Consider the following 57,005-nt stretch of genomic DNA (forward strand, 5'->3'; position numbering starts at 1 on the left):
TCCCATCTTAATGGGGGGTGTACTGGGCGGAGATGCTCTTTTTGGCACCCGCCTTATAGTTATTCTGGAGGGAAACGGGAAGTAATGTTCACTATCCTGCGCCTGCAAACAAGGGTTTTGCAATACTCTGTTACAAATAAAAAGACTGGCACAAACGACCATCTTTGCAAATGTTATTTAGCGTTAAATTTCACGGTTTAAAAATAGATGGTTTTTTCTTCTGGGATTGGGCGGAAAACTGTGGGATATAACGATATCTTCTGCTGATCGCGCTTAGAAGTAGTGATATAGGCTGGATTCTGAAAAAAAGCTGGATGATCGTTTTGTTGGCTGCAAATGTTGCATTGTGATGATGACGGCAGATTGTACGTAAAGAAACATAAATGCAACATTATGTTGCATAGCTGTTCATGTCAGCGTTTGTATAGAAATTTTCGCTAGCGATGACGTATTTAATCTGCAAAATCGTTATATAAGCGATATAAATGCCAAATACTGAATAAATATATGGTGTTAATTGCGGTTGGCGCGAGAGGGTGGCGGCGTGCCATCGACTTGCCACGCCGCAAAAATGCGCTACGGGTCGGTTTTCTCTTTGTATTCACAGAGATCTTCGATGATGCAGGAGCCGCAGCGTGGCTTGCGGGCGATACAGGTGTAGCGGCCATGCAGAATCAGCCAGTGGTGACAGTCAACCTTGAACTCGGCAGGGACAACCTTTAACAGCTTCTCTTCAACCTGTTCGACGTTTTTACCCGGTGCGAAGTTTGTCCGATTGCAGACGCGGAAAATATGCGTGTCGACGGCGATTGTCGGCCAGCCAAACGCGGTGTTGAGGACCACGTTGGCCGTTTTTCGACCCACGCCCGGCAGCGCTTCCAGCGCAGCACGATCTTCCGGTACCTGACCGTCGTGCAGCGCCAGCAGCATACGACAGGTCTTGATGACGTTTTCTGCCTTGCTGTTAAACAGACCGATGGTTTTGATGTATTGCTTCACGCCGTCAACGCCGAGATCCAGCATTGCCTGCGGTGTGTTGGCCACCGGGTAGAGCTTGGCCGTGGCTTTGTTGACGCTGACGTCGGTCGCCTGTGCCGACAGCAGAACCGCAATCAGCAGTTCAAACGGTGAGGTAAAATTCAGTTCAGTGGTCGGATGCGGGTTGTTGTCCCGCAGGCGGCTCAAAATCTCCAGGCGTTTGGCTTTGTTCATCAGGCTTTCTCTGCCGTTTCAACGCTCGCGCCGTCCGCCGTAGCGGCCTGCGCGCGTCGTTGTTTCGTCCGTTCATCAATCAGGTATTTGATTGCCAGCAGCATGCCCAGGCCGATAAACGCGCCCGGCGGCAGCATAGCCAGCAGGAAAGGGGTGTCGGTATGGAAAACTTCAATGCGCAGTGCTTTTGCCCAGCCGCCGAGCAGACCATCGGCCCCGTCGAACAAGGTACCGTTGCCGAGCAGCTCGCGCAGAGAACCCAGCACAAACATGGTGCAGGTAGCTCCCATGCCGATTGCGAAACCATCGAGCGCCGACAGCGCCGGGCCCTTCTTCGCCGCAAAGGCTTCGGCGCGGCCAACGACAATGCAGTTGGTCACAATCAGTGGAATAAAGATCCCCAGAGACTGATAAAGGCCAAACGCATAGGCGTTAATCAGCATCTGTACGGCGCTGACCACTGAGGCAATGATCATGACGTAAATAGGAATACGAATCTCCGCCGGCGTCCAGCGACGCAGGCTGGAGATAGCCAGGTTGGTCAGGGTGAGCACCAGCGTGGTCGCCAGACCCAGACCCAGCGCATTTGTGGCGGTTGAGGTGACCGCCAGCAGCGGACACATGCCTAAAAGCTGAACCAATGCGGAGTTGTTCTTCCAGAGCCCCTGGACGATAACTTCTTTAACCTCGCTCATGATTTACTCTCCGCAGGCTTGCAGTTGTGAAAGTTGATTCGGTAGGGTTTCAGCATACAGCCCTGCGCGTTTAACTGCGTTGACCACCGCGCGTGGGGTAATCGTCGCGCCGGTAAACTGGTCGAACTGGCCGCCGTCCTTTTTCACCGCCCACTGACCGTCATCTGCACCCGCGATTTTTTTGCCAGCAAAGAAGGTTATCCAGTTGGAGAGGCGTAGCTCGATTTTATCACCGAGGCCGGGTGTTTCATGGTGCTCGGTTACCCGGGTCCCAAGAACGGTACCGTTAAAATCGGCACCAACCAACAGCTGGATTGCCCCGGAGTAACCGTCCGGCGCGGTGGCTTCCAGCACGGCGGCAACCGGTTTATCGTCCAGGCGAGCGATGTAAACTTTGTGCGTACCTTTACCCAGCTCGGGAGCGTTCACCACAAAGCAGCTTTTCAGCAGTGAATTATTATAGCTGTCGGCGGGGATCACCTGCTGGAACAGCGCGTTTTGCTGCTTTTCAGCCTGATCGTCAATGGTGTGCTTCGTCAACTGGTTGATGGCCGCCGTAAGCCCGGTTGAGCCCGCCGCGAACAGCGCCAGCGTCACACCGTGTTTGCGCATGGTTTTTAACATCTCAATCCTCAGCGGTGTCCGTAAACGCGCGGGCGCGTGTAGTAGTCGATCAGCGGCACGGTGATATTGGCCAGCAGCACGGCAAAGGCCACGCCGTCAGGGTAGCCGCCGAAGCTGCGAATCAGCCATACCAGCAGGCCCGCCAGCGCGCCAAAGATCAGGCGCCCGCGGTTGGTGGTGGATGCCGTTACCGGATCAGTCAGAATAAAGAAGGCACCGAGCATGGTTGCCCCTGACAGCAGATGCATCTGCGGCGAGGCGACGCTTTCCGGATGCAGCAGCCACCCGAGCGTTGAACAGAAGGCCAGACTGACCAGGAAACTGACCGGAATATGCCAGCGAATCGCTTTCTGCCAGAGCAGGAACAGGCCGCCGACCAGATAAGCGACATTCACCCATTGCCAGCCAATACCGGCCAGCGCACCGTGATAAATGGCGGCGTTGAGAACGGTTTCGACCGGCTGACCGGCATGAAGTGAGGTTTTGAAGGTGTCGAGCGGCGTGGCCTGACTGATACCGTCAATGCCCAGCTTCAGCGCGTTCATATCCTGACCCGCCGTCGTATGGCCAGTGAAAATCACCTGCAGCGCATCCATAAACCCCGGCGTCACGGCGGCAATCTCGTGCGGTGGCAGCCAGGATGTCATCTGTACGGGGAAAGAGATCAGCAACACCACGTAGCCAATCATTGCCGGGTTAAACGGATTCTGACCCAGCCCGCCGTACAGCTGCTTGGCGATGCTCACTGCAAAGACGGTCCCCAGCACCACCATCCACCACGGGGCGAAGGGGGGAATACTGATGGCCAGCAGCAGGCCGGTTAGCAACGCCGAGTTATCGGCTAGCGTCCGGGCGATATTCTGCCTACGCAGACGCAGTACCAGCGCTTCGGCGAGGCAGGCAGCAACGATAGCGAGGATGAGCTGTATAAAGGTTCCCCAACCAAAAAACCAGCTCTGCACCAGAATGCCGGGCAGTGCGGCGACGATCACCAGCATCATGATACGAGAGGTCTGGCGATGGTTATGGGTATAAGGGGAACTCGCGATCTTGAAAACCATTTAATCCTCGTTAACGGCCTGAGCGGCTTTCCGGGCTTGAACACGGGCAATAGCAGCGGCAACGGCGGCTTTGCGTGGGTCGTCATTGGCGGCAGCTTCGCTGACGTCCTGTTGTGCGGCTTTGCGCGCTTTGGCCCGGGCAATCGCGGCTTCAACCGCGGCTTTGCGCGGGTCGACGGCGTCGCTGACGGTTTCAGCAGGCGCCGCTTCCGGCTGCTGGGTGGCTTTGCGCGCTTTGGCTCGGGCAATCGCCGCTTCAACCGCGGCTTTACGCGGGTCGACGGTGTCGCTGACGGTTTCGGCAGGCGCTGCTTCCGGCTGCTGGGTGGCTTTGCGCGCTTTGGCTCGGGCAATCGCGGCTTCAACCGCGGCTTTACGCGGGTCGACGGCGTCGCTGGCGGTTTTAACAGGCGCTGCTTCCGGCTGCTGGGCGGCTTTGCGCGCTTTGGCCCGGGCTATCGCGGCTTCAACCGCGGCTTTGCGCGGGTCGACGGCGTCGTTGACGCTTTCGGCCGATGCTGCTTCCGGCAGCGGGTCCTGCGCTTTACGTGCTTTCGCGCGTGCAATAGCAGCCTCAACGGCGGCCTTGCGTGGATCTGACGCTTCACTCGCATTCAGGCGTTTTTCCGCCTGGGCAGCGCGCGCCTGTGCTTTACGCGCTTCACGCGCGGCGGCTACGGCGCTGTTGTCCGGTAGCGCACCGGACTGAATGATAATCGGCTGCGTTGCCTGCTGTTGTTTTTCCCGCACGCGCGCCAGGGCTGCGTGGATAGCATCCTGATCTTTAGCGGCAGGCTGAACGGCGGCTTTCTTATGACGCTCTTCACGAGCAATTTTCTCTCGTTCGAGACGCTGCTGGCGGGCTTCGAAACGGGCTTTCGCTTCCGCAGCGCGCTGCTCTTCCTGGCGAATCGCGTGAATTTCTGCTTTTTCCTGACGGAAATACTGCACCAGTGGAATGCTGCTTGGGCACACCCAGGCGCAGGCGCCGCACTCGATACAATCCGACAGATTGTGCGCCGTTGCTTTATCGTGCTGTTGACCTTTACTGAACCAGTAAAGCTGTTGTGGCAGCAGGTCGGCCGGGCAGGCGTCGGCACAGGCGCTACAGCGAATGCAGCCCTTTTCTTCTTCCGGTTCACCCATTTCAGACGGGGATGGCGCTAGCAGGCAGTTGGTGATTTTGACCACCGGCACATCGAGCCAGGGTAGGGTAAAGCCCATCAGCGGGCCGCCCATAATCACCATTTGATCGCTGACGGGGCAGAAACCCGCGTGGCTAAGCAAATGTTTCACCGGCGTGCCGAGACGCGCCCACACGTTGCCTGGCATGCTGATCGATTCACCGGTCAGGGTGACGACGCGTTCGGTCAACGGCTCGCCGTCAATAACGGCACGCTTGACCGCGTAGGCCGTACCCACGTTCTGCATCAGTACGCCAATATCCGACGAGCGGCCACCGTGGGGCACCTGTTTACCGGTCAGAATCTGCGTCAGCTGCTTCGCACCGCCGGACGGATATTTCGTCGGGATGACGCGCAGGCTGATACCGTGGCAGCCTGCCAGCACCGCACGCATCATCGAAATGGCCTGCGGTTTATTGTCCTCAATGCCAATCAGCACCTGCTGCGGCTGCAGGATGTGCGCCAGGATCTGAATACCTTCAACAATCTGCGCCGCGCAGTCCTGCATCAGGCGATCGTCTGCGGTGATATACGGTTCGCATTCTGCGGCGTTAATGATCAGTGTATCAATTTTGTCACCGCCGCCGCGCAGCTTGTTACCCGTCGGGAAACCCGCGCCGCCTAAGCCGGCGACGCCAAACTGATGAATACGCTCAATCAACGCTTCGCGGCTGCGGTTTTTGTAGTCGTTCCAGCCATCGCGGGCGATCCAGCGGTCCTCACCATCGGCATCAATGATGACGCTCATTTCCGGCAGGGCGGACGGATGGGCGGTGGCGTGCGGCTCAATGGCCACCACCGTCCCGGAGGTCGGCGCGTGTACGGGGAGCATACGGCCCCAGCCGCGGGTAAGCGACTGGCCGCGCAGCACGCGATCGCCGGGCTGCACGCACAGTTCACCTTCGGCGCCAATGTGCTGCTTCAGAGGAATCACAAAACGCTGGGCGAGCGGAATCTGACGCAGCGGCGTACCGTTAGACTGCGTTTTCATTTCGGGCGGGTGAATGCCACCGTCGAAATCCCAGATTTTGTCTTTTCTGAAGGCGGAGAATAGCTTAAGCATGGTGTTCCACAGGAATAATTCGTACCGGGATCGTTTGCAGGTCCCATTTCCAGCTTTCGGTGGTCGTCTCTACCGGGCGCAGCGTAATACACTGCGTCGGGCACGGTGCCACGCACAGATTACAGCCGGTACACAGATCGCTCACGACCGTATGCATGGCGCGGGTGGCGCCAATAATGGCGTCAACCGGGCAGGCCTGGATGCATTTGGTGCAGCCGATGCAGTTATCTTCATCAATCACTGCCAGCATGCGGGCCGGCTCGGGGGCCGCATCGTCGCCGTCAATCGGCTGTGGGTCTACGTTCAGCAGGGCAGCGATTTTCAGCATAACGGCTTCGCCTCCCGGGGCGCAGCAGTTGATTTTTTCACCGTTACTGACCGCTTCGGCGTACGGGCGGCAGCCGGGATAACCGCATTGCCCACATTGGCTTTGCGGCAGCAGTTCATCAATTTTTTCTACGACCGGGTCGTCTTCAACGGCAAAACGGCGCGAGGCGTACCCGAGAATGACGCCAAAAATCAGCCCGAGCAGGCTGATCGCAGCGACAGCAATCCAGAAGGTTATCATTACAACTTCACCAACCCACTAAAGCCCATAAAGGCCAACGACATTAAACCTGCGGTAATCAGTGCAATGGCGTTGCCGCGGAACGGGGCCGGCACGTCGGACACCACCAGACGTTCGCGAATCGATGCGAACAGCACCATCACCAGCGAAAAACCGACGGCGGCGGAGAAACCGTACAGCGCGGATTGCAGGAAGTTGTGGCCAAGGTTGATATTCAACAGCGCCACGCCCAACACGGCGCAGTTGGTCGTGATAAGCGGCAGGAAAATTCCCAGCAGGCGATACAGCGCGGGGCTGGTTTTCCGCACGACCATCTCGGTGAACTGGACAACCACGGCGATGACCAGAATAAAGGCCAGCGTGCGCAGGTAGACTAAATCCAGCGGAATAAGAATCCAGGTATCGATAAGCCAGGCGCAGATCGAGGCGAGCGTCATGACGAAGGTTGTCGCCAGCCCCATTCCCATTGCGGTTTCCAGTTTTTTGGAAACGCCCATAAACGGGCACAGCCCAAGGAACTTCACCAGGACGAAGTTATTTACCAGAACTGTACCGATAAAGAGCAATAAATAGTCAGTCATCATTCGACCTGTAACAAAAAAAGCCACCTATTATCTGACAAAGCGCGTCGGGCGACAACAGGGTAACAGTGGGGTTATTACGCACGCGTAAACGTACGCTTTACCCGCTGGGAACGTTTGAAGTAGGGCACGATTAGCGCCGCCGCTAACAGCGGAAGCAGAAGCTGGCGCACGGCCAGGTCGTCAGAGATCGGCGAAAACGCGAACGCTTTAACTGCCAGCAGTACGCCAACCATCAGCCAGATAATGTAGTGTTTAGGAACGTTGCGGCGGCGTTTGAAGAAGGCAATGGTCAGCCACAGCGTGTAATACCACATGGCAATAAACGACAGGAACGACGCGGCTAAAAGCAGCATGTTACTGCCGCCCATTTCTTTTACCAATGCCAGAGTGTGCGGCGTCAGCAGGACGTAACCAAATTTAGCCAAGGTGATGGTGATGCTCAACAACTGCACGAGCAGCCAGGCCAGCGGGCCAAGTAACCATCCGCCAATACGTTCTGCAGAATTATCCGACATTGTGTCTCCCGAAAATCAGCGCCAGTGTTGCATGGAAAAATACAGGTCGAGGAGTATAAGCAACTGGCGCTGAGGAAAAAACTATTATTGCACGAATCGCCAAACGTTCTTTGGCACTTGGCCCACATCGTACAAACGACCACCGGAAACCAGCTCCGCGCGACGATGATCGGCGGCGCGATACATATTGATCAATTCTTCGTTACTGGTGAGGGAATAGTTAAGGTGGTCATAAAGTTTTTCAAGATTGTCCAGCGAACTGACTTTGCGGAACTTTAATAAATAATCCAGAACGGTCATTTGAGGGCATCCATTATAATGTTAAGGCACACCGCACGTCATTTCCGCCGGAGACGGGCAGAATACGCGACGGTTAATGCGGCATTGATAGCCAATGTTGTTAATCGACATCCATTTTTGGCGAGGGTTTCGCGCATCCGGCTCACCCTCTATAGGATATTCTTAATTATTTGGCTAATAGGAATGAATTACAATAACAGAAAATGTGCTTATTGATTTCGCGCCAGAATTAATGCGTTTTTATGCAATCAGGGCGCCGATTGACGCCCTGTAGAGAGAAGGTTGAGGTTACCGCTGTTCGCCGCGGCTGGCGATCACATCTTTGTACCAGAAGAAGCTTTTCTTACGCTTACGCGCCAGGTTCTGCTGGTGGTCGACATAGACAAAGCCATACTGCTTTTTATAACCGTTCAGCCAGCTCAGCAAATCGATAAACGACCATGGATAATACCCGCGCACGTCGGCGCCTTGTTCAATGGCGGTTTCCAGCGCATCAATATGTACGCGCAGGAAGTCGATGCGAGGATCGTCGACCACTTCTCCGTCGATAATCGGGTCAACCGCGCCCAGGCCGTTTTCGGTGATATACATCGGAATATCGCCGTAGCGCGCCTTGATCATCATAATGCCGTCGGTCAGCCCCTGTGGCCAGATTTCCCAGCCCCATTCGGTATAGACGCTCTGTGGATTGCGCACGAAATAGAAAAGCCCCTCGACGCCCTGTTCACCGCTGACTTTTTCTGCTGGTGGCTGTGAAGAGACGGTTTCGCGGCGGTAATAGTTCAGGCCGATAAAATCGCAGCGGTTATTGCGCAGCAGGTCATCATCGCCCGGCGCGAAGCGCGGTACTCCCCAAAGGGCCTGGGACTGTGCCAGCAGTTCGGCAGGATAGCAGCCCTTTAATACCGGGTCGTAGAACCAGTGGGTGTGAATCGCGTCGGCTAACTCGCTGGCAGCCATGTCTTCTGCGCTTTGAGTCAGCGGAGAGTGGGGCTGCAGCACGTTAACGAAGCCGATTTCGCCGTTAATTTGCATACCGCGGAACGCTTTCACGGCCATGGCATGGGCAATAAATACGTGATGACAGGCCTGAATAGCGCGCGCCGGATTGCGCACGGACGGCGGATGGCTGCCGGTAATATAACCATGCCCGATAAAAACGATGGTTTCATTAAAGGTGGCCCATTTTTGCACCCGCGTACCAAAGCGGGAATAGCACAGCCGCGCGTACTCTTCGAACGCCTCAGCGGTGGAGCGTGCTTCCCAGCCGCCCTCGTCCTGCAACGCCTGCGGCAGATCCCAGTGGTAGAGCGTAATCATTGGCTCAATACCGTGGGCCAGCAGGTCGTCTATCAGATCGCTGTAGAACTTCACTCCGGCTTCGTTGATGGTGCCGCGCCCTTCAGGCAGCAGGCGAGGCCATGAAATGGAAAAACGGTAGCTCTGAAGCCCCATTTCGGCCATGAGCTTTACGTCTTCTTTAACGCGGTGGTAGTGATCGACGGCGATATCGCCGTTGGTACCCTGATAGGTCGTTCCCGGCTGGTGGGAAAACACATCCCAGATCGACGGACCTTTGCCGTCTTCATTATACGCACCTTCCACCTGGTACGCCGCCGTAGCAGCACCCCAGAGAAAATGTTGGGGAAAAGCGGACATACAACACTCCTTATCTGTGTGATAAGGCGAGTGTAAAGTGAGTGAATATTATCTGCAACCGGTTTCAGAAACCGGTTGCATCTATGCGATCCGAATCACTTTTTTCCCACGATGGGCTTATTTTTTCTGCAGCGAGACGGCGGCGGTAGCGGCGGGCTCCGGTGACTTGTAATCGTCGATATGGTGCGCAATAAACAACAGCAGAACGGAAAAACCGAGAACAACCCAACCAATTAATTCAACAATACGAGACAATACAGAATTCATGAAATTTATTTAACAATCCATTGAGAAGTAACGCCAGACCAGGATATTAGCGCGCTCATGCCACAACGCAAGTTTTCAGCGGGATCGATTCCACGGGCGTTGTTTTTTTAATCGATTCTCGGGAAGGCAAGCCATAATGTTATTAAAGTGTTGTGCATTATCGCCAGATGAGGTCAAATAAGAAATCGATTACAAAATAAAAATACCCCCTTAAACTTCACCAGTGAGGCTGCAAATATGAGTGACTCAATCCGCGTTGGACTCGTGGGCTATGGCTATGCCAGTAAAACGTTTCATGCGCCGCTCATCTGCGGCACGCCGGGAATGACGCTGGCGGCTGTCTCAAGCAGCGATGCCGGTAAGGTTCACGCAGATTGGCCTACGGTCAGCGTGGTCTCCGATCCTCAGGCGCTGTTCCACGACCCCAGCATTGATCTGGTCGTGATTCCTACGCCTAACGATACGCACTATCCGTTGGCGAAAGCGGCGCTGGAGGCAGGGAAAAACGTCGTGGTCGACAAACCCTTCACAGTGACACTGTCACAGGCTCGCGAGCTGGATGCGCTGGCAAAGCAGCAGGGCAAGCTGCTGTCGGTATTTCATAACCGCCGCTGGGACAGCGATTTTCTGACGGTGAAAGCGCTGATCAATGAAGGTAAGCTCGGTGACGTCACTTACTTTGAGTCGCACTTTGACCGCTATCGTCCGCAGGTGCGCGCGCGCTGGCGCGAGCAGGCCGGGCTCGGTAGCGGTATCTGGTACGATTTGGGCCCTCATCTGCTGGATCAGGCGGTCAATCTGTTTGGCCTGCCGCACAGCCTGTATGTCGATCTCGGTCAGCTGCGCCCGGGTGCGCAGGCCACCGACTACTTTCATGCCGTATTGACCTGGCCGCAGCGTCGCGTGGTGCTGCACGGCACGCTGCTGGCGGCGGCGGAAACGGCGCGCTACATCGTACATGGCTCGCAGGCCAGTTATGTGAAGTTTGGCCTCGATCCGCAGGAAGATAGGCTGAAAAGCGGCGAACGTCTGCCGCAGGCCGACTGGGGCTATGATATGCGAGACGGTATCCTGACGACGGTTGACGGGGAAACGCGGGTAGAAGAGAACTGGCTGACGCTGCCGGGTAACTATCCGGCATACTACGCGGGCATTCGTGATGCGCTTAACGGAATCGGCGAAAACCCGGTACCGGCGGGCCAGGCGATTCAGATTATGGAGCTGATTGAGCTGGGTATCGAATCGGCGAAACATCGCGCGGCGCTGGCGCTGGTCTAACGAAACGGTAATAAAGACCCCGGCAGCGGCGGCTGCCGGGGAGCAGGTTATCCGCGCTGGACGCGGGCGATCAGCGCCTGCTTTTCTGCCGCAGAGAGGAACGCCATCTCCAGCCCGTTAATCTGCGCCTGACGGATTTGTGCAGCCGTGAGGCCTGCCGCCGGTGCCGCCACGCGGTATTCGTGCTGGATATCAATGCCCTGTACCGCCGGGTCGTCCGTATTCAGACTGGCCAGCACGCCATGCTCGAGGAACGTTTTCAGCGGATGCTGCGCCAACGACGGTACGGTGCTGGTCTGGATATTGGAGGTCAGACAGGATTCGATGCCGATACCTTTTTCCGCAAGGAAATCCATCAGCGCCGGATCCTGAACCGCTTTTACGCCATGACCGATACGCTCGGCGCCTAAATCGCGAATCGCCTGCCAGATGCTTTCCGGGCCGGCAGCTTCGCCCGCGTGCACGGTAATATGCCAGCCTGCATCGCGTGCGCGGCTGAAGTGTTCCAGGAACAGATGCCCCGGGAAACCGAGCTCATCGCCGGCCAGATCGAGGGCGGTAATACCGTCGCGGTGCGCCAGCAGGGCGTTCAGCTCTTCTTCACAGGCGGCTTCGCCAAAGGTGCGACTCATAATGCCAATCAGGCGCGCATCAACGTTAAACGCGCGACAGCCTTCTTTCACCCCGGCAATCACCGCTTCAACCACACCGTCAACCGGCAAACCGTGGTTCATTGCCATATAACGCGGGGAAAAACGTAGCTCAACGTAGTGCAGGCCATTACGCGCGGCGTCTTCTACGTTCTCGTACGCGACGCGGCGGCAGGCGTCTAATGATGCCAGAACCTTCACGCCCCAATCGAGCTTGCTGAGGAAACTCACCAGATCGGGTTCATTGCTGGTGACCTGAACGTGCGGCAGCAGCGCGTCGAGCGTAGACGCAGGCAGCGTCAGATTGTACTGGCGGCCGAGATCAAGAATGGTTTGGGCGCGAATGTTTCCGTCGAGATGGCGGTGAACGTCAGTTAGGGGCAGGTTGGTATCAATCATGACAGCACTCGAGTTTTAGTTAAAGTGCAAATCATTATACCATAGGAAGATAACTGATTAAAAGTATTGAAAAAATTTCGAGGATACAGGGATTTGGCTGTACGACGATGAATTTTTAGCAGTGTGTATTTTGCGGCTTTCAGGTCAACGGGCCGCAGATTCCAGCCCGTTGACCGTCGTGTCTAACCCGGTTTGCCGTTATTTTTTGTGACTTAATATGGGCAGCATTCTCAGCAGCGTATTATCACGCATGATGTAATGGTGGAATAATGCCGCCAGCGCGTGCAGACCAATTAAAAAATAACCCGCGTTGGCAATTAATTCATGCCACTCTTTTAAATTGTGCTGAATATCTTGATTCGGGACTGCGGCAACCGGTAGGGCGATACCCAAAAAGGACCATGCCACCTGGCCGAAATACAACGAGGCCATTCCCAGCAACGGCAAGGCGAGAAACATTAAATAGAGCAACCCGTGCACGGACTTTGAGGCCGCAATCTGCCAGCGCGGCGGCGTGGGGGTAATTTCAGGGTCGCGGTGGGTGATTTTTAACACCACTCTGACCAGCATCAACAACAAAACGCTCAGCCCCGCCGTGTAGTGGATTAACGCTATTGTTGCGCGGGCTGGGCTGCCTTTAGGGGTAAAGCCTTTCAGCTCCATGGCGGCATAGGCGATGATAATCAGGATCAGGACGAGCCAGTGCATCAGGATCTGGCTTTTGGCGAAGGTTCTTTTCACGGTGATGTCCTTTTAATATGTGATGATTGATTATCAATAAACAACCTTAAGCACACCTTAACTTTGATAAAGAAAGTCTGGCCGCAAAAACGGGGTACTTAAAATATAAACAAGTATAAGCCGCCATACGACCGTCTGCGTCATGTGGGGGGGGTAACCGTTATCTCGTCAGATATTTTTCGCCTTCCGTCCCCTGAAAACAATGACGGCAATCCATCTACCGTTTTCCGACCGGCATTTTAATCTCTGCATCTCACTATGCAGATTTTTTACGTATCAATCATCGCGCGCTGGCGAACATCCCACGGTATCAGGCGACGATCTCGATAAGATTACCGTCCGGATCTTTAATCACCGCTTCATAATATCCGTCGCCGGTGGTACGTGGGGGGGAGACCAGAATATGCAGCTCCGCTGCGCGCGCCGCCAGCGCATCAACGGCCTCCTTGCTGCCGACCGAAATCGCCAGATGTACCCATCCGGTGGTGTTGTTATCGGGCTGCGCAATCTGTAGCCCGGGTTTGCTCATCAACTCGATGGCAATGGATTCATTGACGGTCACAAAGTATGACTCGAACCCCGGGTTCGTTTTGCTGCGGTACTTCTCGTTGATTTTCCCGTCAAAAAACGTCACCCAAAAACGCGCCTGTGCTTCCAGCGCCTGCGTCCAAAGCGCAACGTGTGCAATTTTCATGTCCGATCTCCAGAAGGTTTTAACGTACGCAACGGCGAAAGTCAGGGCGGGTTGACAGCCACTGTTGCAATGCACGATTATGCTTATTATTGCTCGGTTTAATGATTAAAGGTAATTTCATGCTCGATTATGCAGCTTTTCCGGATCAACGACAAGCCTTGATTCGCCAGGCGCTCGGGCAGCAAGGCCGGGTTGTTTGTGCTGAACTGGCCGTGCAGTTGGGGGTGTCTGAACACACTATTCGCCGTGATTTACATGAACTGAGTAAGGAAGGCGTGTGTAAGAAGGTTTACGGCGGCGCTGTCGCGACGCTGCCTGATACCGGTAGCTTTATTGAACGAAAAACACAAAAGGCGGATGTAAAGAGCATCATCGCGCATAAATGTGCACAACTTATCAAACCCAATAGCTGCGTGTTTATTGATTCCGGTACCACCAATCTGGCGCTGGCTGAGGCGATTGACGACACGTTGGTTCTGACGGCAGTGACCAATTCGCCGGAAATCGCCTGCGCGCTGCTTAAAAAGCCGCGCTGTGAGGTGATCATGTTAGGCGGCGGGATCCAGCGCAGCAGCGGTGGCAGCGTAGGGGCCGCGGCGCTGGCGCAGGTCAACGACATTCTTTTCGATCAGGGGTTTATTGGCGGCTGTGCCATGGCTCCGGAGTCGGGGCTGACCGGATTCGACTATGCAGACTGCGCATTCAAGAAAGCGGTTATCCCGCAATGTAGCGAAATTATTGTTGGATTGACGGCCGATAAAATTCCCGCCGTCGCGCGCTACGTGGTCGCCAGCTGTCGGCAAATAGACGTGCTGGTGGTCGAGGAAAGCGTACGTCAGCAATATGCCGAGGCTTTTGCGCCCTACGAGATTCTGCTGCACGGTGTGTAGCGCGAGAAAATACGCAACGCCGGGCGACGTTGCGCGATGGGATTAGCGCAGAGTGCGGATAGCGGCAATCAGGCGTTCCACGCCTTGCTCAAGCTTCACGCGCGGGCACCCCGCGTTGAGGCGAATGAAGCCGTTGCCTTCATTACCGTAGGTGTAGCCGGGCATTATCGCCACTTTTTGCTGTTTGATCAGCACATCCTGCAGCGCACGATCGTCAATATTGAGCGGGCGTAAATCAATCCATGCCAGATAAGTTGCCTGCGGAGCTTGCCACTGTAGCGCCGGAAACGCTGCGTTAAGCGTTTGCTGGATATAGCGCATATTGCCCTGCAAATAATCACGCAACGCGTCCAGCCACGGTTCGCCGTGCCGATAGGCGGCAATATGCGCGACCAGTGCGGGAACGGACGGCGAGGAGAGGCCGTCACGGCTTTTTAATGCGTTGAGATAATCATTGCGTGCGCCTTCGTCGTCGATCAGCCCGTATGCGCCGGTAAAAGCCGGAATATTGAAGCTTTTGGAGCCGGAGGTGAACAGCGCCCACGGCCCTTGCGCGATGTCGCACCACGGGATATGGCGATGACCGTCCCACGTCATGTCCATGTGAATTTCATCGCTGATCACCCGAACGTTGTGTTTTGCGCACAGCGCCGCCATCGTTTGCAGTTCTTCACGGGTCCAGACTTTACCGGTTGGGTTTTGCGGGCTGCACAACAGCAGGATGCGGTTTTGCGGCTGCGATAGCGCGGCCTCCAGCACGTTCATATCGCAGAACCACTGGCCGTCGCGTTGATGAAGCGGAACGCCTACCACTTCGCGCTGATTGCTTTCAATCGTTTTAAAGAAGGCATCGTAGGCCGGCGTGTGAACCACAATGCCGTCGCCGGGGGCTGACCACTGACGAATCATCTCGGCGACCATGTAAATCACCGATGGCCCGTAGACGATGCTGTTGGTGTCGATGGTGCTGTGAAAGCGGTGGGCATACCAGTGGGCAATAGCCGGTAAAAACTCGTCGTTCTTCCAGCGGCTGTAGCCAAATACGCCGTGAGATAAACGCTTGCTGAGCGCGTCGAGAATGCAGGGGGCGGTGGCAAAATCCATATCCGAGATGGTGAACGGCAGCAGGTCAGCGTCGCCGAAGCGGTCGGCAACATAGTCCCACTGGGTGCACCAGGTGCCATGTCGGTCAATCACCGTTGAGAAGTCAAACATGTGAGGGTCCTCACGAAGAAAAGAGGTGAGCTATTGTGCCCCCGCGGCGGGCGGGGGCAAAGTGGTTTACGCCTGTACGGAATGCATCAATACCGACATTTCATCTTTCACCGACTGAACCTGCGGGCCGATGACAACCTGGAGATTGTGCTGGTTGAGCTTAACCACCCCAATCGCCCGGTTGGCCTTGAGCGCATCGACGTTGACTTTGTCCATATCGCTGACCGACAGACGCAGACGGGTGATGCAGTTATCGAGCGAAACAATGTTCTCTGCGCCGCCCAGTGCGGACAGGATTGCCGGAACGTTGTAGCCGGATTTGCCGGTTGCGCCGCTGGTAACGTGCTCTGCGGCCGGTGCGTTGTCGATATCACGGCCCGGCGTTTTAATGTTAAAGCGCACGATAGCGAAGCGGAAAATGGCGTAGTACACGGCGAACCAGACCGCTGCCACTACCGGTACCAGATACCACTTGGTAGACAGACCGTGCAGAATACCGAACACCACGAAGTCAATAATGTTGCCGTCGGTGTTACCGATGGTGACGCCAAGAATCGCCATCATGGTGAAGCCCAGGCCGGTCAACAGCGCGTGAATGACGTACAGTACCGGTGCCACGAACAGGAACAGGAATTCCAGCGGTTCCGTGGTGCCGCCGACGACACAGGCAATGACGCCAGAAATCAGCAGGCCTTTAATTTTATGACGGTTTTCCGGGCGAGCGCAGTGGTACATCGCCAGCGCAGCGCCGGGCAGGCCGCCGAGGAAGGCCGGCATTTTACCCTGCGACAGGAAGCGGGTAGCGCTTTCGGAGAAGCCGTGGGTTGTTGGGCAGCTCAACTGGGCCTGGAAAATCGTCAGCGCGCCGCTGACGCTGTGACCGCAGACGTCCATGGTTCCGCCGGCTTCGGTAAAGCGGATCAGCGCCACCAGAATATGGTGCAGGCCGAACGGCAGCAGCAGACGTTCACCGGTACCAAAAATCATCGGACCAAAATCGCCCGCGCTGTTGATCACGTGACCCAGCGCGTTAATGCCCATGGCGAAAATCGGCCACACCAGCGGGATCACCAGACCGACCAGGCCCAGGACCACGGTAGTAATAATCGGCACGAAGCGGGTACCGCCGAAAAACGCCAGCGCATCCGGCAGGCGGATGGTGTGGAAACGTTCGTGCAGCATCCAGACGATGATCCCGCAGATCACCGCGCCGAGAATACCGGTGTCGATGGACTGAATACCGATAATGTTCTGGATGTTATTGGCTTTCAGAATGGCGGCGTCGGTGGTTGGCAGAATGCCTTTGGCCGTCAGCCAGAAGTTTACCGCCAGGTTCATGACCGCGTAGCCGACGAAACCGGCAAAGGCCGCAACGCCTTTATTGTCACGCGCCAGACCCAGCGGGATGGCAATACAGAACATCACTGGCAGGAAGCTGAACGCGAATGAGCCAACTTTGCTCATCCAGATAAAGACTGCTTGCAGGAACGGGGTATCGAGCCATGGCAGTAGCGTGATGACGTCATGGCTGCTTAATGAGCTGCCGATACCGAGCATAATCCCACAGAAGGAGAGCAGCGCGACCGGCAGCATAAAGGTTTTGCCAAGCTGCTGGAAGAACTCCCAGAGGGTGACTTTTGGTGCGGTTTTCGCCGTCATGAAACGACTCCTTAATCCTGAAAAAAGGTTTCTGGTAATTTCGGTAAAGGAAGATAAAACGTTTTATCAATTTTTAGTGAGAAACAAATCACAAAAGCAATGGATAATACAGTTTATAAAGTACACCTAGAGATAAAACGTTTTATCGGATAAGCAAAAGGAGTCGCGCAGGCGCTATGGCGATTGCAAAGAAAGTCACCATTAACGATGTTGCGCTGGCGGCAGGCGTTTCCGTCAGCACCGTTTCGCTGGTCCTGAGCGGCAAGGGGCGTATCTCGTCGGCCACGGGGGAACGGGTTTATCAGGCGATTGACCAGTTGGGCTTCGTGCGTAACCGCCAGGCGGTGTCGCTGCGCGGCGGGCAAACCGGCGTGATTGGTCTGATTGTCGGCGATCTGTCATCACCGTTTTATGCGGAACTGACGGCGGGGTTAACCGCCGCCCTCGAGTCGCAGGGGAAAATGGTCTTTTTGACCCAGGGGGGCAACTGCGGCGAGCAAATGCTCCAGCGTTTTGAAGCGCTGGTATCGCAGGGCGTCGACGGCGTGGTGATTGCCGGTTCGGTCGACCGGGCCGCAGAACTGCGGGCCAAAGCCGCTGAAACCGAGACGCCGCTGGTGTTTGCCTCCCGCGCCAGCTATCTCGACGAGGTCGACATTATTCGCCCGGATAACATGCAGGCGGCCCAACTGGTGACCGAGCATCTGATTCGGCGCGGCCATCAGCGTATTGCCTGGCTGGGCGGGCAAAGTTCATCGCTGACCCGCGCGGAGCGGGTGGGCGGCTACTGCGCAACGCTCATCAAGTACGGCCTGCCGTTCCATAGCGATTGGGTGCTGGAGTGCGAGTCCAGCCAGAAACAGGCGGCGGAAGCGATTACCGGCCTGCTGCGCCACAACCCGACCATCACCGCGGTGCTGTGTTACAACAGCGTGATTGCGGTAGGCGCGTGGTTCGGCCTGATGCGCGCCGGTAAGCAGAGCGGCGAAGACAGCGTTGAAAGTTATTATGAGCAGCGGGTCACGCTGGCGGCGTTTGCTGAGGTGCCGGAGCAGGCGCTTGACGATGTGCCCTTAACCTGGGTAACGACGCCTGCCCGTGACATGGGCAAAAGCGTGGCGGAGCGCATTTTGCAGCGCATTGAAACCGGCCAGGGCGAGGCGCGAAATCTGATTATGCCGCCACGGCTGGTGGTGAGAAAATAAAAAAGCCCCAATTCGGGGCTTTTCGCGGGGGCCGTAGGCTTATCTGCGGCTTACTGTGCCGGCGTCTCTGCCGGCGCGTCCGCCGGTTCTTCCGGGTCGGCCAGCGTCGGGATCCCGAACATACCGACAAAATCATCCAACGGCATTTTCTGCCCGTTCAGGGTGACCTGGCCTGAGGCATACTGCAGGCTGCTGCTGATGGCGTCATCCTGGGTGGTGGTCAGACGGAACATTTGCCCCATCGCGGCCAGCCCCTGAATTTGCTGTTTGGCCAGCTTAGCGGCTTCTTCCTGCTGATAGCCTTCCAGCTGCGCCACCTGGGTCATCAGTTCGACAGCCATGTCCGTTGGGATATTCAGCTTCGCGTCCAGCGATTTCACGCCGCGATCGACCTGTTGTGACAGCGTCTGCGCTTCGCCGGTAGCCTGCGCCGGGTCTTTCAGCGCCAGCGACAGGTTCAGCGAACTTTCCCCTTTGGCATTTTTCCAGCTCAGCGGTGACAGTGTCACTACTGGGTCACCTTTCAGCAGGATTGGCAGCGAGCTGAACAGTGCATCTACCGCTTTTTGCTGATACAGCTCCGGGTTTTTTGCCAGGTCCGGCTGCGCCATTAGCGCCTGGGTCTGCGCCTGATACTGCTGGCTGAACTGATGCATGGCGACACCGTCAATGCCGTCGACCTTCAGGGTGAGCTGTCCGCTGCCGAAGTCTTTGTTTTGCAGCTTCAGGCTGTTAAGCGAGTAGTCGAGCTGGCTGTTGATTTTTTTGCCGTCGGCGGTCAGTTCAGACTTACCGGCAATGCGCATACCGTTGAGCTCGGCGAGATCTTTACCTTCCACGCTCATCGCCAGACGTTCGACGCTCAGCGTCTGATCGCCGATGCGTTCATCAAACGAGGTCAGTTTGCTCGAACCGTCGGTTTTCAGGTTGTTAAAGGTAAACTGCACCTTCTGATCGTATTCGTTGACCGCGTTAACCTGGCCGCTCTTCGCTTCGCCGGTCAGCGACACCAGGCTACCCTGGCTGTCGGCGGAGAGAACGAATTCGCCGCCGCTGAAGGTCACTTTATCGGTGTCTTTCTCGTAATCCAGTGGCTTGAGGGTAATAGCCGACTCGGTATCACCGCCGTAGCTAATACGGGTATTGATATCGAACGGCGATTGCCCTTTGGCGATATCGAATAGCGGTTTGGTGACATCGTTGTTGACCAGTACGGTGTTAACCGACGCCATGGCTGGCGCCAGATTGAAGGATTTTAACGATGCCAGCGGGAAGGGGCCGTGGCTGACGGTTTCATCGAGCAGTACGCTCTGGCCCGGTTTCAGCCATGAATTTTCGGCCCCCGTCAGCGGCTTGACCACCATTTTCAGCTGACTGCTGAACACGCCGCGCTGATAGTCCTGGTAGCTCAGTTCAAGGCCCGCTTCCGGCGCGGTCAGCTTCAACTGGGCGTTCGCCTGTGAGACCATTTCGGCGATGCGTGATTCCAGCTGTTTACCCGTGTACCAGGCTCCGCCCGTCCAGATAACCCCCAAAGCAACAATGATGCCTACAGCAACCCGCGTTTTTTTCATCGTATTTGTCCGTAAAAATGAAACCAGGCGAATAGGCCGCCTGGTTAAGTCATAAGGCTATGCGAAAGAGTAGCAAGCCTGTCCAGAAACTTCAGTATTTACTTTAACTTATTATAGACGCGCGCTAAGCGGCCGCTGCCGCTGACCTGAATCGGTGACTCATTGGCGGCGACAAACGCCGACTCGCCCGGTTTTAGCACCAACTGCTGGCCATTTTTATGCAGTACAGACTCGCCCTCTAAGCAGAAGACGATCGCCGCACCGTCCTGCGCCAGGTGGGTTTCGCTGGCGCTGAGGTCATGTAAAGAGAAAGCAAAATCATCGACCGGAATCGGGAAGTCCAGCTCGCTGCCGCGCTTCTCGGGCTGCGTTAACAGCGTGTTCGCCGGTTTGGCGACAAACTTAACGTTCGCCACCAGTTCCGGAATATCGATGTATTTCGGCGTCTGACCGGCGCGCAGTACGTTGTCGGAGTTCGCCATCACTTCCAGACCGGTACCGCGCAGGTAGGCGTGCGGCGTTTCGGCGTACAGGAACATGGCATCGCCCGGATTCAGTTTGACGATGTTCAGCAACAGCGGTGAGAACAGGCCGCTATCGTCAGGGTAGAACTCGGCAATCAGGCGGATGGCATCCCAGGCGTCGCCGCGTTCGGCTTCCAGCGCACGACGCAGCACCTGCAGGGCGTGGGCTTTTTCTGCGCCCTGCATATTAAGCAGACCGGCGAACAGCGCGCTCAGGCTGTCGCCGTCGGGCTGTGCAATAAACTGACCGATCAGCGGGTTCGCGTCGGCGACCGGCGCCAGCAGCGCGGCGATCTGGCCGAATTCGCGGAAGGCATTCATCGCCAGGAAGGGGGTAAGGGCAAAGACCAGCTCAGGTTTGTGATTGGGATCTTTGTAGTTACGTTCGGCCGCGTCCAGAGCGATACCGGCGGCGTTTTCTTTGGCAAAACCGGTTTCCGCAGCCGTTTTGCTCGGATGCACCTGAATGGAAAGCGGCTGTGCGGCGCACAGGACTTTAAACAGGTAGGGTAATTCGCCAAAACGCGCGGCGACTTTCTCGCCCAGCAGCGCGGTTTTGTCGCCGTCAATCACCTCACGCAGTGAATGAACATTTCCCTGAGCATCGGCAATTTTTGAGCTGCTCTTCGGGTGCGCGCCCATCCACAGTTCCGCCATCGGCAGATCGTCAGGATTGGCCATTCCGTAGAGTTCCGTTAACGCAGTTTTGCTACCCCAGGCATAGTTTTGCACTGAGTTAATGAGTTTTTGCATTATCAAGCCCTGTTTCAATGTGGATTCTTTGCGACGTATTAAAGCAAAAAAAAGCGCGCGCGTATTCTCAAGAAATAAAAAGTCGTACTAGTCTCAGTTTTTGTTAAAAAATTGTGTACGATAGGGTAACTCGCTTTTAACCGGGCAAATGGAAAGACTGCCTTTAACAACATCATCAAAGCAGTAAGTGAGAGCACAATGTCGAATAAACCTTTTTATTATCAGGATCCTTTTCCGTTAAAAAAGGATGAGACCGAATACTATCTGTTGAGCAACGACTACGTTTCCGTCGCAGAATTTGAAGGGCAGGAAGTCCTCAAAGTTGCCCCGCAAGCGCTGACGCTCCTCGCCAAACACGCCTTCCACGATGCTTCCTTTATGCTCCGCCCCGCGCATCAGCAGCAGGTGGCCGATATCCTTAACGATCCGCAGGCCAGCGAAAACGACAAGTACGTAGCGCTGCAGTTCCTGCGTAACTCGGATATCGCCGCGAAGGGTATTCTGCCGACCTGCCAGGATACCGGCACGGCGATCATCATGGGTAAAAAAGGCCAGCGCGTCTGGACCGGCGGCGGCGATGAAGCGGCGCTGGCGCGCGGCGTGTATGACACCTTTATTGAAGATAACCTGCGCTACTCGCAGAACGCGCCTCTCGATATGTATAAAGAGGTCAACACCGGTACCAACCTGCCGGCGCAGATTGACCTCTACAGCGTCGATGGCGACGAATATAAGTTCCTGTGCATTGCTAAAGGCGGCGGCTCGGCGAACAAAACCTACCTGTATCAGGAAACCAAGGCGCTGATCACCCCGGCGAAGCTGAAAAGCTATCTGGTTGAGAAAATGCGTACCCTGGGAACCGCGGCCTGCCCGCCGTACCATATCGCATTCGTCATCGGCGGGACCTCCGCGGAAGCCACGCTGAAGACGGTGAAGCTAGCGTCCACGAAATACTACGATGGCCTACCGACCGAGGGGAACGAGCACGGTCAGGCCTTCCGCGACGTACAGCTGGAAAAAGAACTGCTGGAAGAGGCGCAGAACCTGGGGCTGGGTGCGCAGTTCGGCGGCAAGTACTTTGCCCACGATGTTCGGGTGATTCGTCTGCCGCGCCACGGCGCATCCTGCCCGGTGGGGATGGGCGTCTCGTGTTCCGCCGATCGTAACATCAAAGCGAAGATTAACCGTCACGGCATCTGGATTGAGAAACTGGAGAACAACCCGGGTAAATACATACCGGAATCGCTGCGTAAGGCGGGCGAAGGCGAAGCGGTGAAGGTTGACCTCAACCGCCCGATGAGCGAGATCCTCAAGCAGCTGTCTCAGTATCCGGTTTCCACTCGCCTGTCGCTAAGCGGCACCATTATCGTGGGGCGCGATATTGCCCACGCCAAGCTGAAAGAACGCATGGATAAAGGCGAAGGTCTGCCGCAGTACATCAAAGATCATCCAATTTACTATGCCGGCCCGGCAAAAACGCCAGAGGGCTACGCGTCTGGCTCTTTGGGCCCAACCACCGCAGGCCGTATGGACTCCTACGTCGATCAGCTGCAGTCGGAAGGCGGCAGTATGATCATGCTGGCGAAAGGCAACCGTAGCCAGCAGGTCACCGATGCCTGCCACAAACACGGCGGGTTCTACCTCGGTAGCATCGGCGGCCCGGCGGCGGTACTGGCGCAGAGCAGTATTAAGAGTCTTGAATGCGTGGAGTACCCGGAGCTGGGAATGGAAGCCATCTGGAAAATTGAAGTAGAAGACTTCCCGGCGTTTATCCTCGTGGATGACAAAGGTAACGACTTCTTCCAGCAGATTCAGGCGTCGCAGTGCGCCCGCTGCGTGAAGTAATCCTTTCACCGCCCCTCGGGGCGGTTTTTTATTTGTACCATACTGATCTTAGCCTGCTTGAGCACTGTCACTTCACAATCACTTTGAATTCAAGGAGAAAGTAATGACAACGTCACGCCGCGAAAGCGATTCAATGGGCCCTATCGAGGTGCCCGCCGACAAACTGTGGGGCGCACAAACCCAACGCTCCCTGGAGCATTTTCGTATTTCCACGGAGAAAATGCCGCTTTCGCTGATTCACGCCCTGGCGCTGACCAAGCGCGCGGCGGCTAAGGTCAACCAGGATTTAGGCCTGCTCACCGCGGATAAAGCCGGTGCCATTATGGCGGCGGCCGATGAAGTGCTGCAAAACCGCCATCAGGATGAGTTCCCGCTGGCCATCTGGCAGACCGGTTCCGGCACGCAAAGCAACATGAACATGAATGAGGTGCTGGCCAACCGCGCCAGCGAACTGCTGGGCGGCGAGCGCGGGATGGCTCGTCAGGTCCACCCGAACGATGACGTCAACAAAAGTCAGAGCTCTAACGACGTGTTCCCGACGGCGATGCACGTGGCGGCGGTCATCGCGCTGCGCGAACATCTTCTGGTGCAGCTTGCGATATTACAGGAAACGTTACGCCAGAAAGCCGAACGCTTCCGCGATATCGTCAAAATCGGCCGCACCCACCTTCAGGATGCCACGCCGCTGACCCTCGGCCAGGAGTTTTCCGGCTGGGTGGCTATGCTGGAGCACAATCGTCGTCATCTGGAGCAGAGCCTGCCGCACCTGAGCGAGCTGGCGCTGGGCGGGACGGCGGTGGGAACCGGGCTGAATACCCATCCTGAATATGCGGTTCGCGTGGCGAAAGAGCTGGCAGCGCTGACCGGGCAGCCGTTTGTGACGGCGCCGAACAAGTTTGAAGCGTTGGCCACCTGCGATGCGCTGGTGCATACCCACGGTGCGTTGAAAGGGCTGGCGGCATCGCTGATGAAAATTGCCAACGACGTGCGCTGGCTGGCATCGGGGCCGCGCTGCGGTATCGGTGAACTGTCGATACCGGAAAACGAACCGGGGTCGTCAATTATGCCAGGAAAGGTCAACCCAACCCAGTGTGAAGCTATGACCATGCTGTGCTGCCAGGTCATGGGCAACGATGTGGCGGTGAATATGGGCGGGGCATCCGGTAACTTTGAACTGAACGTCTACCGGCCGATGATTATTCATAACGTGCTGCAATCGCTGCGACTGCTGGCTGATGGCATGGAGAGCTTCAACGCGCACTGTGCGGTGGGCATTGAGCCAAACCGCGAGCGAATTGAGCAACTGCTTAATGAGTCGCTGATGCTGGTGACCGCGCTGAATACGCATATCGGCTACGATAAAGCGGCAGAAATCGCCAAGAAGGCGCACAAAGAGGGGCTGACGTTGAAAAATGCGGCGCTGGCTTTAGGCTATCTCAGCGCCGAAGAGTTCGATCTTTGGGTTCGTCCGCAGGAGATGGTAGGGAGCCTGCCGGGCCTGCGTTAATCGGTCGCGAGCCACAGATGAAGCCGCGGAATAAGCAGCTGTAGAGGCTGTGCCTGCGGCTTATGCCGGTGCTGTACATTATCGGCGTCGTAGTCCAGCAGCTCGCCCAGATCCGGTACGCTGACGCCGTTGCGCCCGCTGCTGACGGCAATCAGCGGGCCGGGGCAGGCGTACTGTATCTGCTTTTGTTCTCCGGCGTACCATACGCGCGCAATGGGCTGGACCTTCACCGGGCGTTTAATCTTCAGTCTGGCCTTTTGCGGCAGGGCGGCAATGTCCTGATATTCGCGCTCCAGCCGCGCCTGCCACTGTTCCCGCGTCCAGGGGGGCACGGCGCGGGGCGATTTCAGACTCTTCTCCAGCTGTGCCAACACCTCATCACGGGTCAGGTTTTTGATAATGTGCTTATTGGCCCAGCCAAAACGAATCGTGCTCGGGTCGTGCAGCAGGGTGAGCGAGCGGTAGGCGTTGAGGGTAATTAGCCCCGGTATATAGCGATGAACCCATTCGAAACGGGCCACCGACGGCAGGCCGGAATCAACGGTGATAATCTGTTCCAGCTCGGCTTTCAGACGGTTAATCAGCTGGACCCGGTGGCTGAGCGCATCGTGCTGTTCGCTGCCTGCCTGCAGGCAGATTGCGCCGGGCAAACGTACCGCGGCCTTACTGCTGCGGTTTTCCGACTGCTGCTGAATAAACAGGTGGCTGAAGTGCTGAAGCGCCATGGCAAACGCCGGCTGGCCGAGATGCTGGACAACCGGAATGCGCGACAGCGGGGCGTGCTCGGCGGTTTTCGGTACTTCCGGCAGCGCGAAGATGCGGGCAGTCAGCAGACGGCACGCAGACAGCTCGTTGCGCAGCTCGGCAAGGTTGCGTTCAAGCTGGCGGAAGGTGTCGGTTAAGCGCTCAACGAGATCGTAACTGGCCATGGTCGCGTTCCTCTGTTGTTAATTAGTTACAACATACTTTTGATGTTGTGACTATAATCCACGATTCGGCACCGTGCAAACCGCGGTCAGCTAGCCGCGGGCAGGGAAATAGAGTGGTAAATAGGCCATTGCAGACTGAAGCGCGCGCCGCCGAGCGGGCTGCTTTCGCAGCTAGCGTGTCCGCCCATGGCCGTGGCGATGGAGTGGACGATAGCCAGACCCAGGCCGCAGCCGCCGGTCGCGCGGTCGCGGCTGGGATCCAGGCGAACAAACGGTTCAAATACGCGCTCGCGTTCATCGGCGGCAATACCCGGGCCGTCGTCGTCCACCAGCAGGCAGGCCTGGCTCCCGCTGAGGGTCAGGCTGACCTGAATCTGGGACTGACTGTAACGCATGGCGTTATTGATCAGGTTATCGAGAACGCGTTCCATCAGGCGCATATCCAGCGCGCCGTAGTCGCCCTGGGTCAACTGCTTAAGCGTGATGTCTCGCTGCGGGTTCACCGCTTGCACATCTTCAACGTGCGCGGCTATCCAGCGCGGGAGGTCGGGAGTGGTCAGAGAAAGCTCGGTCTGCGGGCGATCAAGACGTGCGTAGGTCAGCAGTTCTTCAATCAGCGCTTCCAGCTGGCTAATATCGCGATTCAGCGCCTGAGACTCGGCTTCAGTCAGGTTCTCGCTCATCTCCAGACGGTAGCGCAGACGAACCAGCGGCGTACGCAGCTCGTGTGCAATGCCGTCAATCAGCTGCTTTTTGCTGGCGATAAGCGCATTGATATTGTCGGCCATCTGGTTAAAAGCGACGCCCAGCCGCTCGAAGCTGGATAAACTGTCGAAATGAATACGCTCCCCCAGATGCCCGTCGCCAAAGCGCTGCGCGGCGTTTTCCAGACGTAGCATATCCTGCCAGTGCGGGCGCATCCAGATGAATACCGGGAAGGCCAGCGAAATGGCGATAAACGCCATGAGGGCAATATCGAGTAGCCGCATCTCATGCATAAAGTACAAATACGGGACCGGGCCGACCGCCAGCACATAGTGGCTGCGCGGAATGCGCTGAATAAAGGTGTACTGATCGTCGAGCGCAACGATATCACCGGCGCGAAGGTGCTGCATGGCGCTATCGGCCAGCTGGAACTTGCTCAGTGGTTCAATGCGCAGATCGAAAGACAGGTTCAGATCCAGTTCGTTAAGCGTTTTGCTCCAGTTACGCGGCGGAATCTCACGCAGCTCGCTGCGCATCAGGTACAGCGAGCTTTTCATCAGGTCATCCAACGACTGACGCCCCGCACGCTCGGCGGTAAATTTGTAGACCAGCCCGACCAGCATCGTCATGACCAGAAAGCAGACAAACAGTAGCAGGTAAAACTGCACAAACAGCTTTTTCATCGAAAACCACCGAACGTTCAATAGGGTGTGGCGAGGGGGCGCATGACTCTGGCGTACAAACAGGCCAGAACGCTACCCAGCCGCCGGTTAGCAGCGTACCCGGGAGAGTACACTGTATTCATACTTTCTGCATGCAGCGCACGGGGTCACCGAGATAAATCGCCGCGGCTGTGGCCGGGGAAGCGGTGATTTCATTTGCCGATAAATCCCCCTAATACCACGCCGTTAGCCGCTGACGGTCATGCCGTCGACATATTGGGAGTGAATATAAACATAAGCACGGCAGGAAATAACGCGATCGATAAAGCCAATGCACGCTGATGGTGGCTTGTTAAACAATCATAGTCACGATCGGAATAATGACGAGATGATAGGAATATTCTTCTCGTCGTCTATTTGTGCATTATGTGCTGTTATATAAAATACAGTGCGGGCTCAGATCAAAAGGTGTGGGCAATAAAGCATTAAATGTTTTTTGCCAAAGATGCGAATATTAAGAAAACCTTAAGAAGATAGCATTCAATGCTAATGTATTGTCTCCTCTCAATTTTATTATCGTAAGTCGGTTCTTAAGGTAAATTACGATGATGAAATTTGACACACACTTCTCATTCTCTGCGATGGTCCTGCTGGTGCTTTCCGCATTGTTTCCTTTCGCGGCGGAGTGGCGTATTTCGTTGGACGACGGTGCGCTGGTGACACATATCGAGAATGGACAGGCGCTGTGGTTGCTGTTTGGCGCCGTGTTTACCGTGTGCTACAGCAAGCCGTGGGAAAAACCGGCGGGCGAGAAACAGTTCTGGATGTGGGCTACGCTGTGGTGGCTGGTGCTGCTTGGGCGCAGCACCAGCTGGGGGCGCGTTTATTTTCCTGATGCGCCGCGTATTGTGTTTCACGCGATAGCCACGGTACTGGTTGCAGGGGTGCTTCTTTCTCTGCTGTCGTCGCCGCTGCGTAAAGAGATTGTTCGACGCATTAAAGATAGCCCTAAGCCGCTGTGGTTAATGGCCGTCACGGTGATGACATTTTTGATTGCGGACACGATCGAACATCACCGTCTGCTGGCACCCTTGTTTGTGCGTGAACCGAATTATGCGGATCTGATGGAAGAGTTGTACGAAATACCGTTTATGGTGGGGCTGTTTCTGACCAGCTTTTATTTTATGAAACATGATAATGCGGTGTCGCATTCTGTCGGCGTACGATACCAACACAACCTATAAACCTCTGGCTATATCCAGGTTAAAAAGATCGTGGCGATGCGATCGTTTTCATGACGTTCTGGCCCTAGGCTAACACCCTAAAATCAGCAGCTTGCTATCCTCGCGTGACGGACGTAGTTTGGTGGTTTTCCGTTCGCGCGAGGGTGCTATGCAAGCGTTACTGATCATCGATATGCAGGGGTTTGTTCCGGAAAGAATCGCCGGGGGCATGGCTTATTTTCCCACCAACAGTATCGACAATATGCGCACCGCCATTGCGGCATTCAGGGCGGCAGGCAAGCCGGTGCTGCACGTGCGCCACGAAACGCTGGAGCCTGGCTCACCGATGCACCGGGACTCACCCCAGTTTCAACCCGTTGCCGGCTTTGAAGAGCGTGCCGGTGAAGCGGTATTTATCAAGACCACATCGTCGGCCTTTAGCTCCACCGATCTTTATGACGGGTTAAAGCGTGCGCAGATAAACGATCTTGCCGTCATCGGTGCCGTAGCTGGTTACTGCGTGAATTCTACCGTACGTATGGCGGCCGACCTGGGGCTGTCAATAACGGTGATTCGCGATGCGGTGCTCAGCTTTCCGCTTGAGAACGCAGGCATTAGCGCTGAGGACGTGTGCAACGTGACCCTTGGGCTACTGGAAAATGGCTTTGCCCGCGGCGTGAACACCGCTGCGCTGAATCTGGCTGCGGAGTAATTGCAGAAAATGCTGCCATGTGGCGAAGATTTGCGCCGTTGGCAGCATAAACACGCTGTTTTTAAGGTGGGTGGTGCGCTGTCTCTCGAGGGTTATAGTTTTAGCACCAGCATAAAATGCTGATGGCTATTCCCAGGCATGTGGCGCAAAAAGATAACCTTTATTGCGTACGGTTTTAATACGATAAGGCTCCGTCGCGCTGTCCTGGAGCTTTTTGCGCAGGCGTGAAATAGCCACATCGACGCTGCGATCCATCCCGTCATAGCTTACGCCGCGCAGATTTTTCAGCAGCGCGTCGCGGTCCATAATTTGCCCGGCATGGGTAGCCAGCTCCCACAGCAGATCGAAGTCGGCGGTGGAAAGGGCAATGGAGTCTCCGCTCAGCAGCACCTGGCGGTTGACCGGATCGATCGCCAGCGTGCCAAAACGAATGGCTTTATGCGGCGTCAGCGCCGGCTGGGCGGGCGCTGCTGCGCTGCTGCCGGTAGGGCGCTGGCGCAAATGCAAGCGCAGGCGCGCGAGTAGCACGGCCGGTGGGGTGGTTTTCAGGATATAGTCGTTCGCGCCCATTTCCAGCGACAGGATATGGTTCATATCGCTGTCCAGTGAGGTTAACAGCACGATCGGGCCCGGCCATTGGCCGCGCAGATCGCGACACAGCGTCATGCCGTCCTTGCCCGGCAGCATGATATCCAGCAGCACCAGGTCCGGTTGTTCGCGGGCAATGGTTGCTTCGGCGTTATCGCCGCGTGGCTCGACCACCACATCCATATCATGCTTACCCAGATAAGCGGCGATCAACGCGCCTACATCCGGATCATCCTCAACATAAACGATCTTATTCATGACTCTACGCACTGGCTTAAAAAAAGCTACGATACACTGCGCGCGATTTTGCTGCCACAAAAAGCCGCCCCTGCGGCCGTGTTAAAATGGGGGTTGGCAATACCGTTGAATTTCCATTCATTAATGGCACCGCTTCCGCTATGCTGGAGCAACATGTTGTATATTGGTGAATAATAAGATGGGGTTGTTAATTAAGGCGCTGCTTGGCGCGCTGGTGGTGGTACTGATCGGCATTCTGGCAAAAACGAAAAACTACGCCATCGCCGGGCTGATTCCGCTGTTTCCTACCTTTGCGCTGATTGCGCACTATATCGTTGCCAGCGAGCGTGGCACCGAGGCGCTGCGGGCCACTATCGTTTTTGGGATGTGGTCGATTATTCCGTACTTTCTGTATCTGCTATCGCTGTGGTATTTCACCGGCATGATGCGTCTGCCGCTGGCATTAGCAGGCGCCGTCGCCTGTTGGGGCGTCAGCGCCTGGCTGTTGATTTTCCTATGGGGCCGCCTGCATTAACCTTTAAACCAGCGGTCGCCCGCCGTCGACGGCGTAGGAGCGGCCGGTGACGTAATCGCTGGTGAGAATATACTCAACCAGGTTGATAATTTCTTTCTCGCCGCCGGCGATTTTCATCAGCGATTTATTCAGCGCCTTCTGACGATAGTCCGCATCGTCGCCTTCATTAAACAGCACCAGCGCAGGCGCAATGGCGTTAACCTTGACTTCCGGCGCCAGTTTACGGGCAAACGAACGGGTCATATTATCCAGCGCGGCTTTACTGGCGGCATAGGCAATATGCTTATCGCTGCCGCGTTCAACCACGTAGTCGGTGAAGTGAATAATATCGCTCCCGGCGTGCCCATGACCGCGCAGCAGGTCTTCCAGCTCATGGTTAAGCAGGTAGGGGGCGTGTACGTGAATTTGCATCATGGCGTTGAGCACATGGCTCAGCGGGGTTGTTGGGCTTTCCGCCTGCCAGCCGCTGGCGTTGTGCAGCACGGCGCGTAGGCCGCTGCAGCGTGATTTTACCGCCTCGGCAAAGGTATAGATTCCATCATCGTGGGAAAAATCGGCCTGAATGCAGACCGCCCCGGCCTGTTCCAGCCTATCGATGGCCGGATAGCGGGTACGGTAGCTGACGATCACCGGCTGCTGCTGGGCGAGAAAATGGTGGGCAAGGGCGAGGCCGATGCGGCGACCTCCACCGGTTATCAGAACGGGGCGTGATAGCGTATTTCCCATCGTTATCTCCATATGTTGTCGACGATGGGGCGACACGCGTTACCCCATCAACATCCACGTTGCCGGCACGGCGGCAAGCAGAAGCAGGCCAATTAAGGCTAATTCGCGGCGCTTGAGCAGGATATTATCCTGATGCGTGCGGCGTGCATAGATAAACACTAACAGACCCGGCGCGTAAAGCACCACCGACAGCAGCAGATGCATCGGGCCGGACGCATACAATAACCATAAGCCATAAATACAGGCGCCGATACCAATCACCTTATGCAGCGGGCGACGGGCGACCTTCAGCAGAAATGCGCCCACCAGAAAATAAGGTACAAGGATCATTTCGGACGCGATGGTCAGCAGCGTATTGTAATCTGAGCCGGTTAGCCAGATCAGCACCAGGCTTGCCTGGACGCAGAGGTTCGTTAACCACAGCGAGGCCGAGGGCGCATTGTTAGCATTCTGGCGGGCAAAGACACGCGGAAACGCTTTGTGCGTAGCGGCCAGCAGCGGGACCTCCGCCGCCATAATCGTCCAACTGAGGTAGGCACCGCAGACGGAAACAATCAGCCCGGCGGCAATGACAATCTCACCCCAGGACCCCATCATTCGCACCATCAACCCGGCCATTGACGGGTTACGCATTTCCGCCAGCTCAGGGCGAGCGACAACGCCCATCGACAGCAGCGTCACCAGCAAATACACCCCCAGCGCGGAAATGACCGCCAGGAGGGTCGCGCGGCCCACGTCTTTTTTATTGCGCGCACGCGCCGAGACAACAACCGCGCCCTCCACGCCGATAAATACCCACAGGGTAATCAGCATGGTGTTTTTCACCTGTTCCCACACCGGCACGCCGAGATCGATGCCGTGGAAATCCAGGGTAAAGATATCACTGTTAAACGCGATGGCGGCCAGCACAATGAACAGGCCTAGCGGCACAAGCTTCGCCAGCGTGGCAACCAGGTTAATGCTGGCGGCGGTCTGTACCCCGCGCAGGACCAGGAAGTGGACGACCCACAGCAGCACCGACGCGCCGACGATCGACTGCCAGGTATTGCCGTCACCGAACAGACGCAGTTCGGGCGTATCGGTAAAGAAACTGAGGGCGGAAAAGACAATCACCAGATACGACACGTTGGCAATAACCGCACAGAGCCAGTAGCCCCACGCCGAACAAAAGCCAATCAGCTCGCCGAAGCCTTCTCGGGCGTAGGTGAAAATGCCGCCGTCAAGATCGGGGCGAATGCGCGTCAGCACCAGCATGGCGACGGCTAAAAACAGGATACCGACGCCGGTAATGGCCCAGCCAATCAGCAGCGCTGCCGGGCTGGCTACCTCGGCCATGTTCTGCGGCAGACTAAAAACGCCGGCGCCGAGCATCGAGCTCAGAACCAGAGCGGTCAGGGCGCTAAGCCCTAATTTCTTTTCCATGTGAATCCTGTTGCGGAAAGAGAAGAACCAGAATATTTATTTGGCGAAATCGCATAAAAATGGAGGATTGCGCTGAAGGCGGCGATTTTACGGAGAGCGCTGCAGACATGCAACACAGGATGGCAGGAAAAGAATAAAAAAGGCGGCCGGGGCCGCCTTTTGCTGTGGCTTACTTGTACAGGTCGGCGCTGATGGTGACGTTGCCGCCGCGCTCCTGCCATTCACGGGTAATATGGTAGTACTTAGCGCCTTTCTTAGCGGCACGTTTGGCCACCTGGTAAGACACTTCGGTCATGTTGCCGTAGTTACCGGTGAATTTGATGCTGTCGAACGGAATCATCTGCGCAGCGGTGATTTTATTCAGTTCTTCAACCTTGGTGCCATCCGGCAGCGTGACACTGTAACGCCCGCCTTTCGATGTTTGCGTTTCGAAGAAGCGGCCTACGCCGGTGCCGGAACCCACTGCGGCCGTGGTGGCGACGCCTGGGATCTCAACCTGTTTCGCGGCTTCGCCACCTTCTGCCAGCATCTTACGACCCGCATCGGAGTCAGCCGGAATGGCGTCCGGGCTCTGCAGCACACGTTTTTTCGCATCAGCTTTATAGATATAGGCAGTAATACGCTGGTTACCGCCGTCGTTGGCATCCACCTGGCGCACGATAAAGAAAGAGTCTGCGCCTTTTGCTTTAGCGGCTTTAGTAATGGCGTCGTTGACTTCCGGCTGGCTGCGGTAGAAGCCCTGCACGGTAACGGTGTCGTACGGCTCCAGCTCAACGGCCTGATCTTTCGGCAGTTCCATTACGCCGTTGATGATGCGGTTTTTCGGGGTGTCGGCCTTCGGTGCATCTTGTTTATAGAGGTCAGCCGTCACGCGCCAGTTGCCGCTGTTGCCGTAGTCAGACGTATCGACAACATAGAAAGAGGCTGCGCCTTCTTTGTCCGCTTTACGTGACATCGCATTGACGGCGTCGCCAATGGCGGTAAAGCGACCGGTGATCACTACGCGGTCATAGGGCTTTAATGCGGACGCTTGCTCCGGGGTCAGCTCGGTGGCTGCTTGGGCGGACATTGCCGCGGCAGACAGCATGACGGACACGAGGAGGGTGTTCTTAAGCTTCATAAAAATAATCCTTCGCCTTGCGCAAACCAAATTCGGGTCATGTTGTTAATGGGAAAACGTCTGATTATGGCATTGAAATGACGCCATTGTCTGCGTCATTTTTAACTTCAGATGCGAACCCGGTGACGGTTTTGGATAACTTTTCCTGATATGTTGAAAAAACGGGCGCTTGACCAGAAAAAGCGGTCAACCATATGACTTTTTTAAGTTAATGGAATGTTAAACGCGCTGCTGCGCCCGCGAAAAATCATGTTTTCCCACGGAGATGAAGCGAATTATGAGGTTCGCGACTCAAATGGGGGTAAATATCGCTGTTTGCAGCGGCCGGAACTCCTTATTTGGCATTTAATGCAAAAATACTGTTTTTCGGCGCTAGATCACAATCGGTATTTTCAGTAGGTTATAGACAGTTTGTTACTGTTTTATTTATTCAGGTTGTTCGCCTGTTGGTCACTGACGGGGTATCCGCAACAAACTGACAAAACGGCAAACCATCAAATAAGAACCGCTATAAGGGAATCGTTATGCGTATTGGTGTACCGAAAGAGAGGTGGGCCCAGGAAACGCGAGTTGCAGCAACGCCGAAAACGGTAGAGCAGCTGCTGAAACTCGGTTTTAGCGTGGCAGTGGAGAGTGGTGCAGGAAAATTAGCCAGCTTTGATGATGGCGCCTTTGTCCAGGCTGGGGCGGAAATCGTCTCAGGTGACGATGTCTGGCAATCCGACGTTATTCTCAAAGTTAACGCGCCGCTGGATGAAGAAATTGCGTTGCTGAATCCGGGCACCACGCTGATTAGCTTTATCTGGCCGGCACAAAATGCCGAGCTGATGGCGAAACTCGCCGCGCGCAATATTAACGTGATGGCGATGGATTCTGTGCCGCGTATTTCCCGCGCGCAGTCGCTGGATGCGCTGAGCTCGATGGCAAATATCGCGGGCTACCGCGCCATTGTTGAAGCCGCCCACGAGTTTGGCCGCTTCTTTACCGGGCAGATTACCGCTGCGGGTAAAGTGCCGCCGGCCAAGGTAATGGTGATCGGCGCGGGCGTTGCCGGGCTTGCTGCCATTGGCGCGGCAAATAGCCTTGGCGCTATCGTCCGTGCCTTTGATACTCGCCCGGAAGTGAAAGAGCAGGTGCAGAGCATGGGCGCCGAATTCCTCGAGCTGGACTTCAAAGAAGAAGCCGGCAGCGGAGACGGCTATGCCAAAGTCATGTCCGAGGCGTTTATCGCTGCGGAAATGGCCCTGTTTGCCGCCCAGGCAAAAGAGGTCGACATTATCGTGACCACCGCGCTGATTCCGGGCAAACCGGCACCGAAGCTGATCACCCGCGAAATGGTCGACTCCATGACGCCGGGCAGCGTCATTGTCGATCTGGCCGCACAGAACGGCGGCAACTGTGAGTACACCGTGGCGAATGAAATCGTCACCACCGCAAACGGCGTGAAGGTGATTGGTTATACCGATCTGGCTGGCCGCCTGCCGACGCAGTCCTCCCAGCTGTATGGCACTAACCTGGTGAACCTGCTGAAGCTGCTGTGCAAAGAGAAAGACGGCAATATCGCCATCGACTTTGACGATGTCGTGGTTCGCGGCGTAACCGTGATCCGCGAAGGGGAAGTCACCTGGCCGGCACCGCCGATTCAGGTTTCTGCCCAGCCGCAGGCTGCGCCAAAAGCAGCTCCGGCAGCAAAAGAACCCGAAAAACCGGCGTCGCCGTGGCGGAAATACGCGCTGATTGCGCTGGTCATTATCCTGTTTGGCTGGTTGGCGAACGTGGCGCCGAAAGAGTTCCTCGGCCACTTTACCGTCTTCGCGCTGTCCTGCGTCGTTGGTTACTACGTGGTGTGGAACGTCTCTCATGCGCTGCACACGCCGCTGATGTCGGTGACTAACGCCATTTCGGGCATTATCGTGGTTGGAGCATTACTGCAGATAGGCCACGGAGGCTGGGTGAGCTTCCTGAGCTTTATCGCGGTGCTGATCGCCAGCATTAATATTTTTGGTGGTTTCACCGTCACTCAGCGCATGCTGAAAATGTTCCGCAAAGGATAAGGGGTAACACATGTCTGGAGGATTAGTCACAGCTGCATACATTGTTGCCGCCGTCCTGTTTATTTTCAGCCTGGCCGGTTTGTCTAAACACGAAACGTCACAGCAGGGCAACTACTACGGTATTGCCGGTATGGCCATTGCGCTGATTGCCACCATCTTCGGGCCGGATACCAGCAACGTCGCATGGATCTTGCTGGCGATGATTATCGGCGGCGCGATCGGTATTCGCCTGGCGAAGAAAGTGGAAATGACCGAAATGCCGGAGCTGGTGGCGGTGCTGCACAGCTTCGTGGGTCTGGCGGCGGTGCTGGTGGGCTTCAACAGCTACCTGCAGCACGAAACCGGCATGGACCAGATTCTGGTCAATATTCACCTGACCGAAGTGTTCCTCGGTATCTTCATCGGTGCGGTGACCTTCACCGGTTCTATCGTGGCGTTCGGCAAACTGTGCGGCAAGATGTCCTCGAAGCCGCTGATGCTGCCAAACCGCCACAAGCTGAATCTGGCGGCGCTGGTGGTTTCCTTCCTGCTGATGGTCGCTTTTGTGCGTACCGACAGCGTTGGCACCCAGGTTCTGTGCCTGCTGGTAATGACGGTTATCGCGCTGGCCTTTGGCTGGCACCTGGTGGCGTCAATTGGCGGGGCAGACATGCCGGTAGTCGTCTCCATGCTGAACTCCTACTCCGGTTGGGCGGCGGCGGCGGCGGGCTTTATGCTCAGCAACGACCTGCTGATCGTCACCGGCGCGCTGGTCGGTTCTTCCGGTGCCATTCTGTCGTACATTATGTGTAAAGCGATGAACCGTTCGTTCTTCAGCGTTATCGCTGGCGGCTTTGGTACCGACGGCTCCTCAAGCGGCAGCGAAGAAGAAGTGGGTGAGCACCGCGAAATTACCGCGGAAGAAACCGCCGAGATGCTGAAAAACTCGCACTCGGTCATCATCACCCCGGGCTACGGCATGGCGGTCGCGCAGGCGCAGTATCCGGTGGCGGAAATCACCGAGAAGCTGCGCGCGCGCGGCATCAAGGTGCGCTTCGGTATTCACCCGGTTGCCGGGCGTCTGCCGGGGCATATGAATGTGCTGCTGGCAGAGGCGAAGGTGCCTTACGACATCGTGCTCGAAATGGACGAAATTAACGACGACTTCGCCGACACCGATACCGTTCTGGTTATCGGCGCGAACGACACCGTTAACCCAGCCGCGCAGGACGATCCGAAGAGTCCTATTGCCGGGATGCCGGTGCTGGAAGTGTGGAAGGCGCAGAACGTTATCGTCTTCAAACGCTCGATGAACACCGGCTATGCCGGCGTGCAGAACCCGCTGTTCTTTAAAGAGAACACCCAGATGCTGTTCGGCGATGCGAAAGCGAGCGTGGACGCGATTCTGAAAGCGCTTTAATCACGCGCATAAAGCAGAAAAGCCGCCTGTTGTTTGGGCGGCTTTTATTTGTCTGTTGATTGCTTTTGGTCAAAAAACGCGCAGCGAAAGGTGCTATACTGCATAACGTCGTATAAACCTATAGAGGAAGTTATGGATACCTTGTTAACGCCTGCACAACTGGCAATCGAATTTCTCCGCCGTGAAACCACGCCTTTAACCCCCGCACAGTACCTGAAACGCGTTAAGCAGCTCGAGCTGGAGTTTGCCGATCTGATGTCACTCTCTGCTATTGAGCTCAAAGAAGAGATCGATTTTGCCTGGCGACTAGGCCTCCATTGATAGACTCCACCGTTCAGCCGGGGAAGCAAAGTCGGCTGGTAGCGATAAGAGATAAAAAAACCGGCCAGCAGCCGGTTTTTAGCCTTAAAAGACGAGCTTAATCGTCTTCTTCGTCGTCCATCTCAACCGGCGTCTGGTAGTCGTTCGGCTTGATGGCGAGCAGGTCACAGCGCAGGTGATCGATCACCTGTTCAGCGGTGTTGCCGAGGAAAGCGGCAGAAATGCCGGTACGCCCGACGGTGCCCAGCACCACGATACCCGCATCCAGATGTGCGGCCAGATCCGGGATCACTTCTTCAGGCAGCCCTTTCTCTACATGGGTAAACTTCTCATCAATACCGAACTTCTGGCGCAGCGACTTCATGGCTAACAGATGCTGGCCACGGATCGCATCGTTATAAACGCTGGGATCGAAGTCAGGCAGTTCGATGGCGATATTGATAGGCGTCACCGGGTAGGCACCGACCAGGTGCACTTCGGTATGGTTGACCTGTTCGGCCAGTTCGATGGTCTCTTTGACCAGCTTTTCGTTCAGCGCGTTGTGGTACGCCTCTTCGCTGGCAAGATTGACCGCAACCAGCGCTTTCCCGCCCTCCGGCCACGGCTGGTCTTTTACCATCCACACCGGGCACGGGCATTTACGCAGCAGGTGCCAGTCGGTTGGGGTAAAGATCACGGACTCCAGCTTGTCGTGCTGGTGCGCCATTTTCAGCAGCAAATCATGACCGCCGCTGACCACTTCCTGAATAATCGCCTCGAACGGACGATTGTGCCATACCACTTTAATCTCCAGCGGAACGCCGGCTTCCAGGTAGAATTTCGCCTGCTCGCGGATCCATGCGGTTCGCTGGCTAATGACGCCCTGGCGCATTGCGGTGCGTTCATCAGGAGACAGAAGGGTCGTCATCTCGTAGGAAAAATCATAGATTGGCAAAAACGCTTTAATGCGACCGCCAATCAGCTTGTGAAGATAAACAGCGCGCCGCAGCGCGGGCTGATCGTCCTGGTTGGGGTCAATCGCCACGAGCATATTTTGATATCTGGCCATACAGGGTCTCCTTACAGCTGTAACCACAGTTTGTCAGTAAAAGATAACTCATATAATGGGATTGAAACAGGGGAGAACCTTCGTAAGATCAATAAACAGGATAAATTAACCCGACGGCGCCAGGCGGGAAGAATTCAGCAGCGCAGCGCCATGAGCCGGCCACACGGGTTAAAAAATCAGATTTATTGCGTAGGTTATTTTGTTCTGAATCTTTTACATTACTAATAGGTTCCGGCACAGAAGGAAATGATGATGTCCAGACGTTCTTCAGTCTCAACGGCGGCGGTGGCGATCGTGACGTTGGTCCTTTGTACCACTCCCGCGTTGGCTAATCCCGGCAACGGGCACGGTAATGGAAACGGTAATCATGGTAATGGCAATAATGGCAACAAGGGAAGCAGCCAGCAGTGGAGCGGCGGGCATGATAACGGGCATGCGAGCGCAGGGCGAAAAGATTACGGTAAACCCGATCGTGTCGATCGCGATATTAGCTATGCAGCGGCCAGGCAGCTAGCGGTCAACTTTGGCTTAACCGGCTATAAATCGTTACCGCCGGGGATCGCTAAAAACCTGGCCCGTGGAAAACCGTTGCCGCCGGGTATTGCCAAAAAAACGGTGCCCGGTTCGATGCTGAATCAACTGCCGTACTACCCGGGTTACGAATGGCAGATCGTTGGCGACAATCTGGTGCTGATTGCGCTGAGCACGGCCATCGTCACGACGATTATCAACGGCGTGTTTGATTAAACGAAGGCAATAAAAAACCCCGGCAGGCCGGGGTATTTTATTTGTAGAGCAAAACGGGCATCAGGCAACGTTGCGGGTATGTCCCGCCAGTACCGCCAGCGCATCGCTGTTTTCGATGGTAATGTATTTACCTTTAACCGCCAGCATGCCGCTTTTCTGGAAACGACCGAGCAGACGGCTGATCGTTTCGACCGTCAGGCCGAGGTAGTTACCGATGTCGCCACGAGTCATCGTCAGACGGAATTCGCGCGGAGAGAAGCCTCGCTGGGCGAAACGACGTGACAGATTGTAGATAAATGCCGCCAGACGCTCCTCGGCATTTTTCTTCGACAGCAGCAGGATCATGTCCTGATCGCCTTTGATCTCGCCGCTCATTAAACGCATCATCTGCTGGCGCAGGTTCGGCATTTTACCCGAGAGATCGTCAAGCGTTTCGAACGGAATTTCGCAAACCATTGAGGTTTCCAGCGCCTGTGCAAAGCTCGGATGGTGCCCGGTGCCGATGGCATCGAAACCAACCAGATCGCCCGCCAGATGGAAGCCGGTAATCTGCTCGTCGCCTTGCTCAGTAATGGTGTAGCTCTTGATGGTACCGGAACGGATCGCATACAGAGACTTCAGTTCATCGCCGGCTTTGAATAAAGTTTGCCCTTTCTGAATGGGCTTTTTGCGCTCGATAATATTATTCAGCTGATCAAGCTCATGCTCATTAAGAGTGAACGGGATGCAAAGCTGGCTGATGCTGCAATCCTGACAATGGATCGCGCAACCGCCAGACTGAATGCGTCGTATAATTCTCTTTTCCGGGATCATAGGTTTGCTCAAGCCGTAATTGATATTGGTCAATTTTAACATCTTTTTGGTGAGCAGGTAAGTCTCGACGCGCGTATTCACCCAAGATTAAAAAGGGATAGCCTGGATTGATATATATCTAATTGATATAGTTTATAAAATTTCAGGCATCTTTACGCTTAAACGCGCCGTTGCACGTCGAAAAGGGCACAGAAAATCAAAGTAGCAGGTAACCTTCATGGCGCAGAAGCCACTCTTTGCGCTGCACGCCGCCGGCATAGCCGGTCATGGTTCCGTTGCGGCCGATGACTCGATGGCAGGGGACCACAATACTCACCGGGTTCGCGCCGTTTGCTGCACCCACCGCGCGCGCAGCGCCTGGACGACCAAGCTGTTCGGCGAGCTGGCCATAATGCATGACCTGGCCGCAGGGAATGGTGCGCAGAGCTTGCCACACTTCACGCTGAAACGGCGTCCCAGCGGTGGCGGTGGGAAGCGATTCAATAATTGCCAGGTCGCCGTCAAAGTAGTTCGCCAGCTGCTGACTGAGCCCGCCGGGGTTAGCCGACGTTACGCGGGTATAGCCTTCGGCGCGGTAGTGGATATCCAGCAACTGCTCCATGCGGTCGCTGTGTTCTTCCCATTCAACGGCGCGCAGATGAAATTGCTCATCGCACAGAATCCACAGCGGCCCAAGCGGGGTGGTTATTTTATCTTCAAGCAAAGTCAGCATGCGCACTCTCTGTATTTGTTTACGCAAATTATTCTCGCGTCACCATAGCATGTGGGCGGGGATGACTCTATACCTCAGATGTATAACCTTATAAATAATGTGGTGTATTTATAATCAAAGGTAAACTTCGCTAAAACTGATCAATAAATAAGATAAAGCCGAGGCGAGAATATAAAGCGAGGGCCATAAGGTAAAGATATATCCTTGAATGGGCGGGTAAAGTCACTGCCGGCGGGCGTAGAATAAAAATCGGGGTCTGTCGACATCGCCAGACCCCGCAGCAACCACACAATTGTATCCGTACCGTTCCCCACATTTTGCTCCGCACAGCGGGTATTACTATTTATAACGGGTCTGCGTTTATTTTCCAGATAATTCTTGGTGATTTATTTCACGTATTCAAAATAGCCCCCAACAATTAATGGCTGATTTACTGTATTTAAGGTTGAGTTAAATAATTCATATTTTGAATTTGTTACACATTTATATACTTCGCAGAGTGATTATTTAACAGTAAAGGGAAAAGCATTGAGCACGCCAATCCTCACGGCTATAGTATGCACCAGTTGCAACACTGGGGAGTTCTCATGAATCTTGACGACAAATCGCTGTTTCTTGGCGCCATGGAGGATGTCCAGCCGCTGAAGCAGCACAGTGATGTTCACTGGCAGCCCGTACGAAACTCCCGGACCCGCCAGCAGATCGATACGCTCCAGCTGGACAATTTTCTGACGACCGGCTTTCTTGACATCATCCCGCTGGGGACGCCGCTGGAGTTTAAGCGCGAAGGGCTACAGACCGGCGTGCTGGATAAACTGCGTCAGGGAAAATACGGTCAGCAGGCGAGCCTTGAGCTGCGCCAGCAAACGGTAGAAAGCTGCCGCCAGAATGTGTATGCCTTTATTGTTCAGGCACAGCGTGACAATTTGCGTAATGTATTGATTATTCACGGTAAAGGCAAAGAGGACGGTTCGCACGCTAATATCATCCGCAGCTATCTGGCCCGCTGGTTAACCGAATTTGACGACGTTCAGGCCTTTTGCAGCGCGCTGCCGCATCATGGCGGCAGCGGTGCATGTTACGTGGCGCTGCGTAAGTCGGCGGTCGCTAAGCAAGAAAACTGGGAACGTCACGCCAAACGCAGCCGTTAGCGCAGCAGCAGCGACAGCTCTGCGGCTGCTTTTTGCAGCTCGGGCAGCACGCGCTCGAGCAGCTCGTTGGCCGACACCTGACCGGCGTGCACGCCAACGTTTAGCGCGGCTTCAACCTGGCCTTGGGCGTTGAACAGCGGCACCGCCAGTGAACGCAGCCCCATTTCCAGTTCCTGATCGTTTAACGCATACCCCTGCTGGCGTACGGCCTTCAACTCGCTGCGCAGCTTGCTGACCGAGGCGATGGTCTGCGGGGTGTAACGAATCATGGTGATGCGTGCCAGCATATCGTTTAGCTTCTCTTCCGGCTGATGGCTCAGCAGCACGCGACCCATTGACGTTGACCAGGCGGGCAGACGGCTGCCGATATCCAGATCGATGGTCATAATGCGCGAGCTTGAGGCGCGGGCGATATACAGAATATCGTCGCCGTCGAGCGTGGCGATGGAGCACGACTCATTCAGCATCTCGCTCAAGTGTTTCAGCACCGGCTGCGCCGAACGGGCCAGCGGGGTAGAGGCCAGCCACGCGTGACCCAACGATAAAATACGCGGACGCAGCTGAAAATGCTTACCGTCCTCGGCGTAAACAAAACCCAGTTTGCCCAGCGTATACAGGCAGCGGCGCACCGCCGCGCGCGGGATCCCCGTCTTCTGGCTGATTTGCGAAATCGACAGCAGCCGACGCTGTGGGGTGAACGCCTGAATCACCTCCAGCCCGCGTGCTAGCGAAGCCATAAAGTTGGGGTCGCCCTTAAACGGGTCGCTATCGCCCGTCAAAATATCGTCCGGATGTTTGTCCACTTTTTCTCTCCGATTATGCCGTCGATCACATTCTGAACCTAAACATACATGATGTTCGATTATCGCACCATATTTCGATTATCGCCCTTGACCGACATCGTTAAGCGGGTCACATTTTGTGCGAATAACGAATATTAGTGCGATAACCGCACAACAAGGAGCAACCTGATGATTGATAAAAGTGTGCCGTCGCTGGCCGATGCCGTCGCGGGTATCCACGATGGCGCGACGATTATGATTGGCGGCTTCGGGCCTGCCGGGCAGCCGACGCTGCTGATCGATGCCCTGATTGAACAGGGCGCGCGCGACCTGACCATTATCAACAACAACGCCGGTAACGGTGAAATCGGCCTCGCGGCGCTGCTCAAAGCCGGACGCGTGCGCAAGATGATTTGCTCGTTCCCGCGTCAGGTCGATTCACATATTTTTGATGATCTTTATCGTCGCGGCAGCGTCGAGCTGGAGCTGGTACCGCAGGGCAACCTGGCGGCCCGCATTCAGGCCGCGGGCGCCGGGCTGGGGGCGATTTTCACACCTACGGGCTACGGCACGCCGCTGGCGGAAGGCAAAGAAACCCGTGAAATCGATGGCCGCCACTATGTGCTGGAGTACCCGATAAGCGCTGATTTTGCATTGATTAAAGCTCACCAGGCCGACCGTTGGGGCAATCTGGTTTACCGTAGAGCTGCGCGTAACTTCGGGCCGATTATGGCTACGGCGGCGAAAACCACCATTGTGGAAGTGGCCAGCATGGTCGCGCTGGGCGACCTCGATCCTGAAAACGTCGTCACGCCCGGCATCTTCGTTCAGCGCGTGTATGCGCAGGAATCTCACATCGCTCAGGCACAGCGCGCTTAAGGAGCCGAAAAATGCAGAAACTCTCTCGCGACGATATGGCCAAACGCGTGGCACAGGATATCCCTGAAGGGGCCTACGTTAACCTGGGCATTGGGCTGCCAACCCGCATCGCCAACTATTTGCCGTCGGATAAAGAAGTTTTTTTACACAGTGAAAACGGCCTGCTGGGCATGGGGCCAAAGCCCGCACCTGGTGAGGAGGACCCGGAGCTGATTAACGCCGGAAAAGAGTACGTGACGCTGCTGCAGGGCGGCTGCTATTTCCATCACGGTGATTCGTTCGCCATGATGCGCGGCGGCCATCTCGATATTTGCGTACTGGGGGCCTATCAGGTTTCGGCTCGCGGCGATCTGGCCAACTGGAGCACCGGCGCGCCGGATGCCATTCCTGCCGTGGGGGGCGCCATGGATCTGGCCGTCGGCGCACGTCAGGTGTTTGTCATGATGGACCATCTGACCCGTGACGGCGAATGTAAGCTGGTGGAGCACTGCACCTATCCGCTGACCGGCGTAGGCTGCGTCAGCCGTATTTATACCGACCTGGCGGTTATCGATATCACCGCCCACGGCCCGGTGGTGCGTGAGATTTTCAACGGCCTCTCCTTTGATGAGCTTCAGCGCATCACGCCGGTTACCCTGACTTATGACGCGGTCGCGGAAACCGCTTAAGGAATGATGATGAATCAAGCATTTATCTGCGACGCGGTACGCACACCGTTTGGTCGTTTTGGTGGTACTCTGGCTGGCGTTCGCGCTGACGACCTTGCGGCACTGCCGCTGAAGGCGCTGCTGGAGCGCAATCGCGGGTTAGACCCATCGCGTATTGATGATGTGATCTACGGCTGCGCCAACCAGGCGGGGGAAGATAACCGCAACGTCGCGCGCATGGCGCTGCTGTTGGCCGGTCTGCCGGAAACGGTGCCGGGCAGTACGATTAACCGGCTTTGCGGCTCCAGCCTCGATGCCATCGGCGTGGCGGCGCGCGCGATTAAAAGCGGCGAAACGCAACTGATGATTGCCGGCGGCGTGGAAAGTATGTCGCGCGCGCCGTTTGTGATGGGCAAAGCGGAAAGCGCCTTTAGCCGTGCGATGAAAATGGAAGATACCACCATCGGCTGGCGCTTTATCAACGGGCAAATGAAAGCGCTATACGGCGTAGACTCGATGCCGGAGACGGCGGAGAACGTGGCGACGGATTTCGCCATCTCGCGTGCCGATCAGGATGCCTTTGCGCTTCGCAGCCAGCAGCGTACCGCGCAGGCGCAGGCTAACGGCGCCTTTAACGATGAGCTGATCCCGGTATGGGTGCCGCAGCGTAAGGGCGAAGCGCTGAATTTCTCACTGGATGAACACCCGCGCAGCACATCCATCGAGGCGCTGGCGAAACTGAAAGGGGTGGTGCGCCCCGATGCGACCGTCACCGCCGGGAATGCCTCCGGGGTCAACGACGGTGCCTGCGCCTTGTTGCTGGCAAGCGAACGGGCGATGACGCAGAATGATTTACAGCCGCTGGCCCGCGTAGTTGGCGTGGCGACCGCTGGCGTTGCGCCGCGAATTATGGGGTTCGGGCCGGCTCCGGCGGTACGAAAAGTCCTTGCGCAGACGGGGTTAACGCTGGCGCAGATGGACGTTATCGAATTGAATGAAGCGTTTGCCGCGCAGGCGCTGGCGGTGCTGCGCGATCTGGGCCTGCCTGACGACGCCCACCATGTGAATCCGAACGGCGGGGCGATTGCATTGGGCCATCCGCTTGGTGCCTCCGGCGGCCGACTGGCGATGACCGCTGCTTACCAGCTGCGTCGTACCGGCGGCCGGTATGCGCTGTGTACCATGTGTATCGGCGTCGGACAGGGGATCGCGCTGATTATTGAACGCGTATAAGGAGCTGGAATGAGTGTGTTGACCCCGCTATTGCGTACCCGTGCGCTGACTGATTTTTTCAGCGACGAGCAGACCGTGCAGGGGATGCTGGACTTTGAAGCGGCGCTGGCCACCGCGCAGGCGCAGTGCGGCGTGATTCCCGAATCGGCGGTGGCCCCCATCGCGGCGATGTGCCGGGCGCAGCTGCTTGATCTGCCGGAGCTGGCAAGCGCGGCGGCGAACGCGGGCAATCTGGCGATTCCACTGGTGAAGCAACTCACCCTGCGCGTGAAGGCGCAAGACCCTGAGGCTGCGCGCTATGTGCATTGGGGGGCAACCAGCCAGGACGCGATTGACACCGGCCTGGTGCTCCAACTGCGCGGCGCGCTTCAGGAGGCGGAAATCCGGCTGTGCCGTTTGATTCAGGTGCTGGCAGAACAGACGGCGCGCTACCAGCACACGCTGATGCCGGGGCGAACGTGGATGCAACATGCCTTACCCATCACGTTTGGCCTGAAGCTCGCTGGCACGCTCGATGCGCTGCTACGCTGGCAGGAACGGCTCGTACAGCTGCGCCCACGCGTCCTGTCGCTGCAGTTTGGCGGCGCAGCGGGGACGCTGGCCTCCCTGAAAGCGCAGGGGCCAGAGGTGGCGCAGCGGCTGTCTGCGACGCTCGGGCTGGCGCTGCCGTCTACGCCCTGGCACAGCCAACGCGATCGTATCCTTGAGGTCGCCGGTTGGTTTGCCGGGCTGAGCGCGACGCTTGGCAAGTTTGCCAATGACTTCTCGTTGCTGATGCAGACCGAAGTGGCAGAGGTGAGCGAACCGATTGCCGAAGGCAGGGGGGGCTCCTCGGCCATGCCGCATAAGCGTAATCCGGTCAGCTGCGCGGCCATTCTGGCCGCCGTACAGCGGATGCCGGGGCTAATGGCTACGCTGTATGCCGCGCAAATTCAGCAACATGAACGCGCGCTGGGCGGCTGGCAGGCCGAATGGGAGACGCTGCCGGAGCTGGTGATGCTCTCCGGCGGCGTGCTGGAAAACAGTGAATATCTGTTGCGTGGTATGCAGGTCAATACGGCGAAAATGCGCGCCAATCTGGATATCACTCATGGTTTGATTATGGCCGAATCGGTCACTCAGGCGCTGGCGGCCTTTATTGGTAAAGCTGACGCCCATCATCAGATAGAAAAACTCTGTCAGCGGGCCATCGCGCTGGATTGCCCGCTACAACCGCTGTTGGAGAAGGACCCGCTGGTCAGCCAGCACCTTTCCCCGGCGCAACTTTCGCAGCTGCTGGACCCAGCGGCCGCCATCGGCAGTACCGATCATTTCGTGCGCCAGGTACTGGCGCGCTATCAGGAGCAGGGACATGAATATCCATTATCGTCTTGAAGGACCAGAAACGGCACCGGTACTGGTGCTCTCTAATTCACTGGGAACCACCCAGTCCATGTGGGATGCGCAGATGCCCGCGCTAACCGAGCACTTTCGCGTACTCCGCTACGATACCCACGGTCACGGGCAAACGGGTAAACGCGGAAAAGTGACGTTGTCACAGTTGGGTGAGGATGTGATCACGCTGCTTGACCATTTACATATTCAGCGCGCCTTCTTTTGCGGGATATCAATGGGCGGCCTGACCGGGCTTTGGCTGGCCCGCTTTGCGCCAGAACGCTTTATGGCGGTGGCGGTGGCCAACACGGCGGCAAAAATTGGCGAGCAGGCAAACTGGCTGTCGCGTGCGCGCACCGTTCGAAGCGAAGGCATGGGCGTGGTGGCAGCGGGCTCGGCGGATCGCTGGTTTTCTGCCGATTTTCGCCAGCACCAGCCTGCGATTGTTGAGCCGTTGTGCCATCAGCTGGCGCATGCCGACGCCGAAGGCTACGCCGAGTGCTGTGAAGCGCTGGCGGCGGCCGATCTGCGCGGCGAAGTGGCGGCCATCCGACTGCCGATGCTGATCATCGCTGGCGAACACGATCCGGTCACCACGGTTGCCGATGCCAACTACCTGCACCAACAGATTGACGGCGCTTTCCTGGTGAATTTACCGGCTTCCCATCTCTCTAACGTGGAAGCCAGCGAGGAATTTACCTCGGCGCTGATTGCCTTTTTACGGAGGGAAAATGGACGATAAGCAACGTTATGAACAGGGGATGGCGGTACGCCGCAAGGTGCTGGGCGATGCGCACGTTGACCGGACGCTGAAAAACCTGTCGCCGCTGAACGAAGAATTTCAGGATTTCATTACCCGCTACGCGTGGGGAGAAACCTGGACCCGGCCGGGGCTGGATCATCATACCCGCAGCATGATAACCATTGCGATGCTGATCGCGCTTAACCGTGAAGCGGAGCTGAAAATGCACCTGCGTGCGGCGTTTAACAACGGGGTGACCCGCGATGAGCTAAAAGAGTTGATCATGCACTCAGCGCTGTACTGCGGCCTGCCGGCTGCCAACGCGACGCTGCATCTGGCGCAGCAGGTGTTTAGTGAGATGGACGCTGAATCCGCCGTCTGAAAATCAACATTTGTTGAAAATTGCAATTTTGTTGAAATTGTCAGCGGGCGATGCTATCGTCAATTCTCCGTTACCTCAGGAGTTTTACGATGGCACTCGTCCGTTATCCCACGACCAAACCCTTTCCCTTTTCCGACGCCGTAGCGGCGAACGGTTTTCTTTTCCTTTCTGGTCAGGTGGCGATGAGCCCGGAGGGGCAGCCGCAGTACGGCACCGTAACTGAGCAGGTTAATGCCATTATGCGCTCGGTCAGTGAAACGCTGGCGCGCGGGGGCGCACAGCTGGGTAACGTGGTGCGTGCGCAGGTCTGGCTGAGCGATATGGCGCATTTTGCTGAATTTAATCACGCCTGGCGTCTATGGTTTCCTGAGGGTTTCCCCAGCCGCAGCGTGACGACCAGCGCGCTGGCGTTCTCACTCGATGTTGAAATCGAGATTCAGGCGGTGCAGCCATGAATTCGATACGCGACACCACGATCGCCACGCTGAACGCTGCGCTGGAGGCACTGAAAGCCACGCTCCCGGCCAATACGGAAGTGGTGCTGCACGATCTAACCCAGCCGCAGTCCTCGGTAGTGGGCATTGTCAACGGGCACGTCAGCGGGCGGCAACTGGGTGATGGGCTGCTCAGCGGGCCGGAAGACGATGAAGGGTTTCTGGGGCTGCTTGACGCATCGCAGCCGCCGTCTTCTTCCCGCCTGTTCAGCGGCTATACCTCATTGACGCACGGCGGCAAACCGCTGAGCAGCGCCTCGACGCTCTATTACGATGCCAGCGGCAAAGCGGTCGTCGCGTTTTGTGTCAACGTCGATATGGAGCCGGTGATGCGTTTTCGTCGTGAGCTGGATTATCTGGTTTCCGCTGTCCCCGCAGCCCAGCCCGTTGACCATCCGGTCAGTTCGCTGCCTGAAAGCTCGCTGACGGCGCTGTTAGGCCGCTTTCAGCCGGGGCCAACGGAAAACCCGAAAGCATTTCGTCTGCGAGTGGTAAGCGAACTGCACGCCATGGGGGTTTTCAAGATTAAAGGCAGCGTCAATGAAGTGGCGAAAGCGCTTGGCGTGACGCGTTACACCATTTACAACTATCTGGACAAACTCAATGAACACTAACACCCCGTTAACGCTGCCGTTTTATCAGGTTGATGCCTTCACTGCGCAGCCCTTTGGCGGTAACCCTGCCGCCGTTATGCCATTGCGCGAATGGCCGGATGACAGCGTCTTAAAAGCGATTGCTGCAGAAAACAACCTTTCTGAAACCGCATTTTTCGTTCCGCTCGACGACGGCTTTCATCTGCGCTGGTTCACGCCGGCGGTGGAGGTCGATCTTTGTGGCCACGCCACGCTCGCCGCATCATGGATATTGTTCAACGTGCTGAACTATCCGGGCGAGACGCTGCGATTTTCCACCCGTAGCGGCCTGCTGACCGTCCGGCGCGAAGGCGACGAGCTGTGCATGGATTTCCCGACCAAAATGCTGCGGCCGATTGACGAACCGCCGGGACTGCTGGCTGCGCTTGGCCTGAGTGAAGGCGTTGAAGGTTTCTGGCAGTCTGATGACATCGTGGTGCTGGTGAATGATAAAGCGATCGTCGATGCGCTGACGCCGGACTTTAACCTGCTGGCTGCCTTTAATACCCGAGGGGTGATCGTGACGGCACCAGACGATGAATTTGACTTTGTATCCCGCTGGTTTGGCCCTCAGGTGGGCGTTAATGAAGATCCTGTCACCGGATCAGCACACGCTTGGTTGGCACCGTTCTGGGCGAAGCGCTGTGGCAAAAATTCACTGCGCGCCCAGCAGGGCGGCGCGCGGAAGGGAACCCTGCGTTGTGTGATGCGTGAGGAGGGGCGCGTGGCGCTGTACGGCCAGGCGCGATTGATGATCGAGGGGGCGTTCCGTCTGTCGCATAATGGCTGAGAAATCAAAACGTGAGTGCCGGGTTGTTCAGCTTACGCTGGTGTGTACGTTAGTGCTGTACGGCCTGCTGATAGCGTTGTCGTAATAGGGCAAAGCGTGATCGCGAAGGATTAAAACAAAATAGCGTTCCATTATTATCGGTTCTTAGTTTCTGTTTAACGTTGCACATGGAGAACCGATGACAAGACGACCTTATCTGGGCATGTCGACGCTGCTTTGTATGCCGCTGGTCCTACAGGGCTGTGCGGCAGCGTCGTCAACAGGAACGGCAACCCGGCCCCTGCTGACGGCGCAGGAGGCCGCGCCTTACACCGTTGAAAACTATTTCGCGCAAGGCGGTCTGTCAGACCGCCCGCAGGGCCCCTGGCGGCCTGCGGCAATCACGCTGGACAACATCAATACGCCGTGGCGCGTTGCGCCATCCGGCGCACCTTTCACCCGCATTCAGCCGGCGATCGATGCTGCCATTGCTCAGCACCAGGGGGCCGAGCGTCTGTACATTCGCATTGAGCCGGGTGTGTATGTCGGCACGGTGTACATTCCGAACGATGCGCCGCCTATCACGATTTTTGGGGCGGGCAACGGGCCGGAGGCGGTGCGTATTGAATTCGCGATCGACTCGCAGTTCAGTCCGGCAACTTACCGGCAGACGGTCAACGCTGAAGACTATCCTCCGGGGTCGCCCGCGTACTACCAGTATGCGCTGTGCGCGGGGAAAACCACCGCGCAGATAGGGACCAACTGTGCGGCGGTGTTCTGGTCGCAAAGCCACGATTTTCAACTGGTGAACCTGACGATTGCTAACAGCCTTCTCGATACCGTCGACGGCGGCACCCACCAGGGCGTCGCGCTGCGTACCGACGGTGACCGTGTACAGCTGAAAAATATGCGTCTGTTGGGGCGGCAGGATACGCTTTATCTCAACGTCAGTAACCGGCGTAACGATGCGCTGACCGATCGTATTCATCGCGTTTACGTGCAGGACAGCTACATTGAAGGCGATGTGGACTACGTGTTCGGCCGCGCCAATGCGGTGTTTGATCGCGTACATTTCCATACCGTTTCCAGCCGAAAATCGCCGGAGGCCTACGTGCTTGCACCCAATACGCTGCCGGACAATCCCTACGGTTTTCTGGTGAAAAACAGTCGCTTTACTACCGATGAAGGTTACAAAGGCACCTTTAAGGCCAGGCTGGGGCGGGCGTGGGATCAGGGGGCAGGGAAAACCGGCTACCTGCCGGGCAACACGGCCAACGGTCAGGTGCTCATTGTCGATAGCGTGATTGATGGCGGCTATGACCGACTGTCGCCGTGGGGCGCGGCGGCCACCACGGCGCGGCCGTTTAACGGCAACGCTCAGCCGTCACGGCAGCTGAATGATGTGAACCATAATCGCCTGTGGGAGTGGAACACGCGCTGGCAGCGCTAGCCAGGCGAGGCGCCTGGCCGAACCTGTAGCCCGGCCAGGCGTTGGCGTCAGAACGGTAGCTTGCGCGGCTGCGTTTGCATTGTCACCCAGCGCAGTTCGGTAAACTCGTGGACGCCCGCGCGCCCGCCAAAGCGGCCGTATCCGGAATCTTTGGTGCCGCCAAACGGCATTTGCGCTTCGTCATGCACCGTTGGGCCATTGATGTGGCAAATGCCGGTTTGCAGATCCTGCGCGACATTCCACGCGCGGGCGGTATCCCGACTGTAGACCGCAGACGATAAACCGTAGGCGCTGTCGTTAGCGATGCGTACCGCATCCTGCTCATCACGGGCGCGGATCACCGCTTTGACCGGGCCAAAGGATTCTTCGTTCCACAGGCGCATGTCGGGCGTGACGCCATCCAGTAGCGTGGCCGTCATTAGCGTGGAGTCGGCCTTGCCACCGGTCAACAGCGTGGCGCCTTTCGCCAGCGCATCGTCAATTAACGCATTGCAGCGCTCGATGGTTTTGCTATCTACCACCGATCCCAGCAGCCCGGCGGGGAGGCCTTCGACGCGTTTTACCAGTGCGGCAATAAACGGTTCGGCAATGGTCCGATCAACGATGATCCGTTCAGTCGACATACAGATCTGCCCGGCATTGGCAAACGCACCGAAGGTTGCGCCAGCGGCGGCCTGGTCGATATCGGCATCGTCCAGCACCAGCAGCGGCGCTTTGCCGCCGAGCTCCAGTACGACCGGTTTCAGGTGCTGCGCGCAGGTCTGCGCGATGATTCGGCCCACCGGCGTGGAGCCGGTAAAATTAACCCGTCGGATGCCGGGGTGCGCAATCAGCGTTTCGACTATCGCTGGGGCATCCTGCGGTGCGCAGGTGAGATAGTTCACGACGCCCGCCGGGAACCCGGCGGCCGCCAGTGCCTCAACAATTAACCCCTGCGTAGCCGGAGAAAGCTCAGAGCCTTTGAGGATCACCGTATTACCACAGGCCAACGGCGTGGCGATGGCGCGAACGGCCAGAATAATCGGCGCGTTCCACGGCGCCATGCCTAGCACGACGCCCGCCCCCTGGCGGATAGCCATCGCCAGGTTACCCGGAATATTAGACGGGATCACCAGACCTTCGATTTGCGTCGTCAGCGCCGCCGCTTCGCGCAAAATATCCGCGCCGAGATGAACGTTAAACCCCGCCCAGTGCGGCGTGGCGCCGGTTTCGGCGTGCATCGCTGCCGTGAAGCGTTCGCTGCGTTGTTCAAGCTGCTCGGCCGCCGCGAGCAGCAGGCGGCGACGTTCACCGGGCGACGTATCGCGCCAGGCAGGGAAGGCCGCCGCGGCGGCCTCGGCAACGTGCACCGCGTCGGCGAGGGTGGCCGCCGGGGCAATACTGGCAACGGAATGATCGATGGGATTATGGCGTGTAAACGTCGCATTGCCTTGCGCGGCGCACGCTTCGCCGTTAATCAGCAGGGTACAGGTGATAGTCATGGAAACCTCTTCTCATCTCGGGTAACGCATCGAGTGTAGAGAGGCGCAAGCGTGCTGAATATCCATGATGCGGATTTCGCACGCTTTTTTTCAGCTTTTGAAAGCGGTTCACATCCCTGTGCCGCCGAGGGTTACCCGAGAAACGCCAGCAGTTCGCGCTGGGCGCTATCGCTGAGCTGGAGCAGATTCACCGCCTCGCCGGGCTCGGTGCTGCGTGCATACAACGCGACCAGCCAGTCGTACACATAGCGCGTGGCGGCGTGAACCGGCTGCTCGCCGAGCTGAGTCAGGCGCGCGCTGGCCGCCGTGCTGCCGATGGCGAAAATGGCGCTGCCTTTGGCAATACGGCTGGCAGGACGTTGCTCAGCCGGCTGCTCGGCATAGCCTAGCCAGTTAATGAAGTTGCCGATCAGCGCGCGCAGCTGCGCGGCACCGGCCTGCTGCTCCGCGCTGGCGCGACGAAGCTGTGACGCTAAGCCCTGGCGCTGGCTGGCGGCAATCAGCGCCAGAACCAGCTGCTGCTGGGCCGAGGGCGTCAGCAACGGGTGAGGCTGACGGCTCCACTGACGCAGGTGCTTAGACCACAGCGCATAGGCCAGGGAGCCGTGATCCTGGAAGGATGGTGCATTCGGCGCCACCGTATCTGGCGCGGCAAACAGATCCACCGCATCATTAAACAAACCGCTGGCTTTCTCTTCGCGCTGCTGCTGTACCTGACACAGGCTGTCGAACTCGCTCAGCGGCGGCAGCAGCGCTTCCAGCAGCTCACCGTGGCGCGCGGCGTGGGTTTGCAGTTCGCGAATCAGGCTTTCTGCCTGTGCGGCCGATGGGCATGAGGAGGCCAGCAGCGGCTGACACAGAACGCGTAGCTGCTGGTGACGCGCCTGGCACATGGCGGTAAAACGGCGCTGGCGTAGCTCAGGCAGCGTGGCCTGCGACAGCCATTCAATCAGCCGCTGAAGGCTGCTGTGATCCAGCGCCTGCAGCGTTCCCCAGTGCTGGCCGGGTTTGCCGACCAGCTGTTGAATCGCTTCATCAAAGTGGCGTTTATGGACAAATCGATCGTCTTGCGGCGTAATCGCCCAGACCAGGCCCGGCAGCTTATTTTCCTGCGTTGGCTGGGTTTCATGCACCCAGCGCAGCAGCGCTTTCGCCGTGGAGGGAATGGCGGTGCGCTGGGCGGTGGCGTTGCAGGCTAACAGAATATCCGGCTGGCGCTGCTGGCGGTAATGATCGAGCAACCAACGGCATTTGCTGGCCCACAGCGGCGTATCGTTGGCGAGCGCCGGGACGGGAATATCAATAATATCAACGTTATCCAGCACGCCTTGTTCTACATTCAGCACCAGTTCAACGGTCAGCAGCGCCAGCGTCGCCACCGGTATGCTGACTGCGTTCTGATAGCCCTCGGCGGTCAGCGGGTGCACCAGCACCGCGTCATCGCTGTCGCCGCCCGGCGTCAGGAAGGCATCCATGGGCAGCGTGAAGCTATCGACCAACAGGCTCAGCGGCGCCATGACTTCGCGACGGTTTCCCGCCTGATGCAGCGCGTGTGCCAGGGTCAGCCATTGCTGGGTCAGCGCCTGCTGTTCCCCCCAGAGCAGTGACCACGCGCGGGCGCGGGCGGTGAGATCCAGCGACGGCAGCAGATGGGCAAACTGGTACCACAGCGTGTCGTCGATTTGCTGATAAGCGCTCGGCAGCGTATCGCGCCAGAAGCGAGCGATGGCCGCAATCTCTGCGGCGGTTATCCCTGCCACCGGCTGCGGCTGGCGCAGGCTCTGCCAGCTGCGCAGGCGGGAGGCGAGTAGCGCATTATCCGGCGGTCTAACCTCTCCGCGCTGCCAGGCGTGGGCGATAAACAGCTGAACCAGATCGGCTTCGCTCATTAATGCCAGGCGCAGCGGGAAGGCGTCATCGGGCGTGGGTTGTTCGCGGCTAAAACGCACCGCCATTTGGGTCAGACTATGCCCGGGATTGATATGGCTGAAGTAATCAAGGGTTTTACTGCCCGTTTGTACCGTCAGCCGCCCGTCGCCGCTGCCGCACAGCGTCCGTAGCAGGTGGGCCTTAGAGGCCTGCGAATGGCCAAACAGGGCAATGCTGGCGCGACGGGCGCTGGCGTGCAGATGTGCCTTGTGCTGAGCGTCGAGCGCCAGCAGGCGAATCATCAGCGCATCGGCATCGTCGTCCAGCGCCGGGTGCGTTTGTCGGGCGGCGGCGAGCCAGTCGATAACTGCAGGTAAAGTGGTCATTTCAGGAATACGCTCCCGCTGTCAATCCAGTAGTGGCTGCCGCTGTGGCGGCGGTCGGCCAGAGTATTGAGCTTCAGTGTCAGGGCATCCGGCGAAACCGGGGTGCCGTCCTGTAGCCAGGCGTCGCTCAGCACAAAGGATAGCGGCGCTTCGTGTCGGCTGCCGCCCTCAAGCTTCAGACGTACCTGAAGAACACCGTCGCCCGCGATCGCTTTTGCCAGCTCCGGCGAGTTGATGCTCAACGTATACAGCGGCGTGGCGGGCCAGCGGGTATTCGCTAACTGGCGGAAGCCCAGCGTCACGTTGCCACGCAGCGGGAAATGCAGCCGTGCGTCAAGCTTTGCGCCGGGTTTGTCGAGATCGAGATCGTGATACCAGATGTTTTCATCACGCAGCGTATTGACGGTTTTATCCAGAACGCCGAGATAGCGCACCGTGGAGTAGGCGCCAATGTCGGCCGCTTTGAAATTAAAGTGCGGCAGGCGAAGGTCCAGCGCCAGGCTGCACAGCATTGCGCCCACGGCCGCGGTGGATTTCGGGTTGCCGATGCGCCCCTGTTGACTGAACGGATACCATTCATGAACGTGATATTTATCCAGCCAGACCATGCGGTTAACCGGCACCGGCTGCAGGTAGCGAATCAGCGCCTGTACCCCAGGCAGACAGCCAGGACGCCCGGTCACCAGCAGAACATCGCAGGCGTAGTGAGAAATAGCTTCACACAGCGCGTGCAGCGGGCCAGAGAGGGTAAATTCCCCGGCAAGCATCGCGTCTTGCAGGTTGCTGAAGGTGACTTCTAACGGTACTGCCAGCAGGTCGAACGGCGCGCTGCCTGCGGGGAGCGCATGTTCAATGGCCTGGCCGACATAGTTCATCACGTTGCGGGTTGGCGTTTGGCTCAACAGCTCGCCAAAGGTAGCGTGCAGCCCGGCCAGCGGGTCCTGGACGTCGCTTTGCTCCCACGCCGCCAGAATGGCATGGCCGATCGGCATAAACAGCTGTAGGGCGGTTTGCTGGCGCAGCACCGCCTGGGTATCAAGCCTGCCTGAGTCGCCAAACAGCGTAGCCATTAGCGCCTGGGCGTCGGCAACGCCGGATTTTTGCAGTTGGGTTTGCAGGGCGGGCAGCACGCAGCGCTGGATAATATCCAGCAGCACATCGTCACCGGCGATTTTAAACCCTTCGCGGAACAGGAGCTGCGGGGTAATTTTGACGTTGCCGCCGATGCCGTCATCCAGTTGGTATTGCGCAATGGCCATGTCGGTGGTTCCGCCGCCGAGATCCAGCGAGGCGATACGTAGCGCTCGTCCGGGGGCAGCCCCCGGCTCGGGCTGGCGATCCGGGCGTGCCATCGCGGCGAACAGCGCTTCGGTCTGCCCGGAAAAATGCGAGATCGCTTCGTTGTACAGCCAGACCAGCTGGCCGCAGCTGGCTTCATCCCATTCCATGTGAATTTTCGGTACCGGAACCACGCTTTTTTCCTGCAGACGCACGTTGGCAAAGTCTTCATCCTGCGGATGCCAGCCCATGGCTTTCCACACCAGCGCAATCGCTTCAAACATCCGGCGGCGGAAGATTTCCCGTTCCTGTTTCGGCATCGCCGACGGCAGGGTGAGGATCAGCGTACGCAGCTGGCGCGGCGAGGCAGGGAAGCCCAGCCGCAGGCGGGTAGCGACGCTGTTGATCTGCCCCAGCGCCTGCGCCAGAATTTCACACAGCATGTGGGTCATCAGGGTGCTACGGCTATACTGCGGCGAGAAGACCGGCATCCGCTCGTCTGGCGGCAGCGTAAACAGCGGCTGGCCTTCATCGTTCATCAGGTTCATCAGCGGGAAGGCGGTGGCCAGGGGTTCGCGCTGGGTTTTACCGTTCATCTGGCTAAAGCGCCAGTCCTGTACGGTCGGGGTTTCGTCCCACAAATAGCGGCGCGGGCTGGAAATACCGCTATAGCCTTCGGTGCCGGCACGCTGCATCGCCAGCTTACGGGCTTCATCGCCCACGCGCACCAGCGACGGCCAGATAAAGGCGTCTTCGCGGCCGCTTTCCACCGAGAAGTGCTGCTTGCCGAAACGTGACTCTGAAAACTCGACGCGGCTGGTGAACAGCGGTTCATTC

The 57,005-nt window shown here is 57.0% G+C and carries 54 protein-coding genes (1 of these 54 cut by a window edge); 23 read left to right on the forward strand and 31 right to left on the reverse strand.

Annotated features, from left to right (window positions below; all coding sequences use genetic code 11):
* Positions 1 to 576: 576 nt before the first annotated feature.
* The 11 genes from nth to blr all read right to left on the reverse strand — a co-directional run bounded on the left by nth (position 577) and on the right by blr (position 9,732).
* Positions 577 to 1,212, reverse strand: a complete 636-nt coding sequence (nth, locus tag V6942_RS09335) for an endonuclease III (RefSeq protein ID WP_106926807.1) — start codon at positions 1,210 to 1,212, stop codon at positions 577 to 579.
* A complete protein-coding gene (locus V6942_RS09340; RefSeq protein ID WP_182967713.1) occupies positions 1,212 to 1,907 on the reverse strand; it encodes an electron transport complex subunit E in 696 nt (231 codons plus the stop codon). The genes nth and V6942_RS09340 overlap by 1 nt, the downstream gene beginning before the upstream one ends.
* A gap of 3 nt (positions 1,908 to 1,910) precedes the next feature.
* The gene (rsxG, locus tag V6942_RS09345) at positions 1,911 to 2,531 is read right to left on the reverse strand and encodes an electron transport complex subunit RsxG (protein ID WP_106926811.1); all 621 of its coding nucleotides are present in this window, start codon (positions 2,529 to 2,531) and stop codon (positions 1,911 to 1,913) included.
* Between the two features lie 8 nt (positions 2,532 to 2,539).
* On the reverse strand, positions 2,540 to 3,592 hold the full coding sequence (gene rsxD / locus V6942_RS09350) for an electron transport complex subunit RsxD (protein ID WP_333501144.1): 1,053 nt from the start codon (positions 3,590 to 3,592) through the stop codon (positions 2,540 to 2,542).
* Positions 3,593 to 5,839: an electron transport complex subunit RsxC gene (gene rsxC, locus V6942_RS09355; RefSeq protein WP_333501145.1), complete on the reverse strand. Its 2,247-nt coding sequence runs from the start codon at positions 5,837 to 5,839 to the stop codon at positions 3,593 to 3,595.
* The gene (gene rsxB / locus V6942_RS09360; RefSeq protein WP_333501146.1) at positions 5,832 to 6,407 is read right to left on the reverse strand and encodes an electron transport complex subunit RsxB; all 576 of its coding nucleotides are present in this window, start codon (positions 6,405 to 6,407) and stop codon (positions 5,832 to 5,834) included. Before rsxB ends, rsxC begins: the two co-directional genes overlap by 8 nt.
* Entirely contained in the window at positions 6,407 to 6,988 is a 582-nt protein-coding gene (gene rsxA, locus V6942_RS09365; RefSeq protein ID WP_064545680.1) for an electron transport complex subunit RsxA, read from the reverse strand. Before rsxA ends, rsxB begins: the two co-directional genes overlap by 1 nt.
* Positions 6,989 to 7,065: 77 nt before the next feature.
* Positions 7,066 to 7,506, reverse strand: a complete 441-nt coding sequence (locus V6942_RS09370) for a DUF2569 domain-containing protein (RefSeq protein WP_106926820.1) — start codon at positions 7,504 to 7,506, stop codon at positions 7,066 to 7,068.
* Positions 7,507 to 7,590: 84 nt separating this feature from the next.
* On the reverse strand, positions 7,591 to 7,806 hold the full coding sequence (ydgT, locus tag V6942_RS09375; RefSeq protein ID WP_106926822.1) for a transcription modulator YdgT: 216 nt from the start codon (positions 7,804 to 7,806) through the stop codon (positions 7,591 to 7,593).
* A gap of 288 nt (positions 7,807 to 8,094) precedes the next feature.
* Positions 8,095 to 9,465: a GH1 family beta-glucosidase gene (locus V6942_RS09380; RefSeq protein WP_333501147.1), complete on the reverse strand. Its 1,371-nt coding sequence runs from the start codon at positions 9,463 to 9,465 to the stop codon at positions 8,095 to 8,097.
* Between the two features lie 117 nt (positions 9,466 to 9,582).
* Positions 9,583 to 9,732 (reverse strand): division septum protein Blr, encoded by a 150-nt coding sequence (gene blr / locus V6942_RS09385; RefSeq protein WP_182967719.1) that lies wholly within the window; start codon positions 9,730 to 9,732, stop codon positions 9,583 to 9,585.
* Between the two features lie 237 nt (positions 9,733 to 9,969).
* On the opposite strand from blr, the gene V6942_RS09390 reads away from it, so the two are divergent.
* Entirely contained in the window at positions 9,970 to 11,010 is a 1,041-nt protein-coding gene (locus tag V6942_RS09390; protein ID WP_106926828.1) for an oxidoreductase, read from the forward strand.
* A gap of 47 nt (positions 11,011 to 11,057) precedes the next feature.
* Here V6942_RS09390 and add read toward each other — a convergent pair whose 3' ends face one another.
* The 3 genes from add to V6942_RS09405 form a co-directional block, all read right to left on the reverse strand.
* Positions 11,058 to 12,059, reverse strand: coding sequence for an adenosine deaminase (gene add, locus V6942_RS09395; RefSeq protein ID WP_106926830.1), 1,002 nt, complete (start codon positions 12,057 to 12,059; stop codon positions 11,058 to 11,060).
* A gap of 198 nt (positions 12,060 to 12,257) precedes the next feature.
* Positions 12,258 to 12,800, reverse strand: a complete 543-nt coding sequence (cybB, locus tag V6942_RS09400) for a cytochrome b561 (RefSeq protein ID WP_333501148.1) — start codon at positions 12,798 to 12,800, stop codon at positions 12,258 to 12,260.
* A 310-nt stretch (positions 12,801 to 13,110) separates the two neighbouring features.
* Positions 13,111 to 13,494, reverse strand: coding sequence for a VOC family protein (locus V6942_RS09405; RefSeq protein WP_106926834.1), 384 nt, complete (start codon positions 13,492 to 13,494; stop codon positions 13,111 to 13,113).
* Positions 13,495 to 13,613: 119 nt separating this feature from the next.
* On the opposite strand from V6942_RS09405, the gene V6942_RS09410 reads away from it, so the two are divergent.
* Positions 13,614 to 14,384 (forward strand): DeoR/GlpR family DNA-binding transcription regulator, encoded by a 771-nt coding sequence (locus V6942_RS09410; RefSeq protein WP_333501149.1) that lies wholly within the window; start codon positions 13,614 to 13,616, stop codon positions 14,382 to 14,384.
* Positions 14,385 to 14,426: 42 nt separating this feature from the next.
* On the opposite strand, the gene V6942_RS09415 is transcribed toward V6942_RS09410, so the two are convergent.
* Entirely contained in the window at positions 14,427 to 15,599 is a 1,173-nt protein-coding gene (locus V6942_RS09415) for a MalY/PatB family protein (protein ID WP_333501150.1), read from the reverse strand.
* Between the two features lie 66 nt (positions 15,600 to 15,665).
* Complete coding sequence (gene malX, locus V6942_RS09420) at positions 15,666 to 17,258, reverse strand: maltose/glucose-specific PTS transporter subunit IIBC (protein ID WP_106926838.1); 1,593 nt, start codon at positions 17,256 to 17,258, stop codon at positions 15,666 to 15,668.
* 176 nt (positions 17,259 to 17,434) lie between these two features.
* Between malX and V6942_RS09425 the strand changes: the two genes are divergently transcribed.
* Entirely contained in the window at positions 17,435 to 18,463 is a 1,029-nt protein-coding gene (locus tag V6942_RS09425; protein WP_106926840.1) for a Mal regulon transcriptional regulator MalI, read from the forward strand.
* 50 nt (positions 18,464 to 18,513) lie between these two features.
* Here the strand turns inward: V6942_RS09425 and V6942_RS09430 are convergent, their stop codons facing one another.
* Positions 18,514 to 20,037 carry a YdgA family protein gene (locus V6942_RS09430; RefSeq protein ID WP_106926842.1) on the reverse strand — a complete coding sequence of 508 codons (1,524 nt, stop codon included), beginning with the start codon at positions 20,035 to 20,037 and terminating at the stop codon, positions 18,514 to 18,516.
* A gap of 98 nt (positions 20,038 to 20,135) precedes the next feature.
* Complete coding sequence (manA, locus tag V6942_RS09435) at positions 20,136 to 21,314, reverse strand: mannose-6-phosphate isomerase (RefSeq protein ID WP_333501151.1); 1,179 nt, start codon at positions 21,312 to 21,314, stop codon at positions 20,136 to 20,138.
* A gap of 198 nt (positions 21,315 to 21,512) precedes the next feature.
* On the opposite strand from manA, the gene fumA reads away from it, so the two are divergent.
* Positions 21,513 to 23,159 (forward strand): class I fumarate hydratase FumA, encoded by a 1,647-nt coding sequence (gene fumA, locus V6942_RS09440; protein ID WP_333501152.1) that lies wholly within the window; start codon positions 21,513 to 21,515, stop codon positions 23,157 to 23,159.
* A 103-nt stretch (positions 23,160 to 23,262) separates the two neighbouring features.
* Positions 23,263 to 24,666 carry a class II fumarate hydratase gene (gene fumC / locus V6942_RS09445; RefSeq protein WP_333501153.1) on the forward strand — a complete coding sequence of 468 codons (1,404 nt, stop codon included), beginning with the start codon at positions 23,263 to 23,265 and terminating at the stop codon, positions 24,664 to 24,666.
* On the opposite strand, the gene tus is transcribed toward fumC, so the two are convergent.
* On the reverse strand, positions 24,663 to 25,595 hold the full coding sequence (gene tus, locus V6942_RS09450) for a DNA replication terminus site-binding protein (protein WP_333501154.1): 933 nt from the start codon (positions 25,593 to 25,595) through the stop codon (positions 24,663 to 24,665). The genes fumC and tus overlap by 4 nt on opposite strands.
* An 86-nt stretch (positions 25,596 to 25,681) precedes the next feature.
* Entirely contained in the window at positions 25,682 to 26,983 is a 1,302-nt protein-coding gene (gene rstB, locus V6942_RS09455) for a two-component system sensor histidine kinase RstB (protein ID WP_182928662.1), read from the reverse strand.
* A gap of 587 nt (positions 26,984 to 27,570) precedes the next feature.
* Here rstB and V6942_RS09460 point away from each other — a divergent pair.
* Together V6942_RS09460 and V6942_RS09465 are read left to right on the forward strand one after the other, a co-directional pair.
* Positions 27,571 to 28,206 (forward strand): hypothetical protein, encoded by a 636-nt coding sequence (locus V6942_RS09460; RefSeq protein ID WP_182930630.1) that lies wholly within the window; start codon positions 27,571 to 27,573, stop codon positions 28,204 to 28,206.
* 148 nt (positions 28,207 to 28,354) lie between these two features.
* Positions 28,355 to 28,897: an isochorismatase family protein gene (locus tag V6942_RS09465; RefSeq protein WP_182930523.1), complete on the forward strand. Its 543-nt coding sequence runs from the start codon at positions 28,355 to 28,357 to the stop codon at positions 28,895 to 28,897.
* A 126-nt stretch (positions 28,898 to 29,023) separates the two neighbouring features.
* Here the strand turns inward: V6942_RS09465 and rstA are convergent, their stop codons facing one another.
* A complete protein-coding gene (gene rstA, locus V6942_RS09470) occupies positions 29,024 to 29,743 on the reverse strand; it encodes a two-component system response regulator RstA (protein ID WP_182930524.1) in 720 nt (239 codons plus the stop codon).
* Between the two features lie 178 nt (positions 29,744 to 29,921).
* On the opposite strand from rstA, the gene V6942_RS09475 reads away from it, so the two are divergent.
* Positions 29,922 to 30,257: a GlpM family protein gene (locus V6942_RS09475; protein ID WP_182930525.1), complete on the forward strand. Its 336-nt coding sequence runs from the start codon at positions 29,922 to 29,924 to the stop codon at positions 30,255 to 30,257.
* A 3-nt stretch (positions 30,258 to 30,260) separates the two neighbouring features.
* Here the strand turns inward: V6942_RS09475 and folM are convergent, their stop codons facing one another.
* From folM to ydgH, 3 genes are all read right to left on the reverse strand, one after another.
* The gene (gene folM / locus V6942_RS09480) at positions 30,261 to 30,983 is read right to left on the reverse strand and encodes a dihydromonapterin reductase (protein WP_106926858.1); all 723 of its coding nucleotides are present in this window, start codon (positions 30,981 to 30,983) and stop codon (positions 30,261 to 30,263) included.
* Between the two features lie 39 nt (positions 30,984 to 31,022).
* Positions 31,023 to 32,405, reverse strand: a complete 1,383-nt coding sequence (locus tag V6942_RS09485; RefSeq protein WP_106926860.1) for an amino acid permease — start codon at positions 32,403 to 32,405, stop codon at positions 31,023 to 31,025.
* Positions 32,406 to 32,574: 169 nt separating this feature from the next.
* Entirely contained in the window at positions 32,575 to 33,525 is a 951-nt protein-coding gene (gene ydgH, locus V6942_RS09490) for a DUF1471 family protein YdgH (RefSeq protein ID WP_106926862.1), read from the reverse strand.
* 524 nt (positions 33,526 to 34,049) lie between these two features.
* Here ydgH and pntA point away from each other — a divergent pair.
* The 3 genes from pntA (at position 34,050) to V6942_RS09505 (ending at position 37,299) form a co-directional block, all read left to right on the forward strand.
* Positions 34,050 to 35,579, forward strand: a complete 1,530-nt coding sequence (gene pntA / locus V6942_RS09495) for a Re/Si-specific NAD(P)(+) transhydrogenase subunit alpha (protein ID WP_182930526.1) — start codon at positions 34,050 to 34,052, stop codon at positions 35,577 to 35,579.
* A gap of 10 nt (positions 35,580 to 35,589) precedes the next feature.
* Complete coding sequence (gene pntB, locus V6942_RS09500) at positions 35,590 to 36,978, forward strand: Re/Si-specific NAD(P)(+) transhydrogenase subunit beta (RefSeq protein ID WP_106926866.1); 1,389 nt, start codon at positions 35,590 to 35,592, stop codon at positions 36,976 to 36,978.
* A gap of 132 nt (positions 36,979 to 37,110) precedes the next feature.
* Positions 37,111 to 37,299: a YdiH family protein gene (locus tag V6942_RS09505; RefSeq protein WP_106926868.1), complete on the forward strand. Its 189-nt coding sequence runs from the start codon at positions 37,111 to 37,113 to the stop codon at positions 37,297 to 37,299.
* 97 nt (positions 37,300 to 37,396) lie between these two features.
* On the opposite strand, the gene uspE is transcribed toward V6942_RS09505, so the two are convergent.
* Positions 37,397 to 38,347, reverse strand: a complete 951-nt coding sequence (gene uspE, locus V6942_RS09510) for a universal stress protein UspE (RefSeq protein ID WP_182930527.1) — start codon at positions 38,345 to 38,347, stop codon at positions 37,397 to 37,399.
* A 252-nt stretch (positions 38,348 to 38,599) separates the two neighbouring features.
* Here uspE and V6942_RS09515 point away from each other — a divergent pair, with 252 nt between their 5' ends.
* Entirely contained in the window at positions 38,600 to 39,094 is a 495-nt protein-coding gene (locus V6942_RS09515) for an anti-virulence regulator CigR family protein (RefSeq protein WP_333501155.1), read from the forward strand.
* 60 nt (positions 39,095 to 39,154) lie between these two features.
* Here the strand turns inward: V6942_RS09515 and fnr are convergent, their stop codons facing one another.
* Positions 39,155 to 39,907 carry a fumarate/nitrate reduction transcriptional regulator Fnr gene (gene fnr, locus V6942_RS09520; RefSeq protein ID WP_333501156.1) on the reverse strand — a complete coding sequence of 251 codons (753 nt, stop codon included), beginning with the start codon at positions 39,905 to 39,907 and terminating at the stop codon, positions 39,155 to 39,157.
* Positions 39,908 to 40,103: 196 nt separating this feature from the next.
* On the reverse strand, positions 40,104 to 40,619 hold the full coding sequence (gene ogt, locus V6942_RS09525) for a methylated-DNA--[protein]-cysteine S-methyltransferase (RefSeq protein WP_106926875.1): 516 nt from the start codon (positions 40,617 to 40,619) through the stop codon (positions 40,104 to 40,106).
* A 587-nt stretch (positions 40,620 to 41,206) separates the two neighbouring features.
* Here ogt and smrA point away from each other — a divergent pair.
* Entirely contained in the window at positions 41,207 to 41,770 is a 564-nt protein-coding gene (gene smrA, locus V6942_RS09530) for a DNA endonuclease SmrA (RefSeq protein WP_106926877.1), read from the forward strand.
* On the opposite strand, the gene V6942_RS09535 is transcribed toward smrA, so the two are convergent.
* On the reverse strand, positions 41,767 to 42,573 hold the full coding sequence (locus V6942_RS09535) for an IclR family transcriptional regulator domain-containing protein (RefSeq protein WP_106926879.1): 807 nt from the start codon (positions 42,571 to 42,573) through the stop codon (positions 41,767 to 41,769). The genes smrA and V6942_RS09535 overlap by 4 nt on opposite strands.
* A 168-nt stretch (positions 42,574 to 42,741) precedes the next feature.
* On the opposite strand from V6942_RS09535, the gene V6942_RS09540 reads away from it, so the two are divergent.
* The 10 genes from V6942_RS09540 to V6942_RS09585 all read left to right on the forward strand — a co-directional run bounded on the left by V6942_RS09540 (position 42,742) and on the right by V6942_RS09585 (position 51,154).
* Positions 42,742 to 43,431, forward strand: coding sequence for a 3-oxoacid CoA-transferase subunit A (locus V6942_RS09540; RefSeq protein ID WP_333501157.1), 690 nt, complete (start codon positions 42,742 to 42,744; stop codon positions 43,429 to 43,431).
* Positions 43,432 to 43,442: 11 nt separating this feature from the next.
* Entirely contained in the window at positions 43,443 to 44,099 is a 657-nt protein-coding gene (locus V6942_RS09545) for a 3-oxoacid CoA-transferase subunit B (protein ID WP_106926883.1), read from the forward strand.
* Between the two features lie 9 nt (positions 44,100 to 44,108).
* Positions 44,109 to 45,311, forward strand: coding sequence for a 3-oxoadipyl-CoA thiolase (gene pcaF, locus V6942_RS09550; RefSeq protein ID WP_333501158.1), 1,203 nt, complete (start codon positions 44,109 to 44,111; stop codon positions 45,309 to 45,311).
* Between the two features lie 9 nt (positions 45,312 to 45,320).
* Positions 45,321 to 46,685: a 3-carboxy-cis,cis-muconate cycloisomerase gene (locus tag V6942_RS09555; RefSeq protein WP_333501159.1), complete on the forward strand. Its 1,365-nt coding sequence runs from the start codon at positions 45,321 to 45,323 to the stop codon at positions 46,683 to 46,685.
* On the forward strand, positions 46,663 to 47,427 hold the full coding sequence (pcaD, locus tag V6942_RS09560) for a 3-oxoadipate enol-lactonase (protein ID WP_106926889.1): 765 nt from the start codon (positions 46,663 to 46,665) through the stop codon (positions 47,425 to 47,427). Before V6942_RS09555 ends, pcaD begins: the two co-directional genes overlap by 23 nt.
* Positions 47,417 to 47,809, forward strand: coding sequence for a 4-carboxymuconolactone decarboxylase (pcaC, locus tag V6942_RS09565; RefSeq protein WP_182967744.1), 393 nt, complete (start codon positions 47,417 to 47,419; stop codon positions 47,807 to 47,809). The genes pcaD and pcaC overlap by 11 nt, the downstream gene beginning before the upstream one ends.
* Positions 47,810 to 47,898: 89 nt before the next feature.
* Entirely contained in the window at positions 47,899 to 48,264 is a 366-nt protein-coding gene (locus V6942_RS09570; protein ID WP_333501160.1) for a RidA family protein, read from the forward strand.
* The gene (locus V6942_RS09575; RefSeq protein WP_333501161.1) at positions 48,261 to 48,917 is read left to right on the forward strand and encodes a helix-turn-helix transcriptional regulator; all 657 of its coding nucleotides are present in this window, start codon (positions 48,261 to 48,263) and stop codon (positions 48,915 to 48,917) included. Before V6942_RS09570 ends, V6942_RS09575 begins: the two co-directional genes overlap by 4 nt.
* Positions 48,907 to 49,725, forward strand: a complete 819-nt coding sequence (locus V6942_RS09580; RefSeq protein WP_182930531.1) for a PhzF family phenazine biosynthesis protein — start codon at positions 48,907 to 48,909, stop codon at positions 49,723 to 49,725. The genes V6942_RS09575 and V6942_RS09580 overlap by 11 nt, the downstream gene beginning before the upstream one ends.
* Positions 49,726 to 49,903: 178 nt before the next feature.
* Positions 49,904 to 51,154: a putative acyl-CoA thioester hydrolase gene (locus V6942_RS09585; RefSeq protein WP_333501162.1), complete on the forward strand. Its 1,251-nt coding sequence runs from the start codon at positions 49,904 to 49,906 to the stop codon at positions 51,152 to 51,154.
* 47 nt (positions 51,155 to 51,201) lie between these two features.
* Here the strand turns inward: V6942_RS09585 and V6942_RS09590 are convergent, their stop codons facing one another.
* The 3 genes from V6942_RS09590 to V6942_RS09600 form a co-directional block, all read right to left on the reverse strand.
* Positions 51,202 to 52,635 carry an aldehyde dehydrogenase gene (locus V6942_RS09590; protein WP_182967753.1) on the reverse strand — a complete coding sequence of 478 codons (1,434 nt, stop codon included), beginning with the start codon at positions 52,633 to 52,635 and terminating at the stop codon, positions 51,202 to 51,204.
* 131 nt (positions 52,636 to 52,766) lie between these two features.
* Positions 52,767 to 54,890 (reverse strand): virulence factor SrfC family protein, encoded by a 2,124-nt coding sequence (locus V6942_RS09595; RefSeq protein WP_333501163.1) that lies wholly within the window; start codon positions 54,888 to 54,890, stop codon positions 52,767 to 52,769.
* On the reverse strand, positions 54,887 to 57,005 hold the 3' portion of the coding sequence (locus tag V6942_RS09600; RefSeq protein ID WP_182967755.1) for a virulence factor SrfB. The gene runs 863 nt beyond the window's last position; the window shows 2,119 of its 2,982 coding nt (coding positions 864-2,982); its start codon lies off the right edge, out of view; it ends in the stop codon at positions 54,887 to 54,889. Before V6942_RS09600 ends, V6942_RS09595 begins: the two co-directional genes overlap by 4 nt.

The organism is Kluyvera genomosp. 2, from assembly GCF_036759865.1.
Classification (GTDB): Bacteria; Pseudomonadota; Gammaproteobacteria; order Enterobacterales; family Enterobacteriaceae; genus Kluyvera; species Kluyvera ascorbata_B.

Bases quoted from the DNA above. Each gene is read 5' to 3' on its own strand.
- rstA (WP_182930524.1), bottom strand. From the start codon at position 29,743: ATGAATAAGATCGTTTATGTTGAGGATGATCCGGATGTAGGCGCGTTG.
- tus (WP_333501154.1), bottom strand. From the start codon at position 25,595: ATGGCCAGTTACGATCTCGTTGAGCGCTTAACCGACACCTTCCGCCAG.
- uspE (WP_182930527.1), bottom strand. From the start codon at position 38,347: ATGGCCAGATATCAAAATATGCTCGTGGCGATTGACCCCAACCAGGAC.
- rsxA (WP_064545680.1), bottom strand. From the start codon at position 6,988: ATGACTGACTATTTATTGCTCTTTATCGGTACAGTTCTGGTAAATAAC.
- V6942_RS09410 (WP_333501149.1), top strand. From the start codon at position 13,614: ATGCTCGATTATGCAGCTTTTCCGGATCAACGACAAGCCTTGATTCGC.
- blr (WP_182967719.1), bottom strand. From the start codon at position 9,732: ATGAATTCTGTATTGTCTCGTATTGTTGAATTAATTGGTTGGGTTGTT.
- fumA (WP_333501152.1), top strand. From the start codon at position 21,513: ATGTCGAATAAACCTTTTTATTATCAGGATCCTTTTCCGTTAAAAAAG.
- V6942_RS09545 (WP_106926883.1), top strand. From the start codon at position 43,443: ATGCAGAAACTCTCTCGCGACGATATGGCCAAACGCGTGGCACAGGAT.
- V6942_RS09340 (WP_182967713.1), bottom strand. From the start codon at position 1,907: ATGAGCGAGGTTAAAGAAGTTATCGTCCAGGGGCTCTGGAAGAACAAC.
- V6942_RS09555 (WP_333501159.1), top strand. From the start codon at position 45,321: ATGAGTGTGTTGACCCCGCTATTGCGTACCCGTGCGCTGACTGATTTT.
- pcaC (WP_182967744.1), top strand. From the start codon at position 47,417: ATGGACGATAAGCAACGTTATGAACAGGGGATGGCGGTACGCCGCAAG.
- fnr (WP_333501156.1), bottom strand. From the start codon at position 39,907: ATGATCCCGGAAAAGAGAATTATACGACGCATTCAGTCTGGCGGTTGC.
- V6942_RS09590 (WP_182967753.1), bottom strand. From the start codon at position 52,635: ATGACTATCACCTGTACCCTGCTGATTAACGGCGAAGCGTGCGCCGCG.
- V6942_RS09415 (WP_333501150.1), bottom strand. From the start codon at position 15,599: ATGTTTGACTTCTCAACGGTGATTGACCGACATGGCACCTGGTGCACC.
- V6942_RS09405 (WP_106926834.1), bottom strand. From the start codon at position 13,494: ATGAAAATTGCACACGTTGCGCTTTGGACGCAGGCGCTGGAAGCACAG.
- smrA (WP_106926877.1), top strand. From the start codon at position 41,207: ATGAATCTTGACGACAAATCGCTGTTTCTTGGCGCCATGGAGGATGTC.
- V6942_RS09575 (WP_333501161.1), top strand. From the start codon at position 48,261: ATGAATTCGATACGCGACACCACGATCGCCACGCTGAACGCTGCGCTG.
- V6942_RS09430 (WP_106926842.1), bottom strand. From the start codon at position 20,037: ATGAAAAAAACGCGGGTTGCTGTAGGCATCATTGTTGCTTTGGGGGTT.
- V6942_RS09580 (WP_182930531.1), top strand. From the start codon at position 48,907: ATGAACACTAACACCCCGTTAACGCTGCCGTTTTATCAGGTTGATGCC.
- V6942_RS09380 (WP_333501147.1), bottom strand. From the start codon at position 9,465: ATGTCCGCTTTTCCCCAACATTTTCTCTGGGGTGCTGCTACGGCGGCG.
- V6942_RS09485 (WP_106926860.1), bottom strand. From the start codon at position 32,405: ATGGAAAAGAAATTAGGGCTTAGCGCCCTGACCGCTCTGGTTCTGAGC.
- rsxG (WP_106926811.1), bottom strand. From the start codon at position 2,531: ATGTTAAAAACCATGCGCAAACACGGTGTGACGCTGGCGCTGTTCGCG.
- V6942_RS09390 (WP_106926828.1), top strand. From the start codon at position 9,970: ATGAGTGACTCAATCCGCGTTGGACTCGTGGGCTATGGCTATGCCAGT.
- V6942_RS09540 (WP_333501157.1), top strand. From the start codon at position 42,742: ATGATTGATAAAAGTGTGCCGTCGCTGGCCGATGCCGTCGCGGGTATC.
- nth (WP_106926807.1), bottom strand. From the start codon at position 1,212: ATGAACAAAGCCAAACGCCTGGAGATTTTGAGCCGCCTGCGGGACAAC.
- V6942_RS09475 (WP_182930525.1), top strand. From the start codon at position 29,922: ATGGGGTTGTTAATTAAGGCGCTGCTTGGCGCGCTGGTGGTGGTACTG.
- add (WP_106926830.1), bottom strand. From the start codon at position 12,059: ATGATTGATACCAACCTGCCCCTAACTGACGTTCACCGCCATCTCGAC.
- pcaF (WP_333501158.1), top strand. From the start codon at position 44,109: ATGAATCAAGCATTTATCTGCGACGCGGTACGCACACCGTTTGGTCGT.
- folM (WP_106926858.1), bottom strand. From the start codon at position 30,983: ATGGGAAATACGCTATCACGCCCCGTTCTGATAACCGGTGGAGGTCGC.
- V6942_RS09515 (WP_333501155.1), top strand. From the start codon at position 38,600: ATGTCCAGACGTTCTTCAGTCTCAACGGCGGCGGTGGCGATCGTGACG.
- ydgT (WP_106926822.1), bottom strand. From the start codon at position 7,806: ATGACCGTTCTGGATTATTTATTAAAGTTCCGCAAAGTCAGTTCGCTG.
- malX (WP_106926838.1), bottom strand. From the start codon at position 17,258: ATGACGGCGAAAACCGCACCAAAAGTCACCCTCTGGGAGTTCTTCCAG.
- rsxB (WP_333501146.1), bottom strand. From the start codon at position 6,407: ATGATAACCTTCTGGATTGCTGTCGCTGCGATCAGCCTGCTCGGGCTG.
- ydgH (WP_106926862.1), bottom strand. From the start codon at position 33,525: ATGAAGCTTAAGAACACCCTCCTCGTGTCCGTCATGCTGTCTGCCGCG.
- ogt (WP_106926875.1), bottom strand. From the start codon at position 40,619: ATGCTGACTTTGCTTGAAGATAAAATAACCACCCCGCTTGGGCCGCTG.
- pcaD (WP_106926889.1), top strand. From the start codon at position 46,663: ATGAATATCCATTATCGTCTTGAAGGACCAGAAACGGCACCGGTACTG.
- rsxD (WP_333501144.1), bottom strand. From the start codon at position 3,592: ATGGTTTTCAAGATCGCGAGTTCCCCTTATACCCATAACCATCGCCAG.
- V6942_RS09425 (WP_106926840.1), top strand. From the start codon at position 17,435: ATGGCGATTGCAAAGAAAGTCACCATTAACGATGTTGCGCTGGCGGCA.
- V6942_RS09585 (WP_333501162.1), top strand. From the start codon at position 49,904: ATGACAAGACGACCTTATCTGGGCATGTCGACGCTGCTTTGTATGCCG.
- V6942_RS09595 (WP_333501163.1), bottom strand. From the start codon at position 54,890: ATGACCACTTTACCTGCAGTTATCGACTGGCTCGCCGCCGCCCGACAA.
- V6942_RS09460 (WP_182930630.1), top strand. From the start codon at position 27,571: ATGAAATTTGACACACACTTCTCATTCTCTGCGATGGTCCTGCTGGTG.
- manA (WP_333501151.1), bottom strand. From the start codon at position 21,314: ATGCAAAAACTCATTAACTCAGTGCAAAACTATGCCTGGGGTAGCAAA.
- rsxC (WP_333501145.1), bottom strand. From the start codon at position 5,839: ATGCTTAAGCTATTCTCCGCCTTCAGAAAAGACAAAATCTGGGATTTC.
- V6942_RS09465 (WP_182930523.1), top strand. From the start codon at position 28,355: ATGCAAGCGTTACTGATCATCGATATGCAGGGGTTTGTTCCGGAAAGA.
- rstB (WP_182928662.1), bottom strand. From the start codon at position 26,983: ATGAAAAAGCTGTTTGTGCAGTTTTACCTGCTACTGTTTGTCTGCTTT.
- pntA (WP_182930526.1), top strand. From the start codon at position 34,050: ATGCGTATTGGTGTACCGAAAGAGAGGTGGGCCCAGGAAACGCGAGTT.
- V6942_RS09505 (WP_106926868.1), top strand. From the start codon at position 37,111: ATGGATACCTTGTTAACGCCTGCACAACTGGCAATCGAATTTCTCCGC.
- fumC (WP_333501153.1), top strand. From the start codon at position 23,263: ATGACAACGTCACGCCGCGAAAGCGATTCAATGGGCCCTATCGAGGTG.
- pntB (WP_106926866.1), top strand. From the start codon at position 35,590: ATGTCTGGAGGATTAGTCACAGCTGCATACATTGTTGCCGCCGTCCTG.
- V6942_RS09570 (WP_333501160.1), top strand. From the start codon at position 47,899: ATGGCACTCGTCCGTTATCCCACGACCAAACCCTTTCCCTTTTCCGAC.
- V6942_RS09370 (WP_106926820.1), bottom strand. From the start codon at position 7,506: ATGTCGGATAATTCTGCAGAACGTATTGGCGGATGGTTACTTGGCCCG.